Origin of the sequence: Sneathiella sp. HT1-7 (assembly GCF_020731145.1) — a bacterium.
In the GTDB taxonomy this organism is placed as follows: Bacteria; Pseudomonadota; Alphaproteobacteria; order Sneathiellales; family Sneathiellaceae; genus Sneathiella.
In genome coordinates this window covers 115,343-173,013 of the sequence record NZ_JAJFZN010000003.1, presented here as the reverse complement: position 1 = coordinate 173,013, position 57,671 = coordinate 115,343, and the positions used below count along the sequence as shown (strand labels likewise).

The window sequence follows — 57,671 nt, the reverse complement described above, 5'->3', positions numbered from 1 at the left end:
CCCATCTTTATGCCACATCGCGCGAAGGAATATCCAATGCCCAAAAGACACTCCATGATCTCCCAGACGGGTTTGTAACGACCGCGTAAACCCCCGAGCGACATCCCTGACAAGATGGGCGACCCTGTCATCGGGCTTGATATGATCCCAATGTTCAAGAATAGCCTGAGTTGTAGCATCCGCTTCAACTGTTAATTTTTTTTGTCTGACCATAATTGCCTTAAAGTTGCGATATTACATATTCTGTGGCCGAGTGATACTTTATCGCCCGCAATGTTAAACATTAAAACTCTACATGACCGGCTAAAGCTGTGTATAGAACCGAAACAGGTGAGTAGCAAATATTTACGCCTCTTTCTGATCTATTTCCGACATCAAGGTGATATGTCAATATGCGGATGGTTTCGCAACCTTCAATACATAGTATTTGGTATTATCAGCGATAAAATCGGGAATAGCAGCAAAAGGACAAGGATCACTACCTCCGCAATCAGAAACCGCGAAATGCCGGCAAATATGGAATGTATCTGAATATCCTTTCCACCGACCGCCTTGATTATAAAGGCGTTTAAACCGACAGGCGGCGTTATCAGCCCAATTTCCAGCAATTTCACAACAATGACGCCAAACCAGATCAGATCCAGCCCCATATTCTCAATCAATGGGATTGAAACCGGAAGGGTCAGAAGCAAGATGCCAATCGGATCCAGGAACATGCCCAGTACAAGAAACATCAGGCACAGTATCGCAATAACGATCCAGTCGGAGACATTCGCGGCCTGAACCTCCGCGATCAACCAAGGCGACACTCCGGTGAGCGAGATGAAGGAGACGAAAATCTTCGCGCCGAAGACGATCATGAAGATCATAGCCGTTTGATAGGCTGTCTCGCGCAGTGACAAAATGAAGCTGGCGAGGCTCAAACGCCGCAATACAACGCCAAGTACAACTGCGGTCACAGCACTTATACCGGCGGCTTCCGTTGTGGTAAAAAGTCCGCCATAAATTCCAACAACGATAATCAAGAACAGCAGAACAGCAGGCCAAGCCCGCAGCGCGGCACGGCGACGATCCCCAGGCCGTTTTTCTTCAGTAAATGCCGGTGCTTCTTTAGGGTTAATCTTAACCCAGATAAAAACCACAATAATATAGCCGACAAGTGAAATAATGCCGGGCAGAATACCCGCAAGGAAAAGCTTGCTGATCGAGGTTTCTGTAAAAATTCCATAAAGGATAAAGGGCACACTTGGCGGAATAAGTGATCCCAATGTCCCGCCTACAGCAACAGAAGACGTTGCGAGCCGTTGGCCATATCCTGCCTTGAGCATCTCTGGCGTACAGATCCTGCCCATTGCCGCCGCACAGGCAACACTAGACCCGGTAATAGCCGAGAATCCGCCACAGCCAAGGATGGAGGCAATTGCCAGACCACCTGGCACGCGCGCAAGCCACACTCGTGCGGAATTATATATTTCCGTCGTTATACCAGCATGATAGGCCACCTGACTTAGCAGGATAAACAAGGGAACCATCGTGAGTTCAAAAGAATGAACAAAATCATAGCTATTTGATGTCAGGATAGTCGTTGCCGAGCGCCACCCTGCCGGGCCGTTGAATTCCCCACCATGAGGCCAAGCATAGAACAAAAATGTACAGGCGACCGCAATAGAACCCAGACAGAAAGCAATCGGGACCCGAAGTGCAAGCAGAATAACAACAATCGCAAAACCGCAAATACCGAGTAAAAACGGATCCATTACCTGCGCCCTTTTTCTGTCTTACCGTGATAAATCAAGCGCGTAATATCCGTCACCAGAATAAGGAGAAGCCTGATCAACACCATTAAAAATCCGAGAAAAAACATCGACCGGCCGGGCCATTCCGGCAAATAAAACTCGCCATCAAAATAGCTGCCATAATCAATCGCCTGCCAAAGCGCAATACCGGTTGCCCAAGTAAGCGGGCCAATCATGGCCAGACCAACAACAGCCGCCAAGATATCCAGCCTTATTCTCGCCCGCTCCGACGTCCAGTTCGTAAAAAGCTCCACGGCGATATGGCCACGCTCCGCTGTAATATAGGCCCATGGGAGAGCAACAAGCGTCACCATCAGTTCTCCGGAAATAACAAGGTCATCCGGTATCATTGAGCCAAAAAACGTTCGGCCCACGACAGATATGGTGATAACACCCGCGAGAATAACGATTGCAATGGATGAGACGACCACGCCGGCATTTTCAAGCCAGACGAGGAACGCAGGGTCCACACCTCTATGGACCTGCGATCGCTCATTCGGGAGATCTAGTTGTTCCACGGATAACCTTTTTCATCACGAATTTTTTCATATTTCGCGACAAGTGCCATGTAGCTATCGAAAATGTCCTGACCGGGAAGTCCTGCATCATTTGCCCGCTCAATCCAGTTCGGGACTGTATCAAATCCCATTTTCTCCAGCTTGGCCTTTTCATTCGGATCCATTTCGACAACTTCCAGTGGGCTATCCCCGCTCGTCATTCTTTCAAGTGCCTTGATATTTGCTTCCTGTATGCGACGCGCAAACTGATCAATGAAGTCAGAGGATACTTCCTGCAAAACCTGACGGTTTTCATCGGACAATCCCCCGTATGTCTCCTTGTTCATCACGACGCCGAAGCCAAGATGTTGCCCCCAATCAAGCTTCGTCAGCTTCTTTGCTACGTCATTCTGCTTATAGACTTCGATTGAGTACATATAGTTCTGATTACACTCAACAATTCCAGAGTCCAGCGCGTTATAGACTTTCGCCTGGCTCAATCGCGCGACATCGGCACCAAGGTCCTTGAATATACGACCATAGGGGCCGACAGCCCGCATTTTTACACCCTTTAGATCATCCAGTGTATTGATGAACTTGTCTTTACACAGGACTTCAATCGCACTGGTCGAGAGATTGGTGAGATACACCAGGTTCAGATCGTCAAACATCTTTTTAAGAGCCGGGTGTGTGGTAGCCAATTCATACATGGCGCGCATGCCGACCCAGACGTCAGAGTTTGGAAGCGGAATATCCCCGACACTGTAGGCGACGAGTTCTTTTGGTGTATATGCCGCAATAATCGTTGCAATGTCTGCGGATCGAGTACCTACGCCCTTGACGGCAGATTTCGACTTAAACAATGCCCCGCCCCAATGGAATTCTACGCCGAGATCGCCGTCACTTCGTTTTTCCAGTTCGTTTGCCATCCACTGCAATGTTTCAGAATTCACGCCACGATTTGGCTGACCATCGGACCAGCGCAGAGTTGTTTCCGCCGCGGCCGTCGATGCGAGCGCAAACGTTCCTGATATCGCTAGAGCCGCCATGGCGGCCGAGCATTTTTTCATTAATTTCATAACACTTTCTCCCTGCTAATTATGCTGAAAAGTCGACGGCTGATCCCAAGAAAAACACCCTCAACTTTTATCGTTATTTTTCACCTGTTTCATTGCGTTCAGCTTTTTACCCAAAAATATTATTAGATATCTAATTATTGTCAAGAAAACACTAATTGAGCATATTCAAGGCATTCAGTAGGACTTTGGCAAGCCCAGAACATGCTCTCCTATATAATTTAGGATCATTTCTCGGCTGACGGGTGCGATGCGCGCAAGGAATATTTCACGAAAATATCGTTCAACATGGAACTCCTTTGCATACCCCATTCCACCATGTGTCAGAACAGCCCTTTCACAGGCCGTGAAGCCCGCCTCTGCCGCAAGATATTTGGCCGCGTTTGCCTCCGCACCACAAGGCTTTCCGGCGTCATAAAGCTTTGCTGCCTGAAAGCACATTAGATTTGCCGCCTCAAGTTGTGCCCATGCATCCGCCAATGGATGCTGAATTCCCTGGTTCATGCCAATTGGCCGACCGAAGACAACCCGCTCCTTCGCATATTCCACCGCTTTTCGTAGTCCTGCTCGACCAAAACCGACAGTTTCCGCCCCGATAAGAATACGTTCTGCGTTCATTCCGTGAAGGATATACTTGAACCCCTTTCCTTCCTCTCCGATCAAATCATCCTTAGAGACTGGCAACCCATCGATAAAGACGGCGTTGGAATCAACAGCTTTGCGTCCCATCTTTTCAATACGCTGAACATCGACATAGTTTCTGTCGAGATCTGTATAGAAAAGCGACATCCCGCCGGTTGGTTTGTCTGCTTCATCACGCGGCGTCGTCCGGGCGAGTAAAAGAATTTTATTGGCGGTCTGGGCAGTGGATGTCCACATCTTGCGGCCGTTGATAATGTATTTTTCACCATCCCAATCCGCGCGTGTTTCAATTGATGAGGTATCGAGACCGGCATTAGGCTCTGTTACGCCAAAGCAGCACCTATCTTCTCCGCGAATGAGCGGCGGTAACATACGTTGCTTTTGCTCGGTGGTTCCATAGGCGACAATCGGGCTCGGACCGAAAATATTGATATGCACACCACCACCGCCAGTATATCCGGCGCCCGACTGCGTGATGGTCTGCATCATAATGCAGGCTTCAGTCAGGCCGAGGCCTGCGCCACCAAATTCTTCGGGCATCGCAATGCCGAGCCAGCCATCTTCGGCGATATCGCGCACAAACTCTTCCGGGAACCGGCCGTCTTTATCTCTCTCCAGCCAGTAGTTATCGCCATAATTGCGGCATTTTCTATCGATGGCATCCTGTATTGCCACCTGCTCCTCTGTCCATCCCAAATCCATGGTTGCCCTACTCCCTCATCAAAGAACCCAACAGTCTATCCGGTGCTGTCTTATTATTTTTCCAGCGATTTAACCGCCCTCTCCCGCAGCAAACCGTTGATCTCTTCACCTGAGAACCCGAATTCTGCTAGTATTTCTTCGCTATGTTCCCCAATTTCCGGAGCCCTGTACGCTGGTCTTTTAGGCATTCCATCTATCCAAAGCGGGCTGTTGACGGTGCGATCGACCTGCCCGTCTAAACCGTGAAAAGGCATAAGGGCTTCACTTTCGTTCATCTGCCGATCTTCCGGGATATCGCGCAGCCTCTGCACCACGCCTATAGGAATGCCTGCTGCATCGAGCTTTGTCTGCCAGAACTCCATGGTTCGGCCAAGGAAGATCGCATCCAGAATTTTAACCAGATCAGAAGCGTTTGCGTGCCGTTTCGCCGTGGTATCGAACCTTGTATCCGTCAACAGATCCTCTCGCTCAATTATCTGCAAGAGAGCTGGCCAACGCTTTTCCTCCGGGATGACGATAAGATGAAACCATCGATCGTCCGACGTCTTGTATAGATTATGCAGAGCATTATCCGCGTTCTCACGGGCCGGGCGATAGGCATATTCTGCCCCACAGAGCATAGCCTGTACCTGTATGGCATTACACCAGAGACCATTAGCCATTAGGTTGGTTTGCACCGATGTCCCTTCCCCTGTTATTTCCCGCCGATACAGCGCCATCATAATGGCCCCGAATAACGTCATGCCGGAAGCGTGATCGCCCATGCCAAGAGCCGCACGAGACGGCGGCGCATCCGGGGCGGGCCTTACCGTGTCCATCATGCCTGTGCGGGCCCACAAGGCAGTATGATCAAATCCGGATCGGTCGGCCTCTGGTCCCTTTTCGCCATAGGCCGTCAGGGACGCATAAATCATTCTCGGGTTAAGGCTCTTTAAGTCCTCATATGTGAGCGATAATTTTGAACGGCTTTTAAGCGGCAAGTTGACGATAATGACATCTGCAAGAGCTGCCATCCTTCTAAAGGTCGTGCGACCGGCATCACCCGCAAGATCGAGCGCAAGGCTCCGTTTGTTACGGTTATCCATTTGCCAGCCATAGGCAACGTCACTTGTCGGATTTCCCGGTGAATTCTGAAATACACGATAGGCATCACCCGCTCCCACGGGTTCAATTTTTATCACATCGGCCCCGAAGTCACCAAGTATCGTTGCCGCGGCGGGTGCCGCAATGTAGCTGGAAATATCCAGGACCCGCAAATTTGAGAGCAAACTCGCATTCTCAGGCATGGATTGCTCCTGCGCCATCCCTAACGACCCTTCCAGACTGGCGCACGTTTTTCGGCAAAGGCGCGCGGTCCCTCCTTGCCATCTTCACTCTCCCAGTCAACCTGGATCCGCTTTTCGTGCATATGATCATACAGCGGGCGCCATGCATAGCGCAGGTCGAACGCACGCTGAAATGTTTCCTTTGTTGCCTGCACCGCGAGCGGCGCCTGATTGGCGATGACCGTCGCAATCTCCATTGCCCGATCGACCAGTTCCTCAATCGGGACAACCTCAGTCACAACCCCGAGTTCATAAGCACGCTTTGCATCCATACGCTCGGCAGTCCCCATATAGGCCATCCGGCGGATCGGACCCTGCGGAACGCGAAGCGCCATCCCCAGCATTTCCCGAAGCGGAACCCACCCGACGCTCACATGCGGTTCCAAAAAAGTGGCATTTTCCGCTGCAATCGCAAAGTCAGCCTGCCACATAAAATGCCAGCCGCCGCCGGCAACGACGCCATTAACGGCGCAAATTACTGGCTTATAAAAATCCTCTGGAATATCGCCCCAGGCATCAAACCCCGTATCGCCCTTGTCGGATGCAAGCTTCATATCCGCACCGGTACAGAAATGACGTGTCCCCGCGCCCGTCAGAACAACGGCACGAACGTCTTCATCCTCACTCAATTTCGGCCAGAGCGCGATTAATTCATGCGCCATTTCCGCATCGCTCGCATTTCCTGCGTCCGGCCGGTTCAATGTGACAAGGGCGACGCCGTCTTTCTTATCCAGAAGCACTGGCTGATAAACCATATTGAAAAATTCTCCCCGTTACCGCGTTTACAACTTTATATTATATGACGGAAAATTTAATTAGATATCTAATGATCGTCAAGTTAGATATCTAATTTTATAGACTATAATCAAAGAATGAATGACCCTCAGCAGAATATTTATACCGAAATCCATACCCAAGCCCCTGGGAGGGAAAACATGAGTGCTTGCCGGATAATGTATCCGCCGAAGGTCAAACCCGGTTTGAAGATATGCATTTTCACGCCCATTAGCGCGCCGCATATCCCCCATCCAGCGCCAGTTCGGTGCCGGTCATAAAAGATGATTCATCGCTTGCGAGGAAAAGTGCGCCATAGGCAATTTCAATCGGTTTTGCACGCCGTCCCAGAAGATTTCGTCGCTTCACGATTTCACTGAATGCTTCCTTAGAGACATTTCTTTGTTCAAGCGAATTATCAAACATCGGCGTTTCCGTTCCGCCCGGATGCAAGGAGTTGCACCGGATATTATATCCAAACGCCGACACCTCCACGGCTACCGATTTCGAAAACAGGCGAACGCCCCCTTTGGTCATTGTGTAGATACCCGACCGCGCCGTACCAACGAAGCCCGCGGTTGACGAGACATTGATTATCGAGGCGGACGGCATGTCCGCAGGCCGGGTTTTCATATGCAAAATTGCATGTTTGCAGCCAAGAAAAACACCTTTCAAATTGACATCGCAAAGCTTGTCGAAAACATCGACGGAGGTATCCTCAATAGGAGATTGATCGCCGATTCCCGCGCAGTTCATCACCACATCCACTTGCCCGAATGCTTCGATAGATTTCGCGAATACGGATTTCCAGTCCCCTTCGTTGATGACATCCATTGGTTGCGAAAGGGCGCTACCGCCCTCTTCCGTAATTTCTTTACAAGCGCACTCGCAGCTCTCTTCCTGGATGTCACAAATGACGACATTTGCGCCTTCATTCGCGAAGAGAGCTGCGGTGGAGAAACCAATTCCACGCCCTGCGCCTGTGATAATAGCTGTTTTTCCCGCTAACCGGCCCATTGAGATACTCCCGTTCCTAAATTGGAAAGCGCTCTTGAACCCAAGCAACTAGGCGGTTCATCACCCTATCCAGAGTTTCGTTGCCGTCATCACCTTCATCGGGCTCAAAATAATGCAGCGCTTCGGGGATGTCCCAGTATTCCTTATCCGCAGACTGAATAGTGTTAAATGTCAGCTTCGAGTGGGTTTCCGGGAACACATCCAGATCCTTGCCGGCTTGTATCACAACGGCAGGCTCCGTGATTGAGGGGCCGGTCTTCGGAATACTCGCGTTTGAGGATAGCCCCGACCACGTCGACAGCCATCCATGTGGTGTCATGACACGAGCAAAACCAAATCGCTGAAAATTCATCAAGTCCGGGCGCGGGCTGATCAAGGAGCCATAAGGGCGCGGTGACGGATCAAGAGTGTTATCCGCATAATGCAAGTTGGCCATGGTCCGGTAGATTACCATTACCGGCTCAAAGGCTTCCCGCTCCATCACGCGGCGCTGCACATCGGTCGGGAGATCCTCGAAGCCTTCACTGCCATGAATTCTCGCGGCATCATTGGAAAGGTTAATCCAATCATGTGCCACCGCATCAAGCCTTTGAACTCTATCAAGCTGAGCTTTCCTGAATTTTTTAATAAATTCTGGAGAATACTTTACCCATTCGGGCGCTGGTTTAAACCCATTCTCCGGGTCATACATGTCAAATTCAGGGTTTGTTTTGAGCGGCTGATGCTCGTCAACGACAGACGGGTCAATCACTTCATTGATAATCAGGCCCTGCCCCGTATGGGCCGCCATATATATGATAGCATCCCCCGGAATTAGCTCCATCTTTTCAAGGCCTGTCGGACGTCCGCCCGGAGTAACTTTAATCCTCTCTTCCGGCGCTGCTGCCGCCTGTGACTGGTAAAAGGAAAAGAGAGAGCCTCCACCTGAATTGCCAAGCAGGACAATTTTTTCTACGCCATTTTCCTTAAGCCATTGCATATAGGCAGCAATATCGACGACAAGCTTTTCATGCTGGCAGTCTGAATCATTATTGACGTTCCGCATATTGGCGCCCATGCAGGCATATCCGGCCTTCAGGAATGCGGGAAAGGCATGATGTTCCGAAAAGTCACCTCTTGGATGGGCTGCAATGACAGCCACTTTTGGACGCGGGCTTTTATCAGGAGTCCAATAGACGCCCCGGAGCCGTGCACCATCCGCGGCATTCAGGGCGACGCTGATCCCCGTCACATCCTCCACAGGATCCCGAAAGCGGATTTGCGTACCATGCCAGTAGGTTTTCGAAAGTAATCTCATTGTATTCTTTTCCCCTGTTCCCTGCCCGACTTATACGCATATTATCTTGCGCTATTTTCTGGCTGAACCGCAATCGCGGATGCATTCTTAACAATTTATTCTTAGATAGCTAAGTTATAAATTTGGAGAGCCTTAGGAAAATTGTCAAGGCTAATCTTTATGATTTTGAAATACGCGCTAACATTAAAAATGAATGCCTATCGGGCTCGCATTTCATCTACCATAGAACCCTAATTTTTCTCAATAAATTCCATGGAATTTTAATCGCACGCCTACAACACCGGCTCATACTCCGACACCCGGCAGGCATGAGCCCATGCATAACTTTATGCTATCCAGTGCGATTTATCTTTGTCGTTTAAACGACGGACAAAGACCGTTCTTTACAAATACTCACAACCTCTTCAGGATCGCGTTTCCACCAATCAAGTTCAGAGAAAATTTCAACCTCATGAAACCCATCATACCCGGCGTCTTCAACCCAGCCGCGCAGCAACGGAATATCGATTATGCCATCGCCCATCATCCCGCGATCCATCAGGAGGTCGCGCGTCGGAACAAGCCAGTCGCAAACATGAAAAGCCAATAGTTGATCCTTGCCTGCCCGCTTGATCTGGTTCAGCAGCTCTGTGTCCCACCAGACGTGGTAGACATCAACGGCGACACCAATTCCCTCGCCCGCGCGCTCACAAATATCAAGAGCATGACGCATGGTATTGACGCAGGCGCGATCTGCCGCGTACATGGGATGTAGGGGCTCAATTGCCATTTTTACGCCCGCCGCGCGCGCTTCGGGCAGGAGTGTGTTAATTGCTTCTTCCACCATCGCGTGGGCACCGGCCAGATCTTTTGATCCCTCCGGCAGTCCACCAACAACGAGGACAAGGCACTGCGCATTTAGGGTTGCCGCCTCCTCTATGGCCCGTCGATTATCGTCGAGCATGGCCAGTCGTCCCACCTCATCCACCCAAGGAAACATCCCGCCGCGACAGACACCAGTAACAGTCAGATTTGCATCCCGGATGGCTTTTGCCGCGTTGGCAAGCCCCATCTCCGCAATCTGGTCCCGCCATGGGGAGATACCGCCCACACCGGCGCGCGCGTAGCCATCAATCGCCTGCGAAAGGGTCCATTGGGCACGGGTGGTTGCCGTATTGATCGATAAACGAGAATGATCCGTTATCGGGCGGGCATTAGTCATTATGCAATCCCCCTTACCGACATGACGGAGGCACAGCGCGCCGCTGCCATGTCCGGATCGGCGAACAAACCGGCTTTATCTGCCAGCCGGAACAATTCCGCCAGATGCTGTGTTGATCGGGCACTTTCCTGACCTCCGATCATAGTGAAATGATCCTGATGGCCATTGAGATAGGCCATAAAGACGACGCCCGTTTTATAGAAATTGGTCGGTGCCTTGAAGATGTGGCGAGAGAGCGGTACCGTTGGTGCAAACAAATGATCGTATTCCGCAATATCCCCAGCCGCGAGATGATCGAGCGCCGCCGCAGCCACAGGCGCGATCACGTCAAAAATACCCAACAAGGCATGACTATACCCCTGATCATCACCTTTGATCAGCGCCGGGTAGTTAAAATCATCCCCGGTGTACATGCTGACCCCATCAGGCAACATCCGCCGCATCTTGACTTCTTTCTGATCATCCAGAAGCGAGATTTTAATCCCCTCAACCTTCGCAGCATTCGTCTGCAAAATCCCAAGGCAGGTATCCATCGCCGTATCAAGATTTTCTGACCCCCAATACCCTTTTAGCGCGGGATCAAACATATCCCCAAGCCAATGGATCATTACTGGCTCCCGCACCTGGGACAAAAGCCGGTCATACACTTTCGCGTAATCCTCCGGTCCTTTGGCAACCTTTGTGAGGGCCCGGCTCGCCATCAGGATCAGATTACCGCCGAGCTTCTCAATCGCGTCAATCTGAGTTTCATAGGCCGCAATTACATCATCCAGCGATTTTGCATCCGCCGGATCAAGATGGTCAGTGCCACACCCAGAGGCGATTTTATCATCCGGCCCGGCCGCTTCCAGCGCATGACGGATAAGGTCTAGGCTATCTGCCCAATGCAATCCGCCGCCACGCTGCGCCGTATCCATAGCTTCAGCCACACCAAAACCCAAACCCCAGAGATGCTGCCGATAAGCAATTGTCCGGTCCCAGTCTATCGCCGGGGATAACCACGGATCATTATCCGCGAAAGGATCTGCAACCACATGCGCCGCCGCATAGGCAATCCTGTTCCGTCCGCCCGCCTTTTCAGGTGCGCTCACGGGAGTACCGGATAGACTGTAACGCTCGGTCTTGCCACCCACTGTGGGCAGAATCAGGCTGGTCATCGATTTATTTCCCCATATCTGGCACTTCAACAAAGCGCTTCTCATCCCAACTCTTGAGGGCGAGCTCTGCGAACTGCACGCCTTTTGCCGCCTCCCGCAATGTCCAGCGGAACGGCGTATCGAGAACCACATGCCTGAGGAACAATTCCCATTGTGCCTTGAAGGCGTTGTTGAATGGCTCCCGATCCGGGATCGTCTGCCAGTCATCAAAGAAATTCATCGCTTGTTTCTCATCCGGATTCCAGACAGGCTTTGGTGTTGCCTCGCGCGGCTGGATACGACAATCGGTCAGGCCTGCAACGGCGGAACCATGCGTTCCGTTCACATGGAAGGTCACCAAATCATCCCGTCGAACGCGTGTGCACCAGCTGCTGGCGATCTGCACAATAGCGCCATTTTTAAGCTCTACAATCGCATAGGCCGCATCGTCAGCCGTCGCGTCGTAACGCTCCCCATTTTCATCCCAACGCTCCGGGATATGGATCGCACCGCGACAGACGACAGAACTAACGTCGCCGAACAGATTATCGATAACATAGCGCCAATGGCACATCATATCGAGGATCACGCCGCCGCCATCTTCCTTGCGATAGTTCCAGGATGGGCGTTGCGCCGGGGTCCAGTCTCCCTCAAACACCCAGTAGCCAAAATCAATGCGGACATCGAGGATCCGGCCAAGGGCGCCGTTATCAATTGCCTGTTTGAGTTTCAACAATCCCGGCAGCCAGAGTTTATCCTGCACCGCGCCATTTTTTACGCCCGCCGCCTCGGCCGTTTGCGCCAGATCAAGCGCAACGTCCAGGTTATCGGTGATTGGTTTCTCGCAATAAACATGCTTACCTGCGGCAATCGCTTTTTTCAGTAGCTCCGCCCGCATTTGCGTGGAGCCGGCATCAAAAAAAATCGTGTCATCCGGATTGGCAAGGGCTTCATCGAGATTGTCCGTCCAACGCTCCACACCATGCTCTTTCGCCAGATGCTCTACTTTTGCCGCATTGCGGCCCACCAAAATAGGATCGGGCATCAGCCTGTCGCCATTTGGCAAAAGCATGCCGTTTTCCGCGCGAATGGCAAGGATGGAACGGATCAGATGCTGGTTCATCCCCATTCTGCCCGTTACCCCATGCATGATGATCCCAATCCTGCGTTCCATCAAAATATTCCTTTCAGTCTTATCCGTTGTGTTTCGTGGTTACGAAACGAGTTTGGTTGTCAGTCCGCCAGCCATCTGTCGAGATTTTGGCGGACAAAGTCGTCGTCATTCAGTTCAGGGTATGATGTGTAAACCCGATCGATTTCAGCGAGCTGGCCCCGGCCTAAACCCTCGTCCGGATCGAGACACCAGATCCCTTCCAGTAGACCTTGCCGCCGGAGCACTTCATGAAGACCGGCAATCACGCCGACATAATCATTTGCCGCATCGAAGAAAGCACCGTTGCTATCCGTCACCGCCGCATCGCGTGTCCACCAAGCCATGGGGGCGGCTTCTTGTCCGCGGATGGCGGAAATCTCTTCAACCAGTTCCACGGCCTTGCGGGTCCAGACCGACCAATGGCCGAGCAATCCCCCAACGATGTTGATCGTCTCCGTCTTGCCATTGATCTGAACGGGGAAAGGCGTCATCAGGTCGCCAACAATGTGATCGTCATTCCCGGTATAAAGCGTTATGCGGTCCTTCGCGCCGGCATCGGCAACGCCACGCACAACGTCTAGGGTCTTGTAACGATTAAACGGGGCAAGCTTGATACCGACGACATTTTCAATTTCAGCAAATTGCTTCCAGAACTCGTACGGCAGGTTCCGGCCACCCACAGCCGGTTGCAGATAAAATCCCACCACCGGCATGACATCGGCGACTTTCCTGCAATGTGCCACCAACTCATCAACGCTAGCGTCATTCAGCGCCGCCAACCCCAGAAGAACGGCCTGATAGCCGAGCGATTTGGCAATCTTCGCCTCACTTAGCGCCTGATCCGTCTTACCGACAACTCCGGCGATCATGAAGGGCGTTCTCTCGACCCAGCTCTCTGCTTCCTCTGCCGCGAGACGCAAGACTGGTTCATATAGCCCAACATCGCGAATGGTAAACTGCGTCGTATGAACCCCGACGGCGATACCAACTGATCCCGCATCAAGGTAATATCGGCTCAATGCACGCTGGCGGCGGACATCCAATTCACGCTGACTGTTTAGCGCAAGCGGTTGGGCCGGAATGACACCTCCGCGCCGAAAGGCCGATAAAGTTTCTTCTGGAATATCATCAATTCGCATCACTTTATTTCCTCAATTTATCAGTGGGGACCGACGGTTGTGTTTTCGGGTGACAAAGATATCCGAGAATGACCTCCACGACGTGGTTACGCCGCTTGTCCAGCTCTTTGCGCGACGACAAGTCGCGACCGAATATTTCAGACAGGGTATGCATGTTCGAAAAATAAAGATAGGACACGCCCGCGATCGACACGTAGAGCTCAACAGGGTCCACGTCGGGCCGGAAATACCCCTCCTCCTCTCCTCTTCTCAGAACTTTTGAAATGATATCGACCAATGGCATATTAAGGGTCAGAACAGAATCACTGGACTTGGCATGCACGGCGCCATGCAGGTTTTCCTCATTCAGGATAGCCATAAATTCCGGATGCTTTTCAAACCAGTCAAAACTGAAGGTGCAAAGCTCCGTCATCGCTTCAATCGGATCCCGACCCGTCAGGTCAAGACCTTCCTCTGCGCTTCGAATATCCAGATAGATTTTCTCCAGCACCGCCTGAAACAGACCATCTTTGCTGTTAAAATAGTGAAACAGCATACGTTTACTGACACCTGCCGCGCGAGCAATCTCATCTGTGCGGGCACCTTCGATACCCTTCTTTGTAAACTCCACCGTCGCCGCATCAAGGATTTGCTTACGGGTGCGCTCTGGGTTTCGGGTGCGTGGCTGGGTGATTTCCATGACCAATCAGTAGTTTCCATCACTTACTTCAAAATGCGTGGGCTTACCCAAGCTCTCTTGGCCGCGCGCAACCCAATCTGCTGTCCAGTCGACCAGTTTAGAGAGCGGCACTGACGGATAGCCGAATAAATCCTGCTGCTGGTTGGTATTGACGAGCCAGGCTGTCTCGCCTTCTTCCCCTTCAAATATAGCAGGCTTATTGAACTTCTGCGCAAAGAGCTGGGCAACGGAACGAATGCTCGCCGTCTCCGGTCCGGAGATGTTTATCGGCGTCATTGGCGTCTCCGCATGGGCAAGGCAGCGCAGAGCACAGGCGTTCGCATCCCCCTGCCAAATCACATTGACATGCCCCATCGCGAGCGAGACTGGCTCACCCCGAAGGACAGCTTGAGCAACATCATGCAAAACGCCATATCGCATATCGATTGCGTAAGACAGACGGAACAGGCGACCCGGTGTGCTGTTCTTCTCTGAAAAATACTCGAATATCCGTTCCCGCCCGACGCAGGAGTTGGCATACTCCCCTTGCGGCGTTGGCAACATATCTTCCGTCGCGCCCTGATGGCGGATATCCACGAAGGGATAAACACAAGCGGTGGAAAAGGCGACGATACGACTCGTCGTAAAGTGACTAGCTACAAGCGCCGGGACATGGCTGTTCATCGCCCATGTGAGCGGTTCGTTTCCGGTTGCACCGAACTTCATTCCGGCCATGAAAATCACATTTTCAGTGACTTCAAGTCTCCGCACGGCGGCTTCATCAAGAAGGTCGCAGGCAACGGTTTCAATACCGGCGTCTTCCAGCTCCTGGCGAACTGTCGGATCAGAGAAACGGGCAACGCCAATAATACGGCGGTCCGGATCCGCGCGTTTTGCCATGCGTGCGAGCGTCGGCCCCATCTTACCACCAATACCAAGGATCGTGATTGCGCCGGGAGCCTTCGCGAGATCTTCAGAAAGCCCTTTTTGCGGACGCGTCATGAATTCCTCAAGCTCCGCTACATTCTCAAATTGGTCTGGCAGATCACTCATGGCTTATTCTCCAACATCTCAAATTTCCAGTCTTCTTCCGGTACGCCATTATTCAGATTTGGCCGATCGGTAACGCCTAGCCCAGGCACCTGTAGCGAGCGTAAATCCAACATGCCGTTGTCGATACAGAGCGCCCCTGAATTACCATGCCGTTCATAAAGCCCAGCGTGATGTTCTAAGGCGGACGTCCATTCAGCTTCCGGCAAATGATCAAGACCGCAGAAGTAATGATGCCCGTTTCGCTCTACATGCGGAATACCAAGTGTGGCGATGACGGCAAGATCAGCCTGCAACGGCACAACAGCAAGATTGGTCAGGTCCTCAGCAGAGAGGAAATAATGTTTATCACTATTGGATCGGTTGCGAACTGCCGCGAGGCCGGTGTTAATTAAGGATCGATAGACACCCTTGCAGTTCTTGTGACTGACCCCTTCATATCCAAGCTCAATCGCATCATAGAAGGCCTCCGCCCAGCCATCCGCCTCATCAATCAATAGCGGCTTGCCGATTGCAGCAACCGCGTCTGACGGTAGCGGCGCAGCCATGGCAACATCCCGGTGCAGCGGCTGTTCGATGAACAGGACAGATTTCCAAAGAGCATCAAGCGCCGATGTTGATTTGATCCGTTCTACAAGCGCGACAAAATCTTCAAGGTTCTTATATTGCTCATTACCATCAAAGGTCATCTGGATCGGCTGATCAGCCGCCTTAACCACCTCTGCGATTTGGGACAATCGATCTATATCTTCCTCGATCTGCCCCCCTACCTTGACTTTCAGGTAACGAAGTTTGTCGACAGTGAGATATTCTTCCAGCGTGACCGGGAACCCGTCCTTTGGTGCGTCGACTTCTTTATCCGCCGCAGAAATAGGATCAACCAATCCAACCGTGTGACGAAGCGCGACTTCCTCAAGCGGACGCGCGGGGAGAACTCCGAGTATATCGTCATAGCTAACCTCTTTCAGCAACGCCGCCGGGTCAATCGACAGGCTATTGCTTCGGACCATCTGATCGAATGTTTGTCCACTATGACGGCCCATAGCGTCAATAACGGCCCGCTCCATCATTGAGCTTGCGAAGGACGCCCCAAGGCGATTGAACCCGCAGGCGAGTGATTTTGCCTCAATCTCTTCACGGGTCGAGAACCACAATCCGTAGGGCGTTCCAAATCCTGCCCCGGAATAAACGTTGCGGGCATCGCGAAGTGCCTGAAGCAAGTCCGCAACATTATCGGCAGGTGTTTTTTCCGGTGATTTATCGAACCATTTATATGCCAGAAAATCACTCGCAACGCCAATGGCGCGCGCGCCGTTTTCAAACTCCACCTCGACCTGCAGAATACCGACCGGCGCAGCTTCCATAGTGACCACCCCAAATCGAAACGGCAGTCGGGTGAAGGCGTTGCGCACAACAACACGGCTATCCACAATGCGGAATTTTGGATTGCTCATACTAAATTCTCCATTACTCCGCGAATATAGCCCGCTGCCACTGCGGCAGTGTTTGGCCCATCGGGTTCATAGACAAAAGGCTCCACCGCAACAACCCCGTCATGGCCGACATCCTTCAACGCCTGAAAAATTGGCGTGAATTTATTCTCGCCCTGCCCCGGTGCACGCTGATTGGTATCATTGACCTGAATATGACCAATATGTCCAGTCGGCCACCATTTTCGGATGAGTGCATCAACCGCCTCTTCCTCTGCAAGACCAGCAGAGGCCGTATCGATCATGGTTTTAAACGCCGGAGAGTCGATTGCCGCGACAATCTCCGCCCCCTCTTCAACAGTATTGATATAGTCGGTCTGATTTCGGCTAAGCGGTTCAATGCAATATGTAACCCCTGCCGCCTGCGCCCAGCTTGCAACTCTCGCGAAGCAGTCCATGGCATTTTCACGCGCGGCCTCAGGTGTTGCCGCTTGAGACAGCAATCTCTGCGCCGGTGAGCCATGCACGAGGACAGAACCGTTCATGCTCGCACATAACGTAATCAGATGTTCCATCAAGGACAGGGTTTTGCCCCGGACAGCCATGTCATCTGTCGTGATCGAAAGTCCGGGAGGTGCAACCAGAAGCCAGTGAAGCCCGGTGATCTCCAAGCCATAGTCTTCGGCAATCCGACGGCATTCTTCCGCCGTCGCCTCCGTCAGTGCCATCGGATCATCGCCCAGTGTAAAGGGCGCCACTTCCAGCCCCTTATACCCCAAGGAGGCCGCGATGCGGCATTGATCCGGAAAAGGATAATCGCGCAGCACTTCATTACATAGACTTAGTAGCATAAAGATTCAGCCTCCCGGCAGTCGGACAAAAAACAAGTCCTGAAATACATAATTGATGACGAGACCGGCAATGATGGCAAGGACAAGCGCGGTTAGCAGTTTCATACGGCTCGGCAGGCCGCCATATTTCATCGCTTCCGTTGCGACGACAAATACGAATATGAAAATCGGCGTCGCAATCCAGAATGGCACATTCGGAAATAACAAGATCGCATAGCCCATTGTTATAACTACGGTTACGGCGGTTCGCATGACCATGGCGGAACCAAGCCAGCGGCGCACTCCATCTTTGTTCAGGCTGAGCTTCCACCCCCCACGCCGTATGGACCGCACAAGAATAGCGAGGCCCGCAATAGTCAGGAACAGCCCCAGAAATCCCGGTACAATTCCCGGTACCGTGTAGGAGTTGACATTGAGATTTTCGAGCCTTGGAAGGCGCAAGCTTTCCACAACAATCCCGATACCGAATAACGTCAGAACGATTGAGGAGATAAAATCCGCCTTGTTCATGGCTGGCTGGCTCATTGGATCCCTCCCTCAGTTTTCTGTTTGAAAAGACGGCCTAGCAGATTTCGGATTGAGGGCATCGTCAGCAAGATAAAGAGAAGCGCAGATATCCAAAGCACCATACTGATCGGCCGATTAAAGAACTGAATAAGTTCGCCATCAGACAATACAAGACCGCGCCGCAGACTCTTGTCCAGAATATCGCCGAGAACAATCCCGAGAATAAGCGGCGCCATCGGATATTTCAGTTCCCGAAGGATAAAGCCGAAGACACCGAAGAACAGCATCACCCAAACATCGAACGTCCGACTGGCTATAGCAAAAGCACCAACGGTACAGAGGACAAAGATGATCGGCATCAGGCGCTCTCGCGTCACTTTGAGGACCATCACAAGTGGCCGGGTCAGCAGCAGCCCGAGAACACCCATCGCAATCGTCGCCAAAAACACCATGGCCACAACGGAATAAACAAAGCCCGGAGATTCGATCATGATCAGTGGTCCGGGGCGAATGCCATGAATAATCATCGCCGCCAGCAAAACAGCGGCCGGTGCAGAGCCAGGTACAGCCAATGTCAAAACCGGAATGAGTGCGCCCGGAACTGCGGCGTTATTCCCGGACTCAGCTGCAAGCAACCCTTCAACCGAGCCTTTACCAAACTCTTCTTTGTTTTTGGATGATTGCCGGGCCGCCGCGTAGGACGCCCAGGATCCCATATCTTCACCAACACCGGGAATCAAACCCATAAGAGTCCCGATTAGGCCTGAGCGAATGGCGGTAAATTTATATTTGTAAGCGTCGCGGATACCGGACCAGACACTGTCCGATTTTGCCCGGACAGCTTCATAGGCTTCGTGGCGCATAACCGTCAAAATCTCCGCAAGGCCGAACGCCCCCACCATAGCGGGAAGCAATCCAATCCCCCCGGAGAGATCCGTCGAGCCATAAGAGAAGCGCGGGACGGCATATATGCCTTCCTGCCCAATTGTTGCGATGAAGAGTCCAAGGAAACCCGCAATCCAACCCTTAATCGGATCATCAAGCGAAGTAAGCTGGCCGGATATAAGAACGCCAAATACCGCTAGCCAGAAAAATTCAAACGCCCCGAAAGACAACGCAAATTCTGCAAGGACTGGCGCAATAACTGCCAGAGCCATCATGCCGATCAAACCGCCAAAGACTGACCCGGTTGTTGCAATGGCCATCGCCGACCCCGCCTTGCCCGATCGAGCCAGTGGAAATCCGTCAAGCGCGGTCGCCGCATTCGCGGGCGTACCAGGGATATTCAGCAAAATGGCGCTCCGGCTCCCGCCATAAATCGCGCCAACATACATGCAAACTAGAATAAGGATTGCCTGATCCGCTTCCATTTTGAACGTCAATGTCGTCAGCAACGCAACACCGAGGGTGGCAGTTAAACCCGGCAACATGCCGACGATAATGCCGAGCAGCGTCGCCCATACAACATCGACGGCTGACCAGCTCGTCAGGATGGAAGCAACGGAGTTTGCAAAGGATATGAGGCCGTCCATAAATTAACTTTCCTGATCCAATGCCCTGCTCCCGGCAGGGTCAAAAGGCAAGCCCAAGCATTCCCTTGACGCACTCAGCGCCAAGGGGGATGCCAAAGGATCAAACGCTATGGGCGTTTAAAACCGTATTTAGTTGGATCATTCTTTGTCTTACCGCCATCGAACAGCAGGAAGACATTCTGCGTCAGGGCCGGACTAACAGCCTCAAGAGCCGCATCACCTGAAGACGGATCAAGTATCGCGCCCCGGTTTGCAGCATATTCCGCCATTGCATCGGACTTGGCGATGGCGTTCGCCCATACCTTGTCCATGGTTTCAAGAACGTTGGCCGGAACGTCAGCAGGCGTCCAGATACCAAAGTAGTTGTTAGCCGTCTTGATGTCCGGCACCCACTGCTTGATGGACGGAATTTCACCATATCCTTCAATGACAAGTGGTTTGTCGGCGAGCACTGCAAGCGGGACAATACGGCCAGCACGGATCATTTCCGCCTGCTCGGATGCGAGCTGCGTCGTCAGCTTGGTTTCACCAGAAACTGCCGCCAGTACTGCCGGTTTACCACCGTCATAGCTCACATGCTTGTACTTACCGCCAGCCGTTTGGGCAATTGATTCCATGGCGTTATGACCACCGGAAGTTACACCGGCTGTTGCGACTGAAACGCTATCCGGATCGGATTTCATTGCAGCGAGCACGTCACCAAAGTCTTTATATCCTGAATCGGGGTTTGCGCCGACGACAGCAACATTGGCGATATGCAGATAAAGTTTCCAATCGGTTACCGGAACGTCGAGCATGCCAAGAACCTGATAGGCACCAAGGTCAATGGCGGCCCCTGCGGCCCAAGTCAGGCCATCATGATCTGCCTGCCATGCGTTTGTCGTCCCAACGGAACCCGCGGCGCCAGGCTGATTGACAATAACAACAGTCTGGCCCAGCGCATCTTCAAGTTCGCCCGCAAGAACGCGTGTAACGCTATCGGTTGAACCACCCGCAGACCATGGCACGATGATTGTTACCGGTTTGTCCGGTTTCCAAGAATACTCTTCTGCTGTTGCTGGCGCAGCAAACAAGGCCACAGCAGCAAGCATCGATATGATGAATTTCATTTTATTATCTCCCTGTAGGAATAAGTAACCTGCTGGATACTTAAGAAAAGATATTGATAATACATCGCGCTTGTCAAGAATCCTTTTTCACGGGGAATATCGCTCTGATTTAAAAGGATTCAGTGCCGATTGATACCGATCATCGAGGAGAAGAGTTTCTATATAATCAGCACTTTGATACGAATCGAAACTGATTTTACCGCAAGGGCTGAAGCGGCGTGAACAGCACTTTCGAGGAAGTCATATACAAAAGTCTAATGCACCTCTGAAAGGAGAGGAATAAATTGCACTATTCAACACCAAGCAGATCGTAAATTTTCCGGGTATAGGTGCCGAATTGCGGTTCCGTCTTGATCGCCAAATGTCGCGGCACATCGAGTTCAATTGGAAAATAGGAGGCCATCCGCGCCGGTCCCGCCGTTAGAACCGCGCAATGAGTGCCAAGAAAAACAGCTTCCTGGATGCTATGGGTGACGAACAAAACGGTCTTTCCTGATTTTCGCCAGATCTGATGCAGCTCCGTATTCATTTTTTCGCGCGTCAACGCATCAAGTGCGCCAAACGGTTCATCCATCAGGACAATTTCCGGATCATGCACTAAGGATCGGGCAATTGCCGCTCTTTGTTGCATGCCACCCGAAAGTTCATAGGGATACACATCCTCAAACCCTCGCAGACCCACCATTTCGAGCAGGTCTTTCGCCCTCCCTCGCGCCTCTTTCATTGGTAGCCCAAGGATTTCAGCGGGCAAGAGAACATTATCGATAATCTTCCGCCATTTCAGCAGCAATGCCTGCTGAAACACCATGCCAATATCCCGGCTTCGATCTATCGGGCGCGTTGCATTGCCAATCTCGATTGATCCGCCCTCGACCGGAATAAGGTCGGCAATAATTTTCAGGATTGTAGATTTACCGCAGCCGGACGGCCCCACCAAAGAGATAAAGTCACCCGTATTGATCTTCATACTGACATCGGAGACGGCAATCGTTTCCTTTTCCTTGGTGCGGTATATTTTCTTGATACCGGAAAGGCTAATTATCGTATCCGTAGTCATGCTTTCTGCTTTCAATTCAAGATCATATAAAATCTGAGCGAAAAATTTCCCGTCCTAAAAACCACGGGTAATCTTCCAACTGTTTCGCATTTTCCACCAAAAACCCACCAGTCACCCCAGTTCCGGCCCCGCGGCGGCAAAGGCATGAGACGCCTTCCCTAATGGTGTGACCGGTCCGCGTGTCATTCGGGTGAAGCCGCGCTGCGCCTTGAAGCCGCGAGCCGCCAAATGGCTTGCAAACTCCAGCTGTGCATCAAAGGCATCAATCGTCACCGTGCCGGAGAGGGAAGATAACGCCGCATCAAGAAGGTTGGCCGCGATAGTGCCGTTTTCTGCGGAAATCGGGCCAATCTGGGTCACGCCCCGCCCTTCTCGCCCAAGCAGAATTCCATTCTGATTTTTATCGACGAAAGCTGGCCCGCGCATCATCAAATTGCCGACTATAGACGGTCGACACGCCCCAAACACCTCAGCATCATAATCCGAAATCCAAATCAGATCGTCAGCTCTTGCCTGGCAATCCTCTTCTTCCTTGACCGCAGTTATAGCTTCGCATCGCCACCGGGTGATACCAAGCTGATCAGAGAACCCCATCTTTGAATATACCGCACGACCATCCGGGGTTGCATCCAACAACGGCGTAATCCCTTGCTCTTCAAGCCAATTGCAGCAGTTTTCGACTAATTTCGTCGCCAAACCTTTTCGCTGCCAATCCTTTGTCACCAAAATCATGCTAACCCAACCGATTTTGTCATCCATAGGCAAGGCAACGCCTGAAGCGATGGGCACTCCCGTCTTATCGCGAAATCCAACGCAAGACCCGGTCGTCATCATCAGAGCCCAATCGTCGGACACTTGCGTCCACCCCGCCTCTTCCGATAAGGCAAGGACAGCCGCCATGTCATCGAGCGTCAAGGTGCCGAACTGTAAGGTCTCTAGATCATTCATATGGGCGACTATCTGTAAGTACCATGGTCCATTCGTCACATTCCATAGCCTGGCCTGAATTCATCCCAAGGTAATATTTTCTCAAACAGTCTTGCCGCCTGTAGGACACGCGTATCTGCAAACTGCGGCCCGACGATCTGCATCCCGATTGGCATCCCGCTCGAAGAAAAACCACAAGGGATAGAAGCCGCTGGCTGACGCGTTAAATTGAAAGGTGACGTGAAGGGTATCCAGTCATACCGACCACCGCCTTCCGGGGCATCAAGTTCCGCAGGAAACGCCTGAGCGGAAATCGCAGGCGACAGCAAAATATCATAAGTTTCGTGGAACTCCGCCATGTGACGATGCAGCGCCGCACGCTCTATCTCGGCATCAAAATGTTCTGCAAGGCCCGCACCGCGCGCGGCTTCAATTTCAGCAGCAATCTGCGGATCAACTTTCGCAAGGCCCTCGGGCCCGAGATGCCGAAAGGCATAATCAGCGAACCCACGCTTCAAACGCTCCAACATATCAATCGGGCTGTCCATCACCTTGTCCAGCACATCTATCCGCGCGCCACTATCCGAAAGCCTGTCTACGGCGGCACGGACAGTGCCCTCAACTTCCGCATCGACATCCGCATACCCCAGAGTAGGGCTATAGGCGATACGAAGTGTTGAGAGATCACCCTCTTCAATCAGGTCTTCATAAGACACTGGATCATAGGGCAAGCTGCCAAAATCCCTTGGGTCAGGGCGGGAAATCACGCTCAGCATCATCGCGGCATCGCCAACCGTTCGGGTAATCGGACCAAACCCGGCAAGACTTGCGTAAGGCGTTGGTGGAAACATCGGGACACGCCCACCGCTTGGTTTATGGCCGAACACACCGCAGAGACTGGCCGGAATTCTGATGGATCCGCCTGCATCCGTGGCAAGCGCCAGCGGCGCCAGACCAGAGGCCACCGCAGCAGCGGCTCCACCACTCGACCCACCCGGCGTAAGCGCAGGATTCCACGGGTTTCGGGTGATGCCGGTCAAGGCACTGTTCGTGACCGGCTTTGAGGCAAACTCCGGTGTTGTTGTCTTGCCGAAAATCACGGCCCCGGCCTCCCGCAGCCGCGCTACGGCCGGTCCATCGACATCCCAAGGCTGATCAGGATCGATAGTCAATGAGCCCCGCAATGTTGGCCAGCCTTTTGTCAGGATAATATCCTTTACCGAGACTGGAATTCCATCAATAGCGCTTAACGGTTCACCCACTGCCCACCTTTTCTCCGATGCCTGGGCGGCCGTCATTGCGGCCTCTTGATCGAGAACGCAAAAAGCGTTGAGGATCGGCTCCAGTTTTTCAATTCGCGAGAATAGATTTTCCACAACATCTATAGGCGAAAGCTCACCTGTAGAAAAAGATTTCGAAAGGTTTTGCGCAGATTTAAAAGCGAGTTCTTCTGTCATACGTCGATCCTTGACCTTAGGACTGATTATCCAGTCGGGCATCGCTTGGGACAAAAATATACTCAAGCAGAGTGACAATCCCAAAAAGACTAATTCCCAGTACGCTGAGCAAAATTACCGCCATGAACATGGCCGCGGTATCCAATGTTGATTGCACCTGTATCATCAAATACCCAAGGCCCTGACTTGAGGCCACGAATTCGCCCACAATCGCCCCCGCAAGCGCGAGGATCGCGCCAACCTTCATGGAGGAGAAAATATACGGCATGGCGCCCGGTAGCTGGATTTTGCGAAAGATCTGCCAGCGCGTTCCTTTAAGCGCCCGAACCAGATCAAGGAGATCAGGTTCCACCTCCCTGAGACCGCGCCCGGAGGTGATCAAGATCGGGAAGAATGACAGGATAAACGCAAAGAATATGTTCGTCCCGATCCCATATCCAAACCAGACAATTAGAAGCGGGCCCAACGCAATTTTCGGGATCATGCTGAACGTCACGAACAGAGGAAACAGGGTTGTCTGCAAACTTCGAAACCAGGAAAACATAAGCGCAAGCATGACACCAACAACTACCGCCAGACAGTATCCTGCCAAAATCTCCCATGCCGTAATGAATGTATTATTTGCCCATTGATACTGTGGCTGAGTTAGGGTCGCAAAAGTCTCCCCCGGGGATGGCAGGATCAGCTTGTGAACAAAGCCAGACGCCGTCACTGCATACCAAAGCACCAGGACGAGGATATGCATGAATGCCACAATGGAATATCTTGGCAGATTGGAAACAAACAGCGGCCATTGTTTGCCAAACCGGGAGCGAGTAGGTTGACGACTGATCACACTATCATCGGCATCCGGATTCGTGCTTGCGCTTTGTGTTTGTTCGCCCATACATACTTCCTATGCCAAACCTGAATATCATCCAAACAGTTGGTTGATTATTGAACATAAAAATATCTGCTGTCAATAACGGAACGACGAGCGCACTGTCAATTTTCAAGCCGCGTCTGCCGCAGACGGTTACTTGATAATCGCGTCCGTTATTAACTTCACAACATGCGCTTTCCGCTCGGAGATATTCTCGCGCGTGTCAAGCTTATGGCCAAAAATGGCAGACAATGTATACATATTACTAAAATAGAAGAAGCCGAGGGCTGCAATGGAAATATAGAGCTGCTCGGGATTTTGTCCGCTTCGAAACAAGCCCTCTTTCTCCCCTCGTTCCAGGATCTGGCCAATTGCGACGATCAATGGCGAATGTAAGGTTTCCAGATCCGCTATATCTTTCATATGCCTGCCCTTGTGGACATTCTCATCAATCAAAATAGGCGCAAAATCCCGGTTCTTTGCCGTATAATCAAAAGAAAATTCAACCAGCTTTTGTAAGGCTTCAAGCGGGGGAAGCGTATCGAGCTTTAACGCCTGTTCGCGCTCGCGGATATCCTGATAAATGCTTTCAAGTACATGCCGGTAGAGCTCATCCTTATTCCCGAAATGATGGTAAACTAGTTGCTTGTTCACCCCTGCCCTCTTCGCAATCTCGTCAACGCGCGCGCCCTCAAATCCACGATTGGCGAATTCCTTCCGACCGGCCGCCAGTAGCTTTTTTCGCGTCGCGCCCGGAACACGTTTTTTTGGCTGTGTTTCACTTGCCAATGGCTTGCCATTCTGCTTCGTCGAGACTCTACCCATATTCCCTCTAACCAACCAACCAGTTGGATATATATTGACTTATATTATGACATAGATAACATTATTGCACGATCTGACAACTTATATCGACCGCAGAAATTATAATTGATCGCGGCTGGCGGCTAAAGATTAATTAGCAAAAGTCGATATTTATTTCAATTTACAGGAGAGAGTCATGAAGAAGCTTTTAGGAACCTGGATTGCCGGTTTCGCCCTGTTGGGCCTATCCACGACCGCCGGCTTTGCTAAAGAGGCAAACCTCATTCTTAATTGGACACCTGGTGCGGACCATGCACCAATTTATTATGCGCTTGATCAAGGTTGGTATGCCGATGCCGGAGTTGATTTGCAGGTAAATAGTGGCAAGGGGTCCGGTCTTGCGGCGCAGACAGTTGGCACAGGTTCCTCTGAATTCGGGATTGCCGAATTGGGAACCGCCTTTGTTGCGAAAGCGAAAGGCGCCGACCTCACTGCAATTATGGTGCTCTACGCCAACTCTCCACTGACCCTCTACTGGAAGAAATCTTCCGGCATAAAGGGCCCCAAGGATTTTGCGGGCCGCACATTAGGGAACCCTCCGGGTGATGCCGCGCGCGTCCTCTGGCCGGCCTTTGCCAAGGCTGTCGGACTGGAGGATGGGGCCGTCAGCTTTGTTAATCTGGCACCGCCTGCGAAGAACCCTTCCCTCGCGGCAGACCGCGTTGATATCATCAGTGAGTTCTACAACGGTCATGACGCAAAAGTAAGCGCCTTTGGGGATGATCTTGATTTCCTTCGCTGGAGTGAATATGGCATTAACCCGTACGGCAACTCTTTCATCGTCAACACGGCCTATATGAAAGAAAACCCGGAAGTCGTCGCGAAATTTGTTGAAGTCACCCAACGTGCTTACGCTGAATGTGTGAAGAACCCGGACCCATGCGTCAAGTCGATCATGGATGCCGCCAGCGGTCTCGATAAAAAAGCTATGGAAGATCAATGGACACGCGTTAAGGAACTCATGGCTGACGAAACTACCACAACAGAGGGACTTGGCTTCTTCAGTGGAGATCGTATTCAAAAAACATATGATCTGATTGATACCTATTTCGGCGTCGAGAAGCCGTTCAATCCGGCGGAATCCTATACGAACGAATATCTTGATAAAAACATCAAGATGACCGCTCAGTAAAAAACACAAGCGGTTCAACGATTGAAGGCCAGCCGGATTATATTTGGCTGGCCTTTCTTTTTATCTAAAGGCGATCTTAAAGGGCTGCATCAACATCGATCAACCATAGTGATGCCGTATCCCTTGCAAATCGCGTAGAAAGCGCGCAAAAAAAGGAAATAAAGTCTAATCATTCTCTTGCTTTTCGGGTATCCCACATGGATCTTCAAAATTTTTCTGAAACGCTTGTTCAAAATATTTCAGACGCAATCGTTGTCTCCGATGCAAACGGCATCATTAAATTCTGGAATTCTGGCGCGGAAAGGATATTCGGGTTTTCCTCCGCCGAAGCAGTTGGTCAGTCGCTTGATATTATCATCCCACCAAACCTGCGCAAACGACATTGGGATGGATATTCGGAAACAATGGAAACCGGAAAAACCAAATATGGCGCAGGAGACCTCCTTTCAGTTCCGGCGATCCGAAAGGACGGACAACGCATTTCAACCCAATTCTCAATCCTGGGCCTGTCGGATTCATCTGGCAGCCTGACGGCAGTTGCCGCCATCATGCGGGACGTCACTGAAGACTATGAGGAACGAAAGGAGCTCCTGAAATCGCTCGCGAAATGTAAGAAGGCGCTTTTGGATAAATCTGGCAGCTCATAAATCAAATCCTTAATTTAATAATTTAACCAGTTAATTTATTAAAACCGAAGGTAAAACAAATTAGTTTCAAGAGACCTTTCTTTTATCAGACGCCGATCGTTTGCTAAAATGGACGTATTCTTTTAACTGACAAAAGAATGATTTTTAAAATCAGCAGATAGTTTCGCCGCACGGCAATGACTAGGTTCCCGTTATCAAACGAAAGGAACCCGTATCATGACCATTCAAAATATCAACACTCTTGCGCCAGCTTTCGATATCACACATTTCTCTAAGAACAGGCACACGACGAAGGCCTTTGACCCTTCGAAAAAAATCTCTGATGAAAACGTTAAAAAAATCAAGGAATTACTGCGCTTCAGCCCATCAAGCACAAACGCACAGCCTTGGCATTTCATTCTCGCCTCGACCGAAGAAGGAAAGGAAAGAATTGCTAAAGCGACAGACCGACTTTTTCCGTTCAACCGTAATTCAATAGTAAACGCGTCCCACGTTGTGGTGTTTAGCAGCCGCCTGTCCATAGAAGAAGAATTTCTACAGAAAGTGCTTGTGCAGGAAGAAAAAGACGGCCGTTTCGCAGGTGATCCGGAGACATTCAAATCGCAAATGCATGCAGGACGCAGCCTGTTCGTCAATATTCACAAGCAGGATTACAAAGACGTTCAGCATTGGATGGACAAGCAGGTTTATCTGAATATCGGCCAATTCTTGCTTGGCGTGGCAACACTTGGTATAGACGCAACACCTATGGAAGGGATCGAAGCCAAGGTTCTGGACAAAGAATTTGGCTTACGTGAAAAAGGATACAGCAGTCTTGTTGTCGTGCCGGTTGGCTATCATGACACCAAAGCGGACTTCAACGCCACTCTTCCTAAATCACGCCTGCCCTATTCCGAAATCCTGACGGAAGTCTGATCCGCCGATGATATGAACTTATCTGTCTATTCGTGATATCCCTAAAGGATCTCGGGTGGGCAGGTATTCACCACTTTCTCCTACTCACTACAGGATATTTCGGACAGCGATTGAAAAACAATTTATTATAGCGCTCGTTCGCCTAAAACCATCTCGGATTAAAGCGACAGTTCCTTACACAGGCAGAGCGTCCCGTAAGGCTTGATTGCGAATAATGATAACAATAAAGCCCAGTTATTCGGGAGTTCAATTCAGTGTCAGCACCCAACATTAGTTCTATCCCTAAAAGTAACCTGACGGGAATTATGTGGATGCTGTTGTACACGCTTGCAATGACAGGCATGCACTCGGGTGTGCGTCATATCTCGGAGACTATTCATCCGTTTGAAGCTGCGTTTTTCCGTCTGGTTTTTGGGCTGCTCGCGCTCGCGCCGTTTTTCTATCGGCATGGACTTAGCGTGTTAAATACAAAGCGTTTACCGATGCTATGCCTCCGCGGTGTGATCAATGCGGTCTGTATGTTGGGCTTCTTTTTCGCTCTCTCAATTGGCCCCTTGGCGCAGGTAACAGCCCTTGGATTTTCCGCAACTCTCTTCGGAATTATTCTGGCTGTCATTATTTTTAAGGAAAAGGTGGGGCTGAACCGCTGGGCCGCCATCTTTGTCGGATTTGTCGGCACGATCGTAATCATACGTCCGGGATTTGCCCATGTCGGAATTGAGAGCATCGTAACCCTTGGCGCTGCGTTTGGCTGGGCCGTTTGCATGATGATCATCAAGGATCTGGGACGTACCGAATCCGCGGCAACGATAACGGCCTATATGTCTCTGGTTATGGCACCGATCGTCTTGATACCTGCTTTATTCGTCTGGACCACACCCACGCTCTATGATTTAGCTTGGCTCGTGGCAATCGGCATTATGGGCGGCATCGGACAACTCGCGATGGCCAATGCCCTCAAATTTGGAGAGGCGCAAGTAGTCCTCCCCGTCGAGTTTTCCCGACTTGTCTGGATATCCATCATTGCCTTTTTTGCTTTTGGCGAAGTCCCGGGGATCTATTTATGGATTGGCGGTGGCATGATTATTGCCGCAACAACCTATATCACCATCCGCGAAGGCCAGATAAAAAAGAGGGGCGATAACAACTGATAACAACTGATAACCTTCCTACTTTACGCCAGCGGAAAAACCCGGCGCAGATGACAAAGATTTCAGATACTCAATAATCGCATTCCTTTCATTGGTCTTGCCCAAACGAAATCCCATCGACGTGCCTTTGGCGAAGGCCGTTGGGTTCACCAGCCAGTCATTGAGTGTTTCGTCTGTCCAAATCACATCAAGATTCTTTAGTGCCTTGCTATATTTAAAATTGGCAACCACGCCAGCTTTGCGGCCATAGACATCCCGATGCCGGGGGCCGATCCGGTTATTGTCGAGAGAATGGCACCCCCCGCAACGGCGCTTGTACAGCTTTTCTCCTACGCCAACCAATTTTTCGGAGACAACGTAAGGGGGGACGCTGTCTCCTTGCGATGTCACTTGTGTTTTATCCATGCCGATAGAATTGATAGCGTCTTTTGCTAACGCGCTACCGGATATCAGAACTGCACAGAATAACACGATGACATACAATGGGGTTTTCATGAGTAGATATAGCTTTCACGAAGATAAGGTTTAGCCAAACATCAACGCTGCTTTGGGGATCGGCTGGCCAAGTGCGTTTGCCAAAATGGCTGCATGGAACGCTTCATCTCCAGCCATTTGGGCGGCGACCTGGTGATAATCCGGTCCAAGAGAGGGGATCAGCCCGAGATATGCATTGGCCGCCCCAGTCTCCAATGCTAATGCAAGACGTAAAACATCTGCCTGATTTTTAAGAGTTGAGGCCTTCAGCTCTTGTGCATAGGCACCGAGTGATTTTTCCTCTGCCGGAGTTCCACCCAGCATTTCAACGGCCTTCACAAGAACATCTCGATGCCCCTTATGATGGCCCTGAAACGTCACACCGATATCAACAACGGCAGGGTCCAGCAGGCCACTAGTGGCTGCAATCTGATACGCAGCAATGCCTTCATGCTCTAGCGCAATGGCGGCATTCAGAATTTTAATATCCTGCGAAGCATCGGTGGTGGTGGCGGTCGCCGACCGTATATTGCCGCCGACAACCATGGCAAGCGCCGTCGCCGACAATGTTTTTCCGGTTTTTCCCAGAAATGCGCGTCGTGAAGACAGAATCATACTGTTATTTGGCATCGAAATACTCCTCGTTAAGGGGGGGTGGGTGAACTTAGATATTCAGGGCGGCCAGAACACGATTGGTCATGGCATCGCAATCGGCACCAGCGAAGGAAATCGCATCCACGGCGACGGTCTCGAACTTGAGTTCCAGATGCTCGCGTAATTCACGGCGGGCCCTGAAAAGCCGTGATTTAACCGTTGCTTCCTTTATCTGTAGCGCGTCGGCTGTTTCGGCTACAGACATCCCTTCAATATCACGCAGGACGAATACAGAGCGGAATTCGTCAGGCAGGCGGGCAATGACGGTTTTCAAAAGCTCAGAAAACTGCTTTCGCAACAGTTCTGTTTCCGGAGATAGCCGGCCTGACTGCGATTCATATCGTGCCTGATATTCTTCCAAGATGGCGACATCCTGCTGTAAATACTCGCTATGGCGACGTTTAATTGCTCGTTGGCGGTCAATTGCTGCGTTGTAAACAATACGGGTGAGCCAGGTTGACAGGCTGGAGTTGCCGCTGAATGTTTCGAGAGAATTAAACGCTTTCAAATACGCCTCCTGGACCACCTCTTCCGCATCTGCATGATTGCGCAGGACACTCCATGCCGTTCGAAACAAACGCTGATTATTGCGCGTGGTAATTGTTCGCACTGCATGCGGGTTTCGGGCCGCCGCATATCGTGCGAGCTCGACGTCATCCATCATTTCAATTACTGCAAGTTTCTGGGGCATATTAATCATTCCTTTTTGCCCTGTTAGACGACAGGCAAACAGAAAGGTTCCCGGAATTTACAGTCTAGGTGAAATGCCCCGCCTGATCGACAGAGTTTTTACTGGGGATCTGCTACGCGTTGGCTGGTGTCAGAAGATCGGTCTGCACTTGCCCAATCTATTAGTCATAGAGTTCCGGTCGCCGGTCTTGCCGGTAGGTCGCGACGGAGCGCCACTTCTCAATATCCTCAGCCTTAAAGTCGAGATCCGCGATAGCGATGCCTTCCCCGTTCGGGATAGATGCAAGGATATGGCCCGACGGCGCAATGATGCAGGAATGGCCGAGGCTATCAAAGCCCATCTCCGTTCCTGTGCGATTGGCCATGGCAACGATCACCCCATTCTCCAGAGCTCTTGTGGCGGCCATACCTTGTGTCGTAACGCCGCTCCAGCCCCAAACATCCCGTTGGTAGGCGTCACTGATCCAGTTTGTACTATTGATGATGATCTCTGCACCCCGGTTGACGAGAGTGCGAAAATAATCCGGGAAAATCATGTCATAGCAAATTGTCATCCCAATCCGCCCCAAGTCTGTATCGACAACAGTCGGCGTATTTCCAAGCTCGTAGGAGAGCCGCTCCGCCGAGAATAGATGAGCCTTGTAATATGTCGCCAATCGTTTCCCGGTGGGTGAAAATAAAACCTGTGCATTATAGAACTTCCCGCCATCCTCAACGACGGTGCCGATGGCCATGTGAATGCCCGACTTTGCCGCTATCCTGGAGAGTTCTTGATCTGTGGGTCCGTCCTTGGGCTCTGCAAGATGGGCAAGATCATCGGAGATAAAGTATCCTGTTGTTGCACATTCGGGGAATATCGCCAGATCGACATTCTGTTCTCCCGCTGTCTCGGCAAATCGGCCTATTTTACGCAAATTTGCCCCTATATCTCCAACGGCACAGTCCATTTGCACGACAGCCAGTTTCAACTTGATATCCTCAGTCATTTCGGAGCCTTTGTATAATAGTCACTATATTCAATTTAGCGTACCGGTGGCCGCCTGAAGCACTTTCTCTTCCGTCAGTTGGCTGGTTGGCAAATCTTCTACGATGTCGCCTTCATGGAGAACGAGCAAGCGATGTGCGGCCGCAAACAATTCCTTCATCTCGGATGAAATAAAAATAATTGCTACCCCCTGCTGGGCAAGTTCGACCAGCAGCTGATAAATCTCTTCCTTCGCCCCAACATCAACCCCTCGTGTTGGCTCGTCACATATAAGCACTGATGGATTACACATGAGCGCCCGGCCAAAAATCGCCTTCTGCTGATTTCCACCACTCAAGGTGCTTATCGGGACATCGACAGAACTCGCGACCAGATGCAATCGATCAAGTATCTTTGTGCCAGCTTTCTTTTCATTTCCCTGACGCAAAAAACCAAAGGATGTAAATCTTTCCAGTGCCGACGCAGTTGTATTTTTAAGAACAGACAGATTGGCAAAAAGACCGTCATGTTTCCTGTTTTCGGTCAGATAAACAATACCTTGCTGAATGGCATCCTGCGGAGATCCGGGATTGACTTTCTCCCCATGCAGGAGGATGTCCATATCGTTATTTTCCTCTATACCGATGAGCTTGCGCGCAAGACGGGTCCGACCAGCGCCAACGAGTCCGGCAACACCGAGTATCTCGCCCTTTACGACCGTGAAACCACGACGTTTGTCTTTGAAACTAACCTCAAAGATTGGCTCTCCTGAATCAGCCGTAGAGAGCCCTGAGGACTGCTCGATATCATGGCCGATCATCATGCGAATGATATCCGCAGGTAAAATATCCGCTGTCTGCACCGTATCAATTTTCTTTCCGTCCCGCAGGACGGTCACCCGATCAGAGATTGAGAATATCTCCTCCATTCGGTGAGACACATACAGGATCAGCATGCCCTGCTGTTTCAGTTGTTCGATGATACGGAAGAGGTTTTCCTGTTCGGGTATCGACAATACAGCCGTTGGCTCATCGAGGATGAGAATACGGGACTCAACCGAGAGCGCCCGTGCGATTTCAACCAATTGCAAATTGGCAACCGTCAAGTTCTCAACCAGAGCTTTTTCATCCAATTCAAGGTGATATTTATCGAGTATTGCGCGCGCATCGGCGTACATTCTCTTATGGCTCAAGATGCCGGATTTTCCGCAAGGCTCTCGCCCCAAAAATATATTCTGCGCGACAGTCAGTTGAGGTATTGAGCTGAATTCCTGATAAACGGTACTGACGCCGCAACTGACGGCAATGCCAGGAGTTGAAAGCTGTACAGCCTGGCCATCAATTATTATTTCGCCATCTGTCGGACGGTAAACGCCAGATAGCAGATTCATTAGTGTACTTTTTCCGGCCCCATTCGCACCAACTAGAGCGTGGACTTCCCCTGCCTTGGCAGAAAAATCCACGCTCTCAAGTGCTAACACACCAGGGAATCGCTTCGTCAATCCTTTGATTTCAAGCAACATTGCTGCCCCTCAGTGTGAATTTGATAGAGTTATTTCGGTTTCCATTCTTCCGGCAGCTCACTGGCCCACCAGTCATCCGGACGATCCGCTTCCGCATATGCACCTGCTGCGCCGGGAGAAATATACTCTGATGGAACCTTCATGCCCTTGCGCACACTTTCACCGCGCAAGATACGCATGCCAAGACGAAGTGCTTCCTGACCTGCCCGTGTCGGGAAGGTAACGGCGCCGCCCTGGTTATGATCGCGAACCCATTTCAGCCAACCGTTATATTCATCGCCCGGTGACATCACAACTTCACCAAGCCGGCCGGCTTCATCGAACGCTTCAGCCACGCCGATAGACATCTGTCCAGCGGGAGAGAAGACACCGTCAATTTCAGGATATTTCTGCAGCAGGTTTTCCGTAATCTGCTTCGCTTTCGCCCGGTTCCAATCGCCATATTCCGCGCTCAGCAATTCGATACCCGGATACTCTTTCATAACCGCTTCAAGTGCGGCGAGCTGATCGACAGCCGCCGTTGTTCCGGCGATTGGGAGCATGGCAAAAATCTTGCCCTTACCACCCATATCCTGAAACAACCGACGGGCAACCATCTCACCCAGATTCCACTGATCAATAAAGACACTCGCCGTAACGGAAGGACTGTCGACAAAGCCACCGCCAGTGTTAATTGTCGGGATTCCTTTATCTTTTGCTTTTTTGAGGGCCCCTTCAATCGCCTTGTCATCAACGGGCCAATAGAGGATCAGGTCCACGCCTTTGCTGATCAGATCTTCGATGTCCGCAACCTGTTTCGTCGGGTTGAAGGCCGCGTCCGTAACGAGCACTTCGGTTATTTCGTCGTGAAGAGAGGCTTCATACCTGATGTGCTGAAGCGTGAACACAACCCAGGAGTTCCCCATATAACCGGCGGCAACACCGATTTTAAGTGGTCCTTCTTTCTTGTAAGCAGACGTGTCGACCATTTCCGCCGCCCGCTTCTCCTGCATAACCCGGGCATCATCAGCAGCCACCGCCAGACCGGTCCATAATCCGATCAAAACCAAGGTGCTTCCGACAAATGTAATAAGTTTTCTCATTGCCTTCCCCTTATTGTGTTGTGTGCATTGCATACCTAACGCACTTTCTTGAAATAAATGTATGCTGAAGATGCAATAATGATTATCGCACCCTTGACAATAAGCTGGGCGTTGTAATCAAGCCCAACGATGTTTACTAAATTGAACGCAATCAACAGTACAAAAACTGCGGCAATCGTGCCGCCAATTCCCCCGCGCCCTCCCTGAAATGTCGTGCCGCCAAGAATGACCGCCGCGAGCACGTCGAACTCCAGCCCCCGACCGGCGAAAGTACTGGAAACACCTGAGCGCGCGAGAAGCGCAATCCCCGCCATAGCCCCCATCAAACCAGAAAGGGCATAGGCGGTGATGGTTATTTTTCTGACGGGTAGTCCAGAGAGTTCCGCAGCCAGAGGATTGCTTCCGATGAGATAGAGGTTGCGACAGAACTTTGTTGTTTGCTGTAGTCTCACGCCCACCAAAGCAAGGCCCAGAAAAGTGAGCGCAAGGACAGGAACAATACCGCCAATCCTGTAATTAAAGAATTCGCGAAAACCAGGAGAGACAATCCCCCGTGCGGTGCCGCCCGAATAAATTTGCGTAATACCCATGACCACCACTGCCATCCCGAGTGTAAGGATAAAGGGAGAAACGCGATTATAAGCGATCAGGGTTCCGTTGATCCCACCAATAATGGCACCGGTGGCGAGTGCGACTGTTACCGCGAGGGGGATATTCGCGACATGGCCATCCATCAGGACCGCCGTTAGAACAGCCGTGAGCGAAATAACGGCACCGACCGACAAATCAACACCGCCGAGGATCATGACCAATGTCACACCGATGGCGGCAATCCCGACCGGTGCCGCCTGACGGACGACGTTGAAAATATAGACGGGGCGAAGAAACGCATCAGATAATAGGGCCGCAACAATAAACAGCAGCGCAAGAACTACCCAGATTGCGTTGGAGCTTGCCCACCGCCAGAGCTTGATCTGAATTCCGTCGACGTCGCCTCCCATTCTATCACTCATGATGCGACGATCCTTTTTGGCTGATTTAGAAGGATAGCGATCACAACGATCAGGCCTTTGACAAATATCTGAACAAAGGAAGATATTTCCATCAAATTCAGGATATTACTGGCGACGCCCAAAACAAAAACTGCTGCGATGGTTCCAAGAATGCTACCACGTCCACCCGCGAGGGATGTCCCACCGAGGACGACGGCGACAATGGCATCAAGTTCATACCCAACTCCGGCGTTGGGATAACCCGTACCAAGTCGCCCCGCGACAAGCATACCCGCGACGCCCGCGGACAATCCGGAGAAAATGAAAGCCCAAACCTTGACACGCCCCGTCAGAATACCCGCGCGACGCGCCTGTTCTTCTCCCCCGCCAACAGCGAATATATGCGCGCCAAGGCGTGTTCTATGGAGAAGGAATGAGACAAGGACCGCAACAAAAATCAGTAAGATAATCGCAAAAGGCACGCCCAAAACCGTTCCATTTGCCATCCAGGAAAATTCAGGGGACGTCTGCCCCACACTTCTGTCTGTATAGACGAAGATCAACCCTTGCAGGATACTCAGCATCCCGAACGTCAGGATGAGCGGATGAATACGCAACAGGTTATTGAGCAAGCCATTGATCATTCCAACACCGCCGCCCAGACCGAGAGCAGCAAGGATAGCAACAACCGTCATACTTGACTGACCTTGCATTATATCGGCAGCAATAACGACAATAAGCCCGAGCAGCATGCCGACGGACAGATCAATGAGACCCGCAATAATCACAACCGTCTGACCGATCGCAAGGATCGCCAGCGGCGCGGACTGTATGGCAATATTGGTAAGATTGTTTATCGTCCCGAACTCCGGCACGAAAATAAACGCGAAAAATACGGTCAACCCCAGCAGGACAATAATGCCATATTTACTGCTCAGGATAGAAGTCAGCGGATTACGCATGTTTCATCCGCGTCAATATATCGTCGGAGCTAGTGACCCAGCCAAATTTCATCGCGAAATTTTCCAGGGTTGCGGCATGTAGATTTGGCGCAAAAGATGAAACAGCATCCGCGACCATGATTGTCTTGAAGCCGTGATGAAAGGATTCCCGGGCTGTTTCCTCAACGCATATCTGCGTGACCGTACCGGTGACAATAACCGTTTCTATTTCCAGCGCATGGAGCATATCCGCCAAGGCTGTGCCATGAAACGCGCCATAGCCGAATTTTTCGATAATGTGATCCCCGTTTTCAGGGTAAATTTCACTGATGATATCGGCGCAGTCGAGGGATTCGTTGCGGTCTTCATAAAGCCGCTGATGCCCTTTCCAGCAGCATTTTGTCTCCTCCTCACACTCGGGTGACCAATTCCAGAGTAGCGATCTATAAGGTGTGGAAAGAAATTTGGTGTAAAAAACCGGGCGTTTCGCGGCGCGAAATATGGAAATGAGCGATTGGTGCTGCGCGATTGTTTTGCGGGCATCGGGTACTTCCAAAGGCGCCCCGGGCCGCACAAAATCATTCTGCATATCCACGATTAACAAAGCCGGATTGTCTATTTCAAGCAATGGTGCCACTACTCTCCCCTCCGCATTGAAGTCGCCATTTTCTGAGGCGGTTTTAACCAGATAACTAGATCAAAATGACAGATTATTTACTGAAGAATACCGAAATATGTCGTTTGCATTCCTTTTTAGATCCGCCGTTCGCGCCGCATTCCAAGCCCCCATGAATTGACTTACCCAAGTCACAAAACTAAATATTAGCCAGAACCTTGTCAATAGTAACCAACTGGTTAGTTGATAAAAATTTAGGATGTATGCCGCACCTCGGAAGGCACCGACATTTTTCTCGATTAATGAAAATCCCGGGAAGGAAACAGGGCCTTTGTCATATCACGGGGATGCTTATGCAGACTCACCGCGCTGCCTTTAATGGGAGTCGCTTTGGACAGTTTTTTGAGGAAATTCTCATCATCCAGGCTTTCCAGATAGTAAGAATAATCCATAATGTGATCCGCAATCAGATGAGTAACGATATCTTTGCGTTCAAGCACCCCGGATATCTTAACCAACCGCCCGGTCATCACCGCCCGCCGGAAGCGTTCAAAAACTTTTTGCCAGACAACAACATTTATGCTGCCTTCCTCATCTTCAAGGGTCATGAACACCACCCCCTTCGACGTACCCGGTCGCTGACGGGCAAGGACAAGCCCCGCCACGCTCACGCGCTGCTTATGGGAGACTGACAGCAGGGATTTGGATTGCGCTGTGCCCGGAAACTGCGGGCGGAGAAGTTTGAGCGGATGATCCCGCAAGCTGAGGCGAAGAGAACGGTAATCCTGCAGAACATTTTCACCGACATGCATTTTAGGTAAAGTGGCATCCGGATCGAGCCCCTGCTCATCTTCTCTCGCGTAGGAAAACAAAGGCAGAGGCTTCTCGCCCTTGATCCCGCTCGCCTGCCACAGCGCTTCACGTCGATCCAGATTAAGAGAAGAAAAGGCATCCGCATTTGCTAACCGTTTGAGAGCCGCGGGTTTCACCCCGGCCCTCATCCATACATCGCGCACGGTGACATATCCATTCTGTCTCGCCGCGACGATCCAGGCCGCATCCTCCTCATTCATGCCTCTGACCTGCCGCAGTCCCAGACGCAGCATCAATCCGCCCTCCCCCGGTTCCAGAATGCTGTCCCATGCCGAGTAATTCACATCAGGTGGCTTCACCGTCACCCCATGCTCTCGGGCATCGCGAATAATCTGTGCGGGCGCATAAAATCCCATTGGCTGGGAATTCAGCAAGGCACAAGCGAAAACGTCCGGGTGATGGCATTTAATCCAGGCCGAAGCATAGACGAGCAACGCGAATGACGCCGCGTGGCTTTCCGGAAATCCATATTCGCCAAACCCTTCAATCTGCTTAAAGCACCGTTCTGCAAACTCAATGTCATAGCCATTTTTTTTCATCCCTTGAATAAACTTGTTATGGAAGGAATTGATGGTGCCCATCTTGCGGAAAGTCGCCATGGCACGGCGCAACTGATCCGCTTCCCCAGGGGTGAAGCCCCCGCCCACAATGGCAATGCGCATAGCCTGTTCCTGAAACAGGGGAACGCCGAGTGTTTTGCTCAGAACTCCTTCAAGTTCTTTTGACGGATAAACCGCTTTTTCTTCCCCATTTCTGCGGCGGATATAGGGATGCACCATATCGCCCTGAATGGGCCCGGGACGAACGATTGCCACCTCAATCACCAGATCATAAAAATTGCGCGGCTTCATTCGCGGGAGGAAAGACATCTGCGCCCGGCTTTCTACCTGAAAGACGCCGATGCTGTCGGCCTGACACAGCATATCATACACCGCGTCATCTCCTTCGGGCAGAGAGGCCAGCGTATGGGTGGCGCCATAATGGGTTTTCATCAATTCGAACGCCCGGCGAATGCAGGACAACATCCCCAGACCCAGCACATCAACCTTCAAAATCCCCAGAGTATCGATGTCATCCTTGTCCCATTCAATAACGGTACGATTTTCCATCGCCGCATTTTCGATAGGAACGATTTCATCGAGGCGAGACTTGGTGACGATAAAGCCGCCCACATGCTGAGATAAATGGCGCGGATATCCCATGATCTTCTGGCTCAACTCCGCACAAAGTGCCAGCCGCCTGTCGTCCGGATCAAGACCTGCCGCTGTTATCTGGGCACGACTTGCGCCCTGATCTGCCGTCGACCAGCCCCAGATAAGGCTTGTCATGGAGGATAAGGTATCCTGCGACAGGCCCAGCGCCTTGCCCACTTCGCGAATGGCCGAACGGGCGCGATAGCAGATCACCGTTGCCGACAAACCGGCGCGGTGGCGACCATATTTTTCATAGATATACTGGATAACTTCTTCACGACGTTCATGCTCGAAATCAACATCAATATCCGGCGGTTCGTTACGCTCAACGGAGATAAACCGCTCAAACACCATATCAAGCCGCTCCGGCGAGACGGAGGTAATGCCCAGAACATAACAGACCACCGAATTGGCGGCAGAGCCCCGCCCCTGACACAGAATTCCCTGCTCCGTTGCAAATTTCACGATGTCATAAATGGTCAGAAAGTACGGCGCATAATTTAGCTCCTTAATGACCGCCAGTTCCCGCTGGACAAGCTCTATGACCTTTTCCGGGACGCCATGAGGGAATAAATGAGCTGGGTATCGGATTGGCAGATGTTGTATAATCAACCGCTCCAGTTCCGTTTGCGGATCCTGCCCGTTTGACACCTCGTCTGGATACTCATATTTCAGTTCACCCAGCGAAAATGTAATCTGCTGGCTGATTTTCTGACTTTGACGGACCGCGTCTTCATAACCAGTGAAAAGCTCAAGCATTTCTTCGGTGCTTTTCAAATGCCGCTCGGCATTCTTCTGCAGACGCGTGCCGGCTTCATCAATAGTGCAATGCTCACGGATGCAGGTCAGGATATCCGCAATCGGGCGGCTTTCTGGGACATGCATCATGGCATGATTAGTGGCAACAACCGGCACCTTATACGCCCCGGCAATCGCGTGCAGCCGGGTCAGCTGCAACTCATCATGGCCAAGCAGCAGATTTTCTGCCGCCATATATAAAGATGGTCCCAAATGAGCTGCCCAATAGCGCAGGCATTCCTCGAAATGCTCATTGATTTCCTCTGGTGGCTGTAAGATGAAGATCATCCCCTCTGCCCATTCCAGTACATCTTCCTTATGGATGAGGCATTGGCTTTTCTCGGCCCGCCGACGCCCGCAACTGATCAGACGGCACAACCGTCCATAGGCGAGCCGGTCCGTTGGCAGCGCGACCAGACATTGCCCGTCGGACAAAAGAAGCTCCGCGCCGATAATGATCCGCTGCCCGATTTTTCTCGCCTCCGCATAGGCCCGGACAACACCCGCTAGAGAATTACGGTCCGTGATAGCAACGGCTTCCAGACCCAGCTCCTTCGCCCGGCGGACATAATCTTCCGGATGAGAAGCCCCCTCCAGAAAGGTGAAATTTGTTGTTGTATGGAGTTCAGCAAAACGGAGCATCTGTCAACTTCCCAACCCGTGAACAAACCATTGAGTCTTTTCTTCATCTGACACCCGATAGAGCCAGAGCAACGCCCCAAAATCGGCTTTTGCCCACCAGTAATCACGCCCCCCGCTCCGCCAGTCGGGATCATCCCGCCACCAGTCCGGCTCTATCCGTTCTGGCCCCGATAGTGGCGTCAAATGGCATTTCCGGCCGTGCCAGAAAACTGTTTCAGGCGCCATCTTCTCAATGCCGTCACGCAAGAGAACAGACACCGGCTTCTTCAAAATTCGAAGCGGTCGCGTGCCGGACGGTGATTGCCATTCTTCCAATCGGGAGGCGTACAGCGCGGCCACCCGGCTAAAAGTCCGCTCCGGGATATGGCTGTCGACTGGAAAGAACCGCTGAACGTACCGGGCACCGACCATGTTTGAGAGTTCATTGATCAGTTTTTCCAGATCCTGCTCCCGGTTCTGGGTTTGACTATTCTCCAATGACAATTGGTGACAGGAAAGCGGCGCCACCTGCTCTGCGACCAGAATAAGACGGTCTATGCCAAAGCCCACGTCAATCTGGTCAAAATGGTGCAAAAACAATCGCTTCAAAAGATTCACATCAATACTCGGCCGGGTGAGTTGAATGGAAAAGAACATGGTTTCATGATCCACCCGATCCAGCTGTAATTGCGATTTGCGCACCCCTTGCCGCATTCCCGACAGGCGTTGGCACAGCTTTTCAAGCATTCTTTCCAACGCCGCCTCCACCCCGGCATTTGTCGCCAGCGGGTCAAAAAACTGCTCCTCTTCAATCAACCGCTTCTTATGGCGCGCAAATTCCGTGACCTCCGCTGTCCGCCCAAAGAACCGGTCTATCCGGCACACTCCGTCCAAGCCTAGTCGACTGGTCAGGGCCACGCGGGACAGCTTGGTCAACTCTCCGATTTTTTTCAGCCCCAGTCGCTGGCAAAGCGCGGTGGACGCATAGGACAACCGCAATGCCTCGACAGGCAACTCGCGTGCCGCCCCTTCTAATCTCTCCGTCGTAATATTGCTTTTGGTGCTTCCAAAGTGAGTGAAACCCCAGGCGGCGGCCTTACTGTCCGCGAGGGCAAGTCGGGTCGTAAATCCGAAGTCCTCCAACTGTGTTTCTATTTTCTCCAGAAGAACATCTTCTCCGCCGAACAGATGGCTCGCGCCCGCAATATCGAGATATAAATTATGCCCGCCGCCCCGGGATACGCGGGGCGTGAACCGGCTGGCCCAGCGCAGCAGCCCCTGCAAACAGCGAATATCCCGCATTGGGTCCGCATCAAAATAGAGCATATCAGGTGCGGCAGCGCGCACATCGGCGAGGCTCATGCCCGGAGCGAATCCCATATTTCCAGCATTCCGGCTCAAGGCAGAGACAAAGGCACGGTTTGCTTCCCGCATGACCAGGGCAAACGGCCTCGTCGCGAGATCATGATTTTGCCGGATCAGCCGTTCACTCTCCAGAAACGGAAACCAGATGCAAATCATACGTTGCATGGTCAATCTCCACGATCCAGCGGCATGGGGAACCGCGCCGGTTCTTTACAAGATATAGCTCGATCTGCGTTTTCTCATGAGACCAATCGACGACCGTTACATACCAGCGGGTAATTGCCGACCCACAGGCGCTTTCACGCTCCGGGGAGGTTGTGCCCGTATGCGCACCCCTGGTAACAAGACCCAAGCTGTCAGTATTCTGCACGGCGATCTGAAGTTTTCGCATTTGCGTCTGGGTGAGCGGTTTTTGCACTTCAAGCAGCACGCAGCCCACCACATTCGCGGCCAACACTTCATAGGCGACCTTCAGCAAGTCCTTTGTGTCCGGCAGACAAACTGAGATAACCTCTTCCGGTTGGCCGCCGTATTGCGCCATTCCCGGCGGATAGTATTCCTCATTCGGGCTGCTGGTTGCCAACCAGAACGCTCCACCCCTTTTTTGCCGCAGGATCATTTGCGTAAAAAAAACAGCCGCAGGTCCTGTGACCTCATGCATGGCGCCAAGATCCAGCCCTCCCTGCAAAGCATCATCAATCGCGGACAGTCCGATCGGTATAAATTGACGCTCCCGCCGGCCAAGCTCCAGCGCAATAATCTGCTCTCTTAATGTTTCATACCGCATGACGTTCTCTCATATGTTCTCTTTTTGTTCTTATACAAAGTTACATACAGAGTAAAAAACTGTTGCCGCATTAATCCTATAAAAATGATAAGGGGAGGATATGGTTTAACGTCTAGCTACCAGATATCTCCCGTTCCATCAGCCACTGGTAAAGACGCGGTGAGATGCGGTTAATCCACCAGGAAAGGCGCGCGACCCGGCCCACCAGAATCATCGGCTGTGCCCGGTCAAATCCACGCATAATCTCTGTCGCCGCGGCGTCCGCTGTCATATAATCCTTGCCATCTGAGGCAGACCCGGGCCGGGCTATTCCATCCGGTTGACGATCCGCTTTCCCGATATTGGTCGCGACAAATGAGGGCGCGGCAATCTGCACATGAACACCGTGTATCTTTTCTTCGGAGCGTAAAGATTTAAAGAACCCTTCAAGCGCGTGCTTTGATGCCGCATAGGACGTCCGGTGATAGAGCGGCGCAAAGCCAGCGACGGATGAAATCGCCAGATGCGTTCCTTTCGCCCGCCGAATGGCATCCAAAAGTAAGTGCGCAAGAGAAACGGCCGCAAAATAATTGATCTCAAACACCTTTCGATGGCTGAGATCGCTTTGATCTTCAAACGCACCGATCTGTGTAATCCCGGCATTGTAAATGACGAGATCGATAGCATCATATTGCGCGATAATCCCCTCGGCCGCATGTTTGAGTTGCACAGGATCGGTAAGGTCGCACTCCACGAGGCTCTGCGTATCCGTTGTCTGCAAACGACTGACATCGAGATCGATGAGTACCACACGCCACCTCCTTACCTGCAAGTCCCGCGACAAGGCCTGCCCCAACCCGCCTGCGCCGCCTGTAATCACTGCCGTTTTCATAGGCCCGCGGCCTTCTGCCATAGGGAGAAAACCTCTCGGCTTGTTAATTCGGGCATATAACCGAATTCATCCTTCAGCTTTTGGTTATCCAGAACCGGACGATACTGCAGGAATTTAACCTGCTCTGGACCATATTGCGTCAGGCCAAGCGGCTGCGCTATCGCGAGGGCCGCTTTCAAGACCCATGCAGGGAGCGTAAAAATCGGCTTTTGGAGTAGATGAGCAAGATCGCTAATGCCAAGTGCACCGTCACCTGCAACATTAAAGATGCCCGCAGGACCATCCCCTGCCGCCCGCTTCAAGATACGCGCAAGATCACGGGTCCAGATAAAGACAAACGGACTTTCAAATCCCTGTATCGCCAGCAGGCGTCGTTTATGAAACAGAGCCGTGATCTGATTCTCCGTTCCCACCCCGAGCACAGTTCCCACCCGAAAAACCACCTGCTCAAGCTGAGGTGTCGCTTCGCGCGCCTCTCGCAGCATCTCCTCAACCAGTCTTTTATGATGTGAGTAGGCAAATTCCTCATTTCCGCGAATGGGGTCACTCTCTTGAAGCGGAACGGCATTATCTGCATGATAACCATATGCTGCGCCGGAGGACGTTACGACCAGTCGCCGAACATCAGCAACGATCGCCGCCTCGAGAATTTTCCGCGTTCCTTCAACATCTACCTGATAGGCAAAATCACGCCCCGTTCCCTTTGGCGGCGTCACAATAGAGGCCAGATGGACAATGACATCAGGCCGGACATCGCTGATTACCAGAGCCGGGTCATTGGTGGTCACATCCAGCTTTTGAAACTCAATCCCTGCTGGCAGGTCATCCAGCGGCGATATATCTGTCGCGATAGTTTGATATTTTATATTGTCCGCGAGTTCTTCGAGCAGAGCCCGCCCCACCATGCCAGCGGCACCAGTGACGAGGACAACCGTTTTATCGGTCATCGCGCTGCCTCCGTCCGGGAAAGATACATGGCCAGGCCAAGGCCGGAAATCGCATGCCAAATCCCCCAGAAAGCCGCCGTTACGGCCATGCCACCAAGCCCGTGGAAAAAGGCGAATATCAGGACAAGGCCCAGCGCAGAATTCTGGATACCGGTTTCAATTGTCACAGCACGCCGGTCATAGGGTGACAATCGGGCAAGGGTTGCGGTGCTCCATCCACCTGTGAGGGCAAGAGCATTATGCAAGATCACCAGCCCGGCCACAGCACCGGCAAATTGCTGGAAAAATGTCCAGTTCGCCGCGAGCGCCAAGGCAATAAAGCTGATAAAAATTGCCATGGCCAGCCACTGAAGCGGCCGTCTGATCCGGGCCGTCAGCACCGGCGCCCGAAGGTTACATTGCACCCCAAGGATAAGAGGCAATACCAGCATAAACCCGACGGTGATGGCGATCTGAAACGGATCGAGCGATGTTTGTTGCAGGATTTCCCGTGTTGGTGGATAGAGGTTACCCCAGAACGCGACATTCAGCGGGGTCATCAAAATAGCTGCGATCGTCGCGATCCCGGTCATGGAAACAGAAAGGGCAGAATTCCCTCCGGCCCGATGGGTAATAAAGTTGGAGATATTTCCTCCGGGGCAAGCCGCAACCAGAATGAGTCCAAGCGCAATGGACGGTCTGGGCTGCAACATCCACACCATCAAAAATGTCAGCACGGGCAGCACAATAAACTGGGAAAACAGCCCCACAAGGAGGGGTTTCGGTGCCCGGCGGAGCTTATGAAAATCCTGCGGTGTCAGGTCAAGCGCAATGGAAAACATGACGATGGCCAGCACCGCATTCAGGATCAGCATGGAACCCGGGCTGAAATTCAAGACAACATCGTCAATAGCACCCATTATCCTGTCTCCTTAAGCCGCTGGATCCAGTTTTTGACCGACTTGAGATAGGTAGCCTTGTCGACATAATAGGCCATACGCGGCAGATCGATGTAATTCATTCCTCCGGTTGCCCGAAGAAACCCTTTTGATTTTTCAGCCTTCAATTCCTTGGCCGCAGGTGCATCCAGCATCAGCCCCTTGATATATCTCGCAACCATTTCCGCCTGTTCATGACGCCCCTGCCAGCCGAGGCCGCTCGCCTCAACCATACCAAGAACAAACAAATCGTCCCGTTCCGGATGTAAGGCATTCAGATACAAGTGTGGTGCATTTCCCTGCCAGTTGAGCAATTCCTGATCAATAAAAGGATAGTGCAGCTTGTATCCTGTTGCGGCCAGGATCATGTCATATTCGCCGACACTTCCATTCTTAAAATAAACCGACTTTCCATCAATCCGCTCAATATCGGGATGAATCTGGATATCCCCATGCCCGGCATGATAAAGCACCAATGAATTAACGATCGGGTGACTTTCATAAAGCTGATAGTCAGGCTTCGGAAAGCCGTATTTCTGTGGGTTTCCAACGAACCATCTTAAGATCATTCCATCGATACGCCGTTTTAACCACATAGGCAGTTTAATCATCCCACCAAGTGTGTCGGCCGGCTTTCCGAACACATATTTCGGAACAAAATAATATCCGCGCCGCATTGAAAGATCGCAACTGAGACCATGGTGAATGGCATCCACCGCAATATCACAGCCAGAATTGCCCGCTCCGACAACCAGAACACGCTTACCTTTGAATTGCTCGGGATAACGATATTCACAGGAATGGATCATCTCACCTTCGAATGAGCCGGGAAACTCAGGCAGGTTCGGTTCCGAAAGCGTACCATTGGCGATCAGGATGCCCGCAAATTTCTCACTCTTTTCTCCCTCATCGTCCTGCCAGGTGACTTGCCACCCCTCCCCCGACTGACCGAGCGGAGTAGTCTTTAAAACTTCGGCGTTAAACAGATATTCCTTCCGAAGATCGTAATAATCCGCGAATTCACTGAAATATGCTTTCATCTCGCGATGAGAAGGATATTCTGCCACCCTCTCCTTCATGGGGAAATCTGTGAATTCCGTCATTTTCTTGGAGGAGATCAAATGCGCGGTTTCATACATCGTGGACTTCCGCCCGTCGATATCCCACAGGCCTCCAACATCCGAATGCACCTCAAATCCCTGAAAGGGAATCCCCTGCTCTTTTAGCACTTTTGCCATTGCCAAACCCATTGGACCCGCGCCAATGAGGGCGTAGCGTTTTTTTGTATTTTTCATGCTTCCTCCGTTGCTCTTTAGATTGAACAAATGTACAAAATAAGGCAATAGATTTTTTCAGGGAAAGAAATGCCGACACAAGCTCCGCGAAAAAGGGCCCCTTCCGTCAGGTCGTTACAAACCCGGAAACGGATTCTGGATGCCGCAGAAAAAACCTTTGCGGAGCATGGATTTGATGGCGCATCGCTTCGGGATATCGCCGCGCAGGCAAAAGTTCCCGTTGGCCTTGTTCATCATCATGGAACTAGCAAGGAAGCCCTGTTTTGTGAAGTTGTCAGGCGCCGCGCCACAAAGTTATCTGATATCCGTATTAACGATCTGGATGTCTTAATTGAGCAGCCAGATGTCACACTGAAAGATATTCTTGATTGTTTTTTCCGCGCTTATTTAAAACTGGTGAAGGATGATAGCGATCAGTGGATTTCTTACGGCCGCCTTGTAGCCCATGTTTCTGCGGACGCTCGTTGGCGGGAACTTGCAATTGAGTGCTTTGATCCGACAACCCATCGGTTTCTGGATGAAATTCTGAAGCTCTACCCTAAGGCATCTCGGCAGATGGCGGCGATCGGCCAGATTTTTTCCGTTGCCGCCATGCTGGCATTCTTTAACTCCGCCTGGCGGATTGAAACCCTTAGCCCAGATATGCCGCGTGCAGAAATCGATCAGCTTGTTGATTTCTGCACGGCAGGAGTAGACGCATTATTGCAAAGCCACGCTTAAGATATGGCCTAGTACTTGGCCTGAATGTTGGTTTCAGCATTCGGATCTTTACGGGCCAGTTCCACGCAATCGCGCAAGTCTTTCAAAAATGCATCGCGGGCGCCATCATGTAGAAGGGACATCATCGCATGCATTCCCTTGGGTTCGCGGGTCAGGCCAGAAAGCCATCCACGGCTCATCATCTTTTCAGATACAAGGAAAATATCGACCTCTTTCGAGCCGTAATTGATAATTGAAAGATCGGGTTTAGCCCAAAGCTCCAACCCTTCGATATTGCAGATACCCTCGCAATACTGATCTGTCATCTCGGCAAGCCGGCGTGCCGCGTCTTCATAGCCTTCTGTCCCCAGATGGTTAAGTACAGCCCAGGCTCCAGCAACTGCACCTCCGGGTCTTGTGCCAACAAGAGTTGGCGTTTCAAACGGTCCGTTTGGCCAGGAATTGGATTTAAACGTCGCACGCTCCAGATCGGCAGCATCCCGATAGAAAACCGTCGATGCCGGTTTGGGGCAAAATCCGAATTTATGTAAATCGGCCGAAATGGACCGGACCCCTTCAAATCGAAAATCAAAATGGGGTGTCGGGCGCCCAATCCGCGTAAAAAACGGGGCAATCCACCCGCCAACACAGGCATCCACATGTAACCAAATGCCCGCATCCAAAGCAATTGCACTCAATTCGTCAATCGGATCAACAACCCCATGCGGAAAGCAGGGCGCAGAACCGACCATGGCAATCGTTCGTTCATTAATAAGCTTCTTCATTTCTGCCGGTTCAACCCGCTTGTCATCCCTTAGCGGTGCCCGCAGCATTTCCAGATCCATTGCATCTGCCGCCTTGTCAAAAGCCGGATGCACTGTGATTGGCACAACAATGTTTAGTGTTTCACCGCGCTGCGCCGGGTTGCGCGCCCTATGGGCATCACGCGCAGCCTTCATCGCGATAAAAATGCTCTCCGTCCCGCCGGAGGTAAATGCCCCCGTCGCGCTTTCAGGAGCACTGAACAAATCAAGCCCGAAATCAAGGACATCTTTCTCCATCGACCCGATTCCAAAAAAGGCTCTTTTCCGACCTAAGGCATTTTCGCTAAAGCATTCAAAAAAGGCTTTACGCCCAATTTCATAGGTCTCCTGATCATTTCGAAAAACAAACAACGGAGTCCGCCCATGCTGCCAGTCCACGTCATCGGCACAACGTTGCCGAATATCATGCTGCAGATCCGGCCAATCTCGCCCCCCTTTAGGAAATGTGTTTCTTGTAATTTTCATGGAAATTCCTTTCATAAATTGAGCGTCTGGATAGATGAGAGAATTTAGGCATCCGGTTTATCGTCGTTCAATACGGCAACAATGGCGGCAGCTCCTTCGGAAAGGTCGCGTGCAACCGCGACCGCAGCGGCAGCGGCGTCCCGCAACTGAAGGGCCGCAAGAATACGCTTATGGTTTTCATATCCGATCAAGCGTTTGCGATAGCTATAGGACAACCGATTTCGTGTTGGTCCGGCCCGGAGCCACAGGGTATCGATAATACTGCGCATGAAAGGCTGGTTCGCACGATCGCAAATTGACAAATGAAATTCTGAATCAATTTGCAGTGCGTCGTTAAACCGCTCTTCGCCAATCATTTCCTTCATCTGCTCATTCAGATCGACCAGACGTTTAATTTCCTCGTCGGAAAAAAGCGGCGTCGCCAGCTCAATTGCAATCGGTTCAAGCGCCCCACGAAGACGCATGACCTCTTTATATTGCTCACAGTCAAGATCAACGGTAGAGAATGTCCGCTTTTCTGAAACGTCCAGTGCGCCCTCATTAACGAGGCGCATAATCGCTTCCCGCGCAGGCGTCAAACTCACACCGAGATCCCGGCTAAGCTTTCGGGCCGTCAGTTTCTCTCCCGGGCTCCAGACGCCCATCAGCAATCCGTGCCTGAGCTTTTCATAAACCTGATCAGTCAGTGACGGGCCGCGATCCACAACACCAAGCAAGTCCCGGGTCGCGGGATCTGCTTTCAGGTTATCGATCTGTGAAATCATTATAACTTGTCCTTTTTATTACCGGTCATTTGATTGTTCCCGCATATCACGAAGGGACCGTTCCGTCTGACGTCCGTACCATGAAATACTCCCGCACATTAGCGCATAAATAATGCCGGCAAATACATATGTCTCTACATAAAAGCCAATCCATTTCGGATCCGCCAAGGCAGCCTGGGCCGCACCGAGCAGATCCATCATGGCAACGATAACAACCAAAGATGTTCCCTTTAACGCCCCGATAAACAGATTGACCATCGCCGGTAATACAGTCTCGAAAGCCTGGGGCAATATGACTTTCAGCATCATCGGCCAGTAGGCAATCCCAAGGGACCGACAGGCTTCATACTGACCTTTTGGAATGGCCTGAAGGCCACCGCGCAGCACCTCTGCCATATAGGCTGCCAAAAACAGAGTAAGACCGATCAATACCCGGCCCAAACCATCCGGCGTAAATCCATCGGGCAGGATCAACGGCAACAGTACGGACGCCATAAACAGCACGCTGATTAACGGCACGCCGCGGACGGCCTCAACAAAGACAATCGAGAATAGGCGAAAAACGGGCAGTTTAGACTGCCGCCCCAAAGCGAGGGGGACAGAGATTACCAGCCCGAATGCCACGCCAAAAACTGTCAGCAAAATTGTGAGCGGCAAGCCACCCCATAGGGAGCTTTCCACGTAACTTAATCCAAAAACCCCTCCCCACATCAGAATTCCATATGAGAGAAGCCCGGCGACCCAGGCCGGAAGCAACCATTTGCGCCAGAAAATCGGGTTAAGCGAGATAACGACCAGCGCCACCAGAATAACCGTCCCCACCAGCGAGCGCCACTGATCGTCATATGGAAAGCGACCGAACAAAATGAGCCTTAGCTTACTGCCGATAAAGGCCCAGCAGGCGCCGGAACCGGGTGGGCAGCTATCTCCAGAATCTCCCGTCCAGACCGCGTCTATCAAAGCCCATTGTACAATTGGTATCGCAATCAGCACCAAGACAAGCATGGCCGTAATATTTAGCATCACCGATACTGGCGATCTCGTGAATTCAGCAGTCAATCGTTGCCACCAAGAGAGCCGAGGTATGATAGTATTTGACATTATCGCTCCTCTCTCGATGTTCGGGCATTCATTAAATTCAGAATCATCGACGTGATGAGACTGAGGATCAAATATATCAACATGATGATCGACACGCATTCGAGTGACTGGCTGGTTTCCGCAAGAGTGATATTGGCCACTCGAACAACTTCGGGATAGCCAATTGCCACACCGAGGGAACTCTCTTTCGTCAGATTAAGGTAGGAATTTGATATTGGTGGAATGATAATGCGCAGCGCCTGCGGAAGGACAATCTTACGCATCACCTGACCCGGATGGAGGCCCAACGAGAAACCCGCCTCGACCTGCCCCTTCGGAACACCCAAGATACCGGCGCGAATGATCTCCGCATTAAATGCACCCGTGTAAAGGCTCAACCCGAGCAACATGGCGGTGAATTCAGGGGTAATCGTTAATCCACCCTTAAAATTGAAACCGCTTAAATGTGGGATATCCCAACTGATCGGTGCTCCGGCAAAATAGATTGCGGCAATGGCCGGTAATATCGCGATCGATAGCCCCCATGGCCACAAAGTAAACTCTGCATTTGTCTTGCGGTGCCAGATTCTTAGTCCGACGGCAAGAGCAATCCCGCCTAATAACGCTAGCATCACCACCCAGAAAGACGGCTCCGCCACGGGGGAAAGCAGGTAAAGCCCCCGATTGGTAAAATACACCCCTTCAACCGGCGACAGCGCCTGCCGTACCGTCGGCAACCCGCGTAGCAGAAAGGTGTGCCAGAACAAAAGCTGCAACAACAACGGGACATTTCGCACAACTTCGACATAGCCACGACACAAGCGCGCAATCACCACGCTTTTTGAAAGCTGTCCCAAGGCAATAATCAATCCGACGAATGTTGAAAGAACTATCCCAAGCGCGGCAACCTTTAAGGTGTTCAAAACACCGACGACAAAGGCCATGAAATAGGTATCGCCCGCACTGTAAGGAATTAAGCTTTCCCCCAGCTCGAACGCAGCCTTCTGCCACAAAAAGGCGAAACCGGATTTCCCGGAAGATTCTGCAAGATTTTCAGACGCGACCTGAATAGCGCCCCAAACCAACACAACAACTATAATGACAAACAGCGCCTGCGACTGAAATTCACGTTGCGCAAACAGGCGTGCAAGACGTACCCCACCGGGTACGTCTTGATAGGTTGGGCCGGATTTCATTGCCAGCCAGGAGCGACCATTGCGCCGCCGTCACGCCATAGCGCATTCAGGCCGCGCGGTACCTGGAGGTGTGAATTCTTACCAAGAGTGTTGTTGTAGAATTCTCCGTAGTTACCCACGGTCTTGATGACATTGACCATCCAGTCATTTTTGACACCCATATCGGCTCCAATTGTGCCCTCAACGCCGAGAAAGCGCAGGACGACCGGATCTTTTGATGTCTTGGCGACCTCATCAACATTCGCTTGGGTAATACCTAGCTCTTCCGCAGTGATCATTCCGTAATGCATCCATTGCAGTACCTTGAAAAACTTGGGCGACCCTTCGCGGATAACCGGCGCCTCAAACGATTTAGCGATAAGAGTTTCCAAAATCACATGATCGTCCGGACTTGCGGCCCGCGCACGGCGAATTGCAAGATAAGGCGGCTCCATCGTCACCGCGTCGCAGCGTTTATCAAAGTACATTGAGTACATCTGATCACTGTTTTCCGCAGCCACAGGCTGGAATGACATTCCATTTGCCTTGAACCAGTCGGCTAGATATCGCTCTGTCGTGGTTCCTGCAAGAACACAGACTGATGCGCCGTCCAGCTGTTTAACATCGGTCACACCTGTATCCTTATGGACCATAAATCCCTGACCCGTCATATGGTTCGGACCAATAAAGCTGAACCCGAGCGTCGTATCGCGCGAAATAGTTTCTGTGACGCTACGTGACAAAATGTCGATTTCGCCCGATTGCAAGGCAGGAAATTTTTGCGCACCGGTCAAAGCAACAAACTTAACCTTCTTTGCGTCTCCAAGAATTGCCGCCCCTGCGGCCTTGCAGAAATCGACGTCAAAGCCACTCCATTCGCCTTTATCATCGATGAACCCAACACCCGCGATGTAGTTCAGTGTGCCGCAGACTAATTCTCCGCGTTCCTGAATCTCATCAAGCAGGTCTGCCGCATTGGCTATCCCACCAGTTCCCATGCATAACGCTACCGTTGCAGCAAAAATCGAACTTCTTATCATATCGCATCCTTCCTGAGCATGTGTGACGTTTGTTCATCTGACCTGGCTTGCCACACCCCAACCGGTCATACGCAAAATTATGACATTTGATATATCATATTACAATATTTTAAATTCAGCGCACTTCCGGGCTCGCTCATTCCAGGGAAAATCTGTGCCAAAACAGCACTATTATTGATGAAGCATTTAATGACAGAGGGACGGGCAGACCTGAATAATTTGGTCAGACGTTAGATCCGCGACAGATGGCTGCTATATCGCGAGTCTGGGGAAATAGTTCGTGTGGGATAAAACCTGTTATCCCGCCCTCATTGCTGAGGAAGGGCCAGAAACGTGCCGTTACTTCTGCGGGTTACTTCCCGCATCAAGATACCGAAGCGATCCGTTGCCCCTCTGGAAATAATGCCAATGGCGTGTATACGGGCGAGTGGCTTACCGGTGATCCGGTTTGTATTTAAACTTTCCAGGCGGTTAATCACCGCATCATATGACGAACCCGTATAATCATCTCCCAAAATATAAATGGAGAGACTCACTCCCGGCTTGGCATATGTTTTCAAGGCAACTTCAAGCCCTTCAACCGGGCTGCTGTTGGAGTTGCTGCGCCAGTTGGCAAAGGCCTTGAAAATACCCTTGCGCCGACTAGGGGTATCGGGAATCCATTTCCCGTTATAGGAGGAAATCAGGTGAATGCCGTTATCATTCAAGATCTGAAAGCCTTTAACCTTTGGGTGAATGGAGAGCACTTTTTGCATCAGGCGGGACACTTGTCCCCATATCCTCTGCATACTGCCGGAGGTATCAACAATGAAAAGGACATAGTCACTATCGACAGGAATGCCGCCGACCTCATCGTCGCGCTTTTCCGGTACTGTGTTCGGACGAATAGAGGCACGGTTAAGTGACTCCTCAACCAGCTGCAATCCTTCGAGGTCATCCAGCGCCTTGGCTTCGGCCTGCTCGGCGGAGGATTTTTGCTGATCCAAATCCTCGATTGTATTTTCCATCTCTCCGGCCAGGTTTTTGCTCGCGCTTAGTTGCCCCTCCACCATGGACGTTTGATCTTCCAGGTCGCTGATAAGACGTTCTGCCCGTGTAATCTGTCCCATCAGATCCCGCGCTTCGTCAATCCCGCCAGAGAACTCCCCCTCCCCCGGTTTAGAGATCAGGATCAAAAGAACAACCGCGCCAAACCCGCAGGATACAAGGTCCAAAAAGGAAATACTGAATATCTCCAATGTCCGACTGCGCCGTCTCATGGCCAGCTCTCCGCCGGGCTGATCATCAGGCCGTTTGTCGAGAAGGTCCAGCTCCAAAATGCCGGCGCAGCCTTTGGATCCCCTTCGAGTGGCAGGAGGACGACATTGACAGGCCGTCCTTTATGAATACCATGCTTCCTGATGGTGTACTGGAATAGCTTAAGTCGGCAATCTCCGGAAATCGTGGCCGATTTTCCAAAAAGAGAATTGCAATTGGAAAACGGATTTAGCGACACAAAATTGGAGGTGCCTGCGGTTGGCAGACCGTCTGTCACAAGATAATAGTCGGTCGGCGCATCACTAAACCCATTAACAGATTCAAGGACCGCCTCCAGATTAGTGGCTCCCTCCGGGACCACATTTTCCATTCGCTGAAAAACACTTTCGATCGCTGCGGCGTCTGATCCAGAGAACCAACTACTTGGTCCGATAGCAAAGACCTTCTCATTAAATCCAACGAACTTTGCCTGCGACTTTTTCGGAATTCGATTGGCGAGCCATTTGACTGTTCTGATTGTCCGCCGCCATTTCGGACCCTGCTTTTTCTCTGCATCGGAGGCCACTTTCCGGCCGATGATATCTACAAGCTTTTCGTCAGTCATTGACGCGCTTGTATCAATCAGAAAGGCAATCCGCTTTCCTTCCACTTTGAGGCCGAGCAGATATTCTTCCTCCCCGCCCTGATCGGATTGTACGGGGTCAGCTTTTTGCAACGGCGGCTTTTTGACTATGCTTTCAGTAACGCTTTTTATCTCGGCAACCTTTTCCTCCATCCGGCTGGTGGAATTATTGATTGCCTCCGTCAGCGCATCCTTCTTCCCAGCAAGGCTTGCCAGCCTGGAATTGAGCGCTTCCAGTTCAAGCTGGTCCTGTTCCAGTGTGACCTGCAGTTCCTCCGCCTTTTCATGCCGGACTTCCAGTTCTTTCTTGAGGGCGTCCACATCAACGGCCGATTGATCCGGCTGAAGTTTCAGCAATATCAGGATAAGAACGGCCGCACCCAACCCACATGACATGATGTCAAGGAACGAAAGACTGACCCCTTCTGTTTCACGACGTTTGCGCAAGGGATACCTATTTGCTGACGCGGTTTAGCAGAAATTTTTCGCAATATTCCTGAGTCTTGATCAACTGCCCATCCTGAAACCGCTGCAGTCCATGTAGCAACAGCATTAAGGGAATGGACAAGCAGAGTGCCACCAAGGTGGAGTTGAAGGCAACGCCAAGGCTGTCTGTCATAAGGGTAATGTCTCCCTTCAATGCCTCATCCGCCTGGGTCAACGCCGCGCCAATCCCTCTGACCGTGCCGATAAAACCGAATGACGGGATCGCCCAGATAACGTAGCGGATCATCGTGTTACCAGCATCCTGCCGGAGGGCCAGCGCATCGATACTAAGCGAGATCGCTTCAGAGGTGCTATGAACATCCTCGGTCATAAGATAACGGCGGATACTGGCAATCAGGGTTTGGATAACCGGAGTGGTGGTTATTTTCTCCGGCAACTCATCGATTTCCGTCATGGTTTTACGTAAAGTCAGCTTCTCCTCTTCGCCATCAGCCGCTTCAATCATCGTACCCAGAAAATCAATGTCGTAGAAATGATTGTCACTGAAAATATCCCAGTATTTAATGCTGAGCAGCAGCAAGCACCATAAAGCGAGCGTGATACATATCTGCTGCTCCCAGTCCTTGATGATCACCACAAAGACCTGTGGGGCGGCGCTGCCGTTTTGTCTTGCTTCCGCAACCAGGCGAGCGGCTTCCGGAATGACGATGACTTCATAAACGACCCAAACGCCGAAAGCACAGAGCAGCAAGAGAGCCGTTGCGAGAATAAAGTTCTTCATCTAGATATCCACAGGGAAAGCAACAGGAGTATTAAGCGATATCGACGCGCTACTTTGCGCATAGGCATATTGCAACAGGACCACTCCGCCCGTCAGCGCAACAACGGCAACAATGATCTTTCTGCTATTTAACCATCTCATTTTGCATCTCCATAGACGTAGCGAGCGACCCTGAAGCCAATTTTGTCCGTTCCCTGACCCGAGGATGCCCGGTAGGCAGGTCTGATTTCCGTCAGCGTCCCAGATGCCCAGCTCGCCCCTTTAAACATATGCTTATCTCCCGCCTGAGCCCCTAACGGATCTGCCAGAACCTCACCTGAGGCGGGCGGCACAAGGGTATAGAAATCATGAACCCATTCAGACACATTGCCAAATAAATCGTGGAGCCCGGCTTTGTCCTTAACGAAGCTACCAGCCGGAGCCGCGTTCGCAAACCCGTCAATATAGCCGGGAACAAAAAACGGAGTTTTGCCGTTTGCCGTTTCGTCGGCAATATTTCCGGCTCCTTTTGGGATGACGGCATCGTCTCCCCAAGGGAAAACTGTCTGTTTGTTCCGCTTGGCTTTTCGGGCAAGCCATTCCCATTCCGCCTCGCTCAGCAATCTATAGCCAGTTGACTGCGCATCAAATCCCCGATAATTGACCCCATCAAATTTGTAAAACATTGGCAGGCCTTCAATCTTGCTCAGCCAATTGCAAAACCGGGCAGCTTCCTCCCATGAAATATTCGTAACCGGAAAATTATCTCCCCTTTTACGCTTACCCTGGAACTGACTGTACTGCCCCTCTGTCGTTTCTGTCGTAGCTACATAGAAATGCCGCGTCAGATTGACGGGGCGAAGAAATTCGTTTGCCCGCTGTCCTTTCTCATGACGTGGTGCGCCCAATTGAACCTCTGTCGGTTCAAACAATCGCATTTCCATACCCAAACTGTTTTTATAAACCGGTTTGGCCGTGTCTATCGTTGCCGCGCGTTCTGTTTTGAGCGTAACATCCAGTTTACGAACCGCT

Annotated in this window: 56 protein-coding genes (2 of these 56 running past the window's edge); 5 read left to right on the top strand and 51 right to left on the bottom strand. The window is 51.4% G+C overall.

From position 1 onward, the window contains the following. From LKE13_RS10555 to LKE13_RS10435, 25 genes are all read right to left on the bottom strand, one after another. Positions 1-213 carry the beginning of a MarR family winged helix-turn-helix transcriptional regulator gene (locus LKE13_RS10555; protein WP_227951068.1) on the bottom strand. The gene continues 348 nt to the left of window position 1, outside the view, so the window shows 213 of its 561 coding nt (coding positions 1-213); the start codon lies at positions 211-213; its stop codon lies off the left edge, out of view. Between the two features lie 200 nt (positions 214-413). After that, the gene (locus LKE13_RS10550) at positions 414-1,757 is read right to left on the bottom strand and encodes a TRAP transporter large permease (RefSeq protein ID WP_227951066.1); all 1,344 of its coding nucleotides are present in this window, start codon (positions 1,755-1,757) and stop codon (positions 414-416) included. Beyond that, positions 1,757-2,314: a TRAP transporter small permease gene (locus LKE13_RS10545; protein ID WP_227951063.1), complete on the bottom strand. Its 558-nt coding sequence runs from the start codon at positions 2,312-2,314 to the stop codon at positions 1,757-1,759. The genes LKE13_RS10550 and LKE13_RS10545 overlap by 1 nt, the downstream gene beginning before the upstream one ends. Beyond that, positions 2,302-3,372: a C4-dicarboxylate TRAP transporter substrate-binding protein gene (locus tag LKE13_RS10540; protein ID WP_227951061.1), complete on the bottom strand. Its 1,071-nt coding sequence runs from the start codon at positions 3,370-3,372 to the stop codon at positions 2,302-2,304. Before LKE13_RS10540 ends, LKE13_RS10545 begins: the two co-directional genes overlap by 13 nt. Positions 3,373-3,546: 174 nt before the next feature. After that, positions 3,547-4,713 carry an acyl-CoA dehydrogenase family protein gene (locus tag LKE13_RS10535; protein ID WP_227951059.1) on the bottom strand — a complete coding sequence of 389 codons (1,167 nt, stop codon included), beginning with the start codon at positions 4,711-4,713 and terminating at the stop codon, positions 3,547-3,549. A gap of 53 nt (positions 4,714-4,766) precedes the next feature. Beyond that, positions 4,767-5,999 (bottom strand): CaiB/BaiF CoA transferase family protein, encoded by a 1,233-nt coding sequence (locus tag LKE13_RS10530; protein WP_227951057.1) that lies wholly within the window; start codon positions 5,997-5,999, stop codon positions 4,767-4,769. A 20-nt stretch (positions 6,000-6,019) separates the two neighbouring features. Beyond that, positions 6,020-6,793, bottom strand: coding sequence for an enoyl-CoA hydratase/isomerase family protein (locus tag LKE13_RS10525; RefSeq protein ID WP_227951055.1), 774 nt, complete (start codon positions 6,791-6,793; stop codon positions 6,020-6,022). 250 nt (positions 6,794-7,043) lie between these two features. After that, positions 7,044-7,829, bottom strand: a complete 786-nt coding sequence (locus tag LKE13_RS10520; RefSeq protein WP_227951053.1) for an SDR family NAD(P)-dependent oxidoreductase — start codon at positions 7,827-7,829, stop codon at positions 7,044-7,046. 16 nt (positions 7,830-7,845) lie between these two features. After that, the gene (locus tag LKE13_RS10515) at positions 7,846-9,126 is read right to left on the bottom strand and encodes an alpha/beta hydrolase (protein WP_227951051.1); all 1,281 of its coding nucleotides are present in this window, start codon (positions 9,124-9,126) and stop codon (positions 7,846-7,848) included. A 358-nt stretch (positions 9,127-9,484) separates the two neighbouring features. After that, positions 9,485-10,327: a sugar phosphate isomerase/epimerase family protein gene (locus LKE13_RS10510; RefSeq protein ID WP_227951049.1), complete on the bottom strand. Its 843-nt coding sequence runs from the start codon at positions 10,325-10,327 to the stop codon at positions 9,485-9,487. Then, complete coding sequence (locus tag LKE13_RS10505; protein ID WP_227951047.1) at positions 10,327-11,484, bottom strand: dihydrodipicolinate synthase family protein; 1,158 nt, start codon at positions 11,482-11,484, stop codon at positions 10,327-10,329. The genes LKE13_RS10510 and LKE13_RS10505 overlap by 1 nt, the downstream gene beginning before the upstream one ends. Before the next feature lie 4 nt (positions 11,485-11,488). After that, complete coding sequence (locus tag LKE13_RS10500; RefSeq protein ID WP_227951045.1) at positions 11,489-12,637, bottom strand: Gfo/Idh/MocA family protein; 1,149 nt, start codon at positions 12,635-12,637, stop codon at positions 11,489-11,491. Positions 12,638-12,696: 59 nt separating this feature from the next. Beyond that, entirely contained in the window at positions 12,697-13,755 is a 1,059-nt protein-coding gene (locus LKE13_RS10495) for a dihydrodipicolinate synthase family protein (RefSeq protein ID WP_227951913.1), read from the bottom strand. A gap of 4 nt (positions 13,756-13,759) precedes the next feature. Continuing rightward, a complete protein-coding gene (locus LKE13_RS10490) occupies positions 13,760-14,434 on the bottom strand; it encodes a TetR/AcrR family transcriptional regulator (protein ID WP_227951912.1) in 675 nt (224 codons plus the stop codon). Between the two features lie 6 nt (positions 14,435-14,440). Beyond that, complete coding sequence (locus LKE13_RS10485) at positions 14,441-15,466, bottom strand: NAD-dependent epimerase/dehydratase family protein (RefSeq protein ID WP_227951043.1); 1,026 nt, start codon at positions 15,464-15,466, stop codon at positions 14,441-14,443. Next, positions 15,463-16,917 carry a hypothetical protein gene (locus LKE13_RS10480; RefSeq protein ID WP_227951041.1) on the bottom strand — a complete coding sequence of 485 codons (1,455 nt, stop codon included), beginning with the start codon at positions 16,915-16,917 and terminating at the stop codon, positions 15,463-15,465. Before LKE13_RS10480 ends, LKE13_RS10485 begins: the two co-directional genes overlap by 4 nt. After that, positions 16,914-17,744: a sugar phosphate isomerase/epimerase family protein gene (locus tag LKE13_RS10475; protein ID WP_227951039.1), complete on the bottom strand. Its 831-nt coding sequence runs from the start codon at positions 17,742-17,744 to the stop codon at positions 16,914-16,916. The genes LKE13_RS10480 and LKE13_RS10475 overlap by 4 nt, the downstream gene beginning before the upstream one ends. Before the next feature lie 6 nt (positions 17,745-17,750). After that, positions 17,751-18,269 carry a tripartite tricarboxylate transporter TctB family protein gene (locus tag LKE13_RS10470; protein ID WP_227951037.1) on the bottom strand — a complete coding sequence of 173 codons (519 nt, stop codon included), beginning with the start codon at positions 18,267-18,269 and terminating at the stop codon, positions 17,751-17,753. Beyond that, complete coding sequence (locus tag LKE13_RS10465; protein WP_227951035.1) at positions 18,266-19,783, bottom strand: tripartite tricarboxylate transporter permease; 1,518 nt, start codon at positions 19,781-19,783, stop codon at positions 18,266-18,268. Before LKE13_RS10465 ends, LKE13_RS10470 begins: the two co-directional genes overlap by 4 nt. Before the next feature lie 107 nt (positions 19,784-19,890). Further along, positions 19,891-20,892: a Bug family tripartite tricarboxylate transporter substrate binding protein gene (locus LKE13_RS10460; protein ID WP_227951032.1), complete on the bottom strand. Its 1,002-nt coding sequence runs from the start codon at positions 20,890-20,892 to the stop codon at positions 19,891-19,893. A gap of 289 nt (positions 20,893-21,181) precedes the next feature. Then, complete coding sequence (locus tag LKE13_RS10455) at positions 21,182-21,949, bottom strand: ABC transporter ATP-binding protein (protein WP_227951030.1); 768 nt, start codon at positions 21,947-21,949, stop codon at positions 21,182-21,184. A gap of 111 nt (positions 21,950-22,060) precedes the next feature. Then, the gene (locus LKE13_RS10450) at positions 22,061-22,936 is read right to left on the bottom strand and encodes a GNAT family N-acetyltransferase (RefSeq protein WP_227951028.1); all 876 of its coding nucleotides are present in this window, start codon (positions 22,934-22,936) and stop codon (positions 22,061-22,063) included. Next, positions 22,933-24,333 (bottom strand): amidase, encoded by a 1,401-nt coding sequence (locus tag LKE13_RS10445; protein ID WP_227951026.1) that lies wholly within the window; start codon positions 24,331-24,333, stop codon positions 22,933-22,935. Before LKE13_RS10445 ends, LKE13_RS10450 begins: the two co-directional genes overlap by 4 nt. A gap of 16 nt (positions 24,334-24,349) precedes the next feature. Beyond that, positions 24,350-25,078, bottom strand: a complete 729-nt coding sequence (locus tag LKE13_RS10440) for an ABC transporter permease (protein WP_415776526.1) — start codon at positions 25,076-25,078, stop codon at positions 24,350-24,352. A gap of 270 nt (positions 25,079-25,348) precedes the next feature. Then, positions 25,349-26,020 carry a TetR/AcrR family transcriptional regulator gene (locus LKE13_RS10435; RefSeq protein ID WP_227951022.1) on the bottom strand — a complete coding sequence of 224 codons (672 nt, stop codon included), beginning with the start codon at positions 26,018-26,020 and terminating at the stop codon, positions 25,349-25,351. Positions 26,021-26,195: 175 nt separating this feature from the next. Between LKE13_RS10435 and LKE13_RS10430 the strand changes: the two genes are divergently transcribed. From LKE13_RS10430 to LKE13_RS10415, 4 genes are all read left to right on the top strand, one after another. Beyond that, entirely contained in the window at positions 26,196-27,191 is a 996-nt protein-coding gene (locus tag LKE13_RS10430; RefSeq protein WP_227951020.1) for an ABC transporter substrate-binding protein, read from the top strand. Between the two features lie 197 nt (positions 27,192-27,388). Beyond that, positions 27,389-27,838: a PAS domain-containing protein gene (locus LKE13_RS10425; protein WP_227951018.1), complete on the top strand. Its 450-nt coding sequence runs from the start codon at positions 27,389-27,391 to the stop codon at positions 27,836-27,838. Between the two features lie 216 nt (positions 27,839-28,054). Beyond that, the gene (gene nfsB, locus LKE13_RS10420) at positions 28,055-28,753 is read left to right on the top strand and encodes an oxygen-insensitive NAD(P)H nitroreductase (protein ID WP_227951016.1); all 699 of its coding nucleotides are present in this window, start codon (positions 28,055-28,057) and stop codon (positions 28,751-28,753) included. 254 nt (positions 28,754-29,007) lie between these two features. Next, a complete protein-coding gene (locus LKE13_RS10415; RefSeq protein WP_227951014.1) occupies positions 29,008-29,904 on the top strand; it encodes a DMT family transporter in 897 nt (298 codons plus the stop codon). Positions 29,905-29,922: 18 nt separating this feature from the next. Here the strand turns inward: LKE13_RS10415 and LKE13_RS10410 are convergent, their stop codons facing one another. The 16 genes from LKE13_RS10410 to LKE13_RS10335 all read right to left on the bottom strand — a co-directional run bounded on the left by LKE13_RS10410 (position 29,923) and on the right by LKE13_RS10335 (position 47,506). After that, a complete protein-coding gene (locus LKE13_RS10410) occupies positions 29,923-30,399 on the bottom strand; it encodes a c-type cytochrome (RefSeq protein WP_227951012.1) in 477 nt (158 codons plus the stop codon). Between the two features lie 30 nt (positions 30,400-30,429). Further along, positions 30,430-31,008, bottom strand: a complete 579-nt coding sequence (locus tag LKE13_RS10405; protein WP_227951010.1) for a ferritin-like domain-containing protein — start codon at positions 31,006-31,008, stop codon at positions 30,430-30,432. A 34-nt stretch (positions 31,009-31,042) separates the two neighbouring features. Then, entirely contained in the window at positions 31,043-31,723 is a 681-nt protein-coding gene (locus tag LKE13_RS10400) for an RNA polymerase sigma factor (protein ID WP_227951008.1), read from the bottom strand. Between the two features lie 160 nt (positions 31,724-31,883). Continuing rightward, entirely contained in the window at positions 31,884-32,708 is an 825-nt protein-coding gene (locus tag LKE13_RS10395) for a carbon-nitrogen hydrolase family protein (protein ID WP_227951006.1), read from the bottom strand. Positions 32,709-32,738: 30 nt separating this feature from the next. Continuing rightward, the gene (locus LKE13_RS10390; RefSeq protein ID WP_227951004.1) at positions 32,739-34,208 is read right to left on the bottom strand and encodes a sugar ABC transporter ATP-binding protein; all 1,470 of its coding nucleotides are present in this window, start codon (positions 34,206-34,208) and stop codon (positions 32,739-32,741) included. A gap of 29 nt (positions 34,209-34,237) precedes the next feature. Then, positions 34,238-35,290, bottom strand: coding sequence for a substrate-binding domain-containing protein (locus LKE13_RS10385; protein ID WP_227951002.1), 1,053 nt, complete (start codon positions 35,288-35,290; stop codon positions 34,238-34,240). 35 nt (positions 35,291-35,325) lie between these two features. Further along, a complete protein-coding gene (locus LKE13_RS10380) occupies positions 35,326-36,303 on the bottom strand; it encodes an ABC transporter permease (RefSeq protein WP_227951000.1) in 978 nt (325 codons plus the stop codon). Continuing rightward, the gene (locus tag LKE13_RS10375) at positions 36,300-37,244 is read right to left on the bottom strand and encodes an ABC transporter permease (protein ID WP_227950998.1); all 945 of its coding nucleotides are present in this window, start codon (positions 37,242-37,244) and stop codon (positions 36,300-36,302) included. The genes LKE13_RS10380 and LKE13_RS10375 overlap by 4 nt, the downstream gene beginning before the upstream one ends. After that, on the bottom strand, positions 37,237-37,860 hold the full coding sequence (locus LKE13_RS10370; protein WP_227950996.1) for a cysteine hydrolase family protein: 624 nt from the start codon (positions 37,858-37,860) through the stop codon (positions 37,237-37,239). Before LKE13_RS10370 ends, LKE13_RS10375 begins: the two co-directional genes overlap by 8 nt. 278 nt (positions 37,861-38,138) lie before the next feature. Continuing rightward, the gene (locus LKE13_RS10365; RefSeq protein ID WP_227950994.1) at positions 38,139-41,345 is read right to left on the bottom strand and encodes an error-prone DNA polymerase; all 3,207 of its coding nucleotides are present in this window, start codon (positions 41,343-41,345) and stop codon (positions 38,139-38,141) included. A 3-nt stretch (positions 41,346-41,348) separates the two neighbouring features. Further along, on the bottom strand, positions 41,349-42,854 hold the full coding sequence (locus LKE13_RS10360; RefSeq protein WP_227950992.1) for a Y-family DNA polymerase: 1,506 nt from the start codon (positions 42,852-42,854) through the stop codon (positions 41,349-41,351). Then, a complete protein-coding gene (locus LKE13_RS10355; protein ID WP_227950990.1) occupies positions 42,811-43,476 on the bottom strand; it encodes an ImuA family protein in 666 nt (221 codons plus the stop codon). The genes LKE13_RS10360 and LKE13_RS10355 overlap by 44 nt, the downstream gene beginning before the upstream one ends. A 112-nt stretch (positions 43,477-43,588) precedes the next feature. After that, positions 43,589-44,368, bottom strand: coding sequence for an SDR family NAD(P)-dependent oxidoreductase (locus LKE13_RS10350; RefSeq protein ID WP_227950987.1), 780 nt, complete (start codon positions 44,366-44,368; stop codon positions 43,589-43,591). After that, positions 44,344-45,294: an SDR family oxidoreductase gene (locus LKE13_RS10345; RefSeq protein WP_227950985.1), complete on the bottom strand. Its 951-nt coding sequence runs from the start codon at positions 45,292-45,294 to the stop codon at positions 44,344-44,346. The genes LKE13_RS10350 and LKE13_RS10345 overlap by 25 nt, the downstream gene beginning before the upstream one ends. Further along, entirely contained in the window at positions 45,291-46,193 is a 903-nt protein-coding gene (locus tag LKE13_RS10340) for a bile acid:sodium symporter family protein (protein ID WP_227950983.1), read from the bottom strand. Before LKE13_RS10340 ends, LKE13_RS10345 begins: the two co-directional genes overlap by 4 nt. Further along, positions 46,193-47,506 (bottom strand): flavin-containing monooxygenase, encoded by a 1,314-nt coding sequence (locus tag LKE13_RS10335; protein ID WP_227950981.1) that lies wholly within the window; start codon positions 47,504-47,506, stop codon positions 46,193-46,195. The genes LKE13_RS10340 and LKE13_RS10335 overlap by 1 nt, the downstream gene beginning before the upstream one ends. Before the next feature lie 69 nt (positions 47,507-47,575). Between LKE13_RS10335 and LKE13_RS10330 the strand changes: the two genes are divergently transcribed. After that, on the top strand, positions 47,576-48,226 hold the full coding sequence (locus tag LKE13_RS10330) for a TetR/AcrR family transcriptional regulator (protein WP_227950979.1): 651 nt from the start codon (positions 47,576-47,578) through the stop codon (positions 48,224-48,226). 8 nt (positions 48,227-48,234) lie between these two features. Here the strand turns inward: LKE13_RS10330 and LKE13_RS10325 are convergent, their stop codons facing one another. From LKE13_RS10325 to LKE13_RS10280, 10 genes are all read right to left on the bottom strand, one after another. Next, a complete protein-coding gene (locus LKE13_RS10325; protein ID WP_227950976.1) occupies positions 48,235-49,494 on the bottom strand; it encodes a pyridoxal phosphate-dependent decarboxylase family protein in 1,260 nt (419 codons plus the stop codon). A 44-nt stretch (positions 49,495-49,538) separates the two neighbouring features. After that, complete coding sequence (locus LKE13_RS10320) at positions 49,539-50,258, bottom strand: GntR family transcriptional regulator (RefSeq protein WP_227950974.1); 720 nt, start codon at positions 50,256-50,258, stop codon at positions 49,539-49,541. A gap of 18 nt (positions 50,259-50,276) precedes the next feature. After that, on the bottom strand, positions 50,277-51,359 hold the full coding sequence (locus tag LKE13_RS10315; protein ID WP_227950972.1) for an amino acid ABC transporter permease: 1,083 nt from the start codon (positions 51,357-51,359) through the stop codon (positions 50,277-50,279). Beyond that, a complete protein-coding gene (locus LKE13_RS10310; RefSeq protein ID WP_227950970.1) occupies positions 51,359-52,534 on the bottom strand; it encodes an amino acid ABC transporter permease in 1,176 nt (391 codons plus the stop codon). The genes LKE13_RS10315 and LKE13_RS10310 overlap by 1 nt, the downstream gene beginning before the upstream one ends. Further along, entirely contained in the window at positions 52,531-53,553 is a 1,023-nt protein-coding gene (locus LKE13_RS10305; protein ID WP_227950968.1) for an amino acid ABC transporter substrate-binding protein, read from the bottom strand. Before LKE13_RS10305 ends, LKE13_RS10310 begins: the two co-directional genes overlap by 4 nt. Before the next feature lie 308 nt (positions 53,554-53,861). After that, the gene (locus LKE13_RS10300) at positions 53,862-54,812 is read right to left on the bottom strand and encodes a hypothetical protein (RefSeq protein ID WP_227950966.1); all 951 of its coding nucleotides are present in this window, start codon (positions 54,810-54,812) and stop codon (positions 53,862-53,864) included. Next, the gene (locus LKE13_RS10295) at positions 54,809-55,879 is read right to left on the bottom strand and encodes a vWA domain-containing protein (RefSeq protein WP_227950964.1); all 1,071 of its coding nucleotides are present in this window, start codon (positions 55,877-55,879) and stop codon (positions 54,809-54,811) included. Before LKE13_RS10295 ends, LKE13_RS10300 begins: the two co-directional genes overlap by 4 nt. Positions 55,880-55,886: 7 nt before the next feature. Beyond that, on the bottom strand, positions 55,887-56,660 hold the full coding sequence (locus LKE13_RS10290; protein ID WP_227950962.1) for a MotA/TolQ/ExbB proton channel family protein: 774 nt from the start codon (positions 56,658-56,660) through the stop codon (positions 55,887-55,889). Next, positions 56,661-56,801: a hypothetical protein gene (locus tag LKE13_RS10285; protein WP_227950959.1), complete on the bottom strand. Its 141-nt coding sequence runs from the start codon at positions 56,799-56,801 to the stop codon at positions 56,661-56,663. Beyond that, on the bottom strand, positions 56,798-57,671 hold the 3' portion of the coding sequence (locus LKE13_RS10280; RefSeq protein WP_227950957.1) for a PEGA domain-containing protein. Its footprint extends 1,133 nt past the window's final position; only the last 874 of its 2,007 coding nucleotides appear in the window; the start codon falls outside the window, past its right edge; it ends in the stop codon at positions 56,798-56,800. Before LKE13_RS10280 ends, LKE13_RS10285 begins: the two co-directional genes overlap by 4 nt.

Coding starts and splice junctions, on each gene's coding strand:
- LKE13_RS10550 (WP_227951066.1), bottom strand. CDS start 1,757: ATGGATCCGTTTTTACTCGGTATTTGCGGTTTTGCGATTGTTGTTATT.
- LKE13_RS10540 (WP_227951061.1), bottom strand. CDS start 3,372: ATGAAATTAATGAAAAAATGCTCGGCCGCCATGGCGGCTCTAGCGATA.
- LKE13_RS10535 (WP_227951059.1), bottom strand. CDS start 4,713: ATGGATTTGGGATGGACAGAGGAGCAGGTGGCAATACAGGATGCCATC.
- LKE13_RS10530 (WP_227951057.1), bottom strand. CDS start 5,999: ATGCCTGAGAATGCGAGTTTGCTCTCAAATTTGCGGGTCCTGGATATT.
- LKE13_RS10525 (WP_227951055.1), bottom strand. CDS start 6,793: ATGGTTTATCAGCCAGTGCTTCTGGATAAGAAAGACGGCGTCGCCCTT.
- LKE13_RS10520 (WP_227951053.1), bottom strand. CDS start 7,829: ATGGGCCGGTTAGCGGGAAAAACAGCTATTATCACAGGCGCAGGGCGT.
- LKE13_RS10515 (WP_227951051.1), bottom strand. CDS start 9,126: ATGAGATTACTTTCGAAAACCTACTGGCATGGTACGCAAATCCGCTTT.
- LKE13_RS10510 (WP_227951049.1), bottom strand. CDS start 10,327: ATGACTAATGCCCGCCCGATAACGGATCATTCTCGTTTATCGATCAAT.
- LKE13_RS10505 (WP_227951047.1), bottom strand. CDS start 11,484: ATGACCAGCCTGATTCTGCCCACAGTGGGTGGCAAGACCGAGCGTTAC.
- LKE13_RS10500 (WP_227951045.1), bottom strand. CDS start 12,637: ATGGAACGCAGGATTGGGATCATCATGCATGGGGTAACGGGCAGAATG.
- LKE13_RS10495 (WP_227951913.1), bottom strand. CDS start 13,755: ATGCGAATTGATGATATTCCAGAAGAAACTTTATCGGCCTTTCGGCGC.
- LKE13_RS10490 (WP_227951912.1), bottom strand. CDS start 14,434: ATGGAAATCACCCAGCCACGCACCCGAAACCCAGAGCGCACCCGTAAG.
- LKE13_RS10485 (WP_227951043.1), bottom strand. CDS start 15,466: ATGAGTGATCTGCCAGACCAATTTGAGAATGTAGCGGAGCTTGAGGAA.
- LKE13_RS10480 (WP_227951041.1), bottom strand. CDS start 16,917: ATGAGCAATCCAAAATTCCGCATTGTGGATAGCCGTGTTGTTGTGCGC.
- LKE13_RS10475 (WP_227951039.1), bottom strand. CDS start 17,744: ATGCTACTAAGTCTATGTAATGAAGTGCTGCGCGATTATCCTTTTCCG.
- LKE13_RS10470 (WP_227951037.1), bottom strand. CDS start 18,269: ATGAGCCAGCCAGCCATGAACAAGGCGGATTTTATCTCCTCAATCGTT.
- LKE13_RS10465 (WP_227951035.1), bottom strand. CDS start 19,783: ATGGACGGCCTCATATCCTTTGCAAACTCCGTTGCTTCCATCCTGACG.
- LKE13_RS10460 (WP_227951032.1), bottom strand. CDS start 20,892: ATGAAATTCATCATATCGATGCTTGCTGCTGTGGCCTTGTTTGCTGCG.
- LKE13_RS10455 (WP_227951030.1), bottom strand. CDS start 21,949: ATGACTACGGATACGATAATTAGCCTTTCCGGTATCAAGAAAATATAC.
- LKE13_RS10445 (WP_227951026.1), bottom strand. CDS start 24,333: ATGACAGAAGAACTCGCTTTTAAATCTGCGCAAAACCTTTCGAAATCT.
- LKE13_RS10440 (WP_415776526.1), bottom strand. CDS start 25,078: ATGCATATCCTCGTCCTGGTGCTTTGGTATGCAGTGACGGCGTCTGGC.
- LKE13_RS10435 (WP_227951022.1), bottom strand. CDS start 26,020: ATGGGTAGAGTCTCGACGAAGCAGAATGGCAAGCCATTGGCAAGTGAA.
- LKE13_RS10430 (WP_227951020.1), top strand. CDS start 26,196: ATGAAGAAGCTTTTAGGAACCTGGATTGCCGGTTTCGCCCTGTTGGGC.
- LKE13_RS10425 (WP_227951018.1), top strand. CDS start 27,389: ATGGATCTTCAAAATTTTTCTGAAACGCTTGTTCAAAATATTTCAGAC.
- nfsB (WP_227951016.1), top strand. CDS start 28,055: ATGACCATTCAAAATATCAACACTCTTGCGCCAGCTTTCGATATCACA.
- LKE13_RS10410 (WP_227951012.1), bottom strand. CDS start 30,399: ATGAAAACCCCATTGTATGTCATCGTGTTATTCTGTGCAGTTCTGATA.
- LKE13_RS10405 (WP_227951010.1), bottom strand. CDS start 31,008: ATGCCAAATAACAGTATGATTCTGTCTTCACGACGCGCATTTCTGGGA.
- LKE13_RS10400 (WP_227951008.1), bottom strand. CDS start 31,723: ATGCCCCAGAAACTTGCAGTAATTGAAATGATGGATGACGTCGAGCTC.
- LKE13_RS10395 (WP_227951006.1), bottom strand. CDS start 32,708: ATGACTGAGGATATCAAGTTGAAACTGGCTGTCGTGCAAATGGACTGT.
- LKE13_RS10390 (WP_227951004.1), bottom strand. CDS start 34,208: ATGTTGCTTGAAATCAAAGGATTGACGAAGCGATTCCCTGGTGTGTTA.
- LKE13_RS10385 (WP_227951002.1), bottom strand. CDS start 35,290: ATGAGAAAACTTATTACATTTGTCGGAAGCACCTTGGTTTTGATCGGA.
- LKE13_RS10380 (WP_227951000.1), bottom strand. CDS start 36,303: ATGAGTGATAGAATGGGAGGCGACGTCGACGGAATTCAGATCAAGCTC.
- LKE13_RS10375 (WP_227950998.1), bottom strand. CDS start 37,244: ATGCGTAATCCGCTGACTTCTATCCTGAGCAGTAAATATGGCATTATT.
- LKE13_RS10365 (WP_227950994.1), bottom strand. CDS start 41,345: ATGCTCCGTTTTGCTGAACTCCATACAACAACAAATTTCACCTTTCTG.
- LKE13_RS10360 (WP_227950992.1), bottom strand. CDS start 42,854: ATGCAACGTATGATTTGCATCTGGTTTCCGTTTCTGGAGAGTGAACGG.
- LKE13_RS10355 (WP_227950990.1), bottom strand. CDS start 43,476: ATGCGGTATGAAACATTAAGAGAGCAGATTATTGCGCTGGAGCTTGGC.
- LKE13_RS10350 (WP_227950987.1), bottom strand. CDS start 44,368: ATGGCAGAAGGCCGCGGGCCTATGAAAACGGCAGTGATTACAGGCGGC.
- LKE13_RS10345 (WP_227950985.1), bottom strand. CDS start 45,294: ATGACCGATAAAACGGTTGTCCTCGTCACTGGTGCCGCTGGCATGGTG.
- LKE13_RS10340 (WP_227950983.1), bottom strand. CDS start 46,193: ATGGGTGCTATTGACGATGTTGTCTTGAATTTCAGCCCGGGTTCCATG.
- LKE13_RS10335 (WP_227950981.1), bottom strand. CDS start 47,506: ATGAAAAATACAAAAAAACGCTACGCCCTCATTGGCGCGGGTCCAATG.
- LKE13_RS10330 (WP_227950979.1), top strand. CDS start 47,576: ATGCCGACACAAGCTCCGCGAAAAAGGGCCCCTTCCGTCAGGTCGTTA.
- LKE13_RS10325 (WP_227950976.1), bottom strand. CDS start 49,494: ATGAAAATTACAAGAAACACATTTCCTAAAGGGGGGCGAGATTGGCCG.
- LKE13_RS10320 (WP_227950974.1), bottom strand. CDS start 50,258: ATGATTTCACAGATCGATAACCTGAAAGCAGATCCCGCGACCCGGGAC.
- LKE13_RS10315 (WP_227950972.1), bottom strand. CDS start 51,359: ATGTCAAATACTATCATACCTCGGCTCTCTTGGTGGCAACGATTGACT.
- LKE13_RS10310 (WP_227950970.1), bottom strand. CDS start 52,534: ATGAAATCCGGCCCAACCTATCAAGACGTACCCGGTGGGGTACGTCTT.
- LKE13_RS10305 (WP_227950968.1), bottom strand. CDS start 53,553: ATGATAAGAAGTTCGATTTTTGCTGCAACGGTAGCGTTATGCATGGGA.
- LKE13_RS10300 (WP_227950966.1), bottom strand. CDS start 54,812: ATGAGACGGCGCAGTCGGACATTGGAGATATTCAGTATTTCCTTTTTG.
- LKE13_RS10290 (WP_227950962.1), bottom strand. CDS start 56,660: ATGAAGAACTTTATTCTCGCAACGGCTCTCTTGCTGCTCTGTGCTTTC.
- LKE13_RS10285 (WP_227950959.1), bottom strand. CDS start 56,801: ATGAGATGGTTAAATAGCAGAAAGATCATTGTTGCCGTTGTTGCGCTG.